Annotated in this window: 50 protein-coding genes and 1 other annotated feature (1 of these 51 running past the window's edge); of the genes, 14 read left to right on the plus strand and 36 right to left on the minus strand. The window is 36.0% G+C overall.

What is annotated here, in order from left to right; translation table 11 throughout:
* From panF to O7776_RS10935, 3 genes are all read right to left on the minus strand, one after another.
* A protein-coding gene (gene panF, locus O7776_RS10925) for a sodium/pantothenate symporter (protein ID WP_274310484.1) crosses the window boundary here: on the minus strand, window positions 1-1,328 show its 5' portion. 118 nt of this gene lie to the left of the window's left edge; the window shows 1,328 of its 1,446 coding nt (coding positions 1-1,328); its start codon is at window positions 1,326-1,328; its stop codon lies beyond the left edge, outside the window.
* A complete protein-coding gene (locus O7776_RS10930) occupies window positions 1,328-1,591 on the minus strand; it encodes a YhdT family protein (RefSeq protein WP_241369116.1) in 264 nt (87 codons plus the stop codon). The genes panF and O7776_RS10930 overlap by 1 nt, the downstream gene beginning before the upstream one ends.
* Before the next feature lie 148 nt (window positions 1,592-1,739).
* On the minus strand, window positions 1,740-2,723 hold the full coding sequence (locus O7776_RS10935) for a diaminopimelate dehydrogenase (protein ID WP_274307101.1): 984 nt from the start codon (window positions 2,721-2,723) through the stop codon (window positions 1,740-1,742).
* Between the two features lie 255 nt (window positions 2,724-2,978).
* On the opposite strand from O7776_RS10935, the gene O7776_RS10940 reads away from it, so the two are divergent.
* Window positions 2,979-3,440: a hypothetical protein gene (locus O7776_RS10940; RefSeq protein WP_274307102.1), complete on the plus strand. Its 462-nt coding sequence runs from the start codon at window positions 2,979-2,981 to the stop codon at window positions 3,438-3,440.
* Window positions 3,428-3,721, plus strand: a complete 294-nt coding sequence (locus tag O7776_RS10945) for a YxcD family protein (protein ID WP_274307103.1) — start codon at window positions 3,428-3,430, stop codon at window positions 3,719-3,721. Before O7776_RS10940 ends, O7776_RS10945 begins: the two co-directional genes overlap by 13 nt.
* Before the next feature lie 221 nt (window positions 3,722-3,942).
* Here O7776_RS10945 and O7776_RS10950 read toward each other — a convergent pair whose 3' ends face one another.
* The 12 genes from O7776_RS10950 to O7776_RS11005 all read right to left on the minus strand — a co-directional run bounded on the left by O7776_RS10950 (window position 3,943) and on the right by O7776_RS11005 (window position 18,169).
* Window positions 3,943-4,431, minus strand: coding sequence for a hypothetical protein (locus tag O7776_RS10950; RefSeq protein WP_274307104.1), 489 nt, complete (start codon window positions 4,429-4,431; stop codon window positions 3,943-3,945).
* 314 nt (window positions 4,432-4,745) lie between these two features.
* Window positions 4,746-5,993 carry a DUF4153 domain-containing protein gene (locus tag O7776_RS10955; protein ID WP_274307105.1) on the minus strand — a complete coding sequence of 416 codons (1,248 nt, stop codon included), beginning with the start codon at window positions 5,991-5,993 and terminating at the stop codon, window positions 4,746-4,748.
* 45 nt (window positions 5,994-6,038) lie between these two features.
* A complete protein-coding gene (locus O7776_RS10960; protein WP_274307106.1) occupies window positions 6,039-6,251 on the minus strand; it encodes a helix-turn-helix domain-containing protein in 213 nt (70 codons plus the stop codon).
* A gap of 11 nt (window positions 6,252-6,262) precedes the next feature.
* A complete protein-coding gene (locus O7776_RS10965; RefSeq protein WP_274307107.1) occupies window positions 6,263-6,754 on the minus strand; it encodes a DUF2975 domain-containing protein in 492 nt (163 codons plus the stop codon).
* Between the two features lie 450 nt (window positions 6,755-7,204).
* A complete protein-coding gene (locus O7776_RS10970; RefSeq protein ID WP_274307108.1) occupies window positions 7,205-8,353 on the minus strand; it encodes a sensor histidine kinase in 1,149 nt (382 codons plus the stop codon).
* Window positions 8,353-9,036, minus strand: a complete 684-nt coding sequence (locus tag O7776_RS10975) for a response regulator transcription factor (protein ID WP_274307109.1) — start codon at window positions 9,034-9,036, stop codon at window positions 8,353-8,355. The genes O7776_RS10970 and O7776_RS10975 overlap by 1 nt, the downstream gene beginning before the upstream one ends.
* Before the next feature lie 253 nt (window positions 9,037-9,289).
* The gene (locus O7776_RS10980) at window positions 9,290-11,419 is read right to left on the minus strand and encodes a 5'-nucleotidase C-terminal domain-containing protein (RefSeq protein WP_274307110.1); all 2,130 of its coding nucleotides are present in this window, start codon (window positions 11,417-11,419) and stop codon (window positions 9,290-9,292) included.
* A 180-nt stretch (window positions 11,420-11,599) separates the two neighbouring features.
* Window positions 11,600-14,293, minus strand: a complete 2,694-nt coding sequence (gene acnA / locus O7776_RS10985; RefSeq protein ID WP_274307111.1) for an aconitate hydratase AcnA — start codon at window positions 14,291-14,293, stop codon at window positions 11,600-11,602.
* A 293-nt stretch (window positions 14,294-14,586) separates the two neighbouring features.
* A complete protein-coding gene (locus O7776_RS10990) occupies window positions 14,587-15,423 on the minus strand; it encodes a DUF2785 domain-containing protein (protein WP_274307112.1) in 837 nt (278 codons plus the stop codon).
* 77 nt (window positions 15,424-15,500) lie between these two features.
* Window positions 15,501-16,163 carry a vWA domain-containing protein gene (locus tag O7776_RS10995; protein WP_274307113.1) on the minus strand — a complete coding sequence of 221 codons (663 nt, stop codon included), beginning with the start codon at window positions 16,161-16,163 and terminating at the stop codon, window positions 15,501-15,503.
* Window positions 16,153-17,001 (minus strand): RasGAP domain-containing protein, encoded by an 849-nt coding sequence (locus O7776_RS11000; protein WP_274307114.1) that lies wholly within the window; start codon window positions 16,999-17,001, stop codon window positions 16,153-16,155. Before O7776_RS11000 ends, O7776_RS10995 begins: the two co-directional genes overlap by 11 nt.
* A 49-nt stretch (window positions 17,002-17,050) precedes the next feature.
* Window positions 17,051-18,169 (minus strand): AAA family ATPase, encoded by a 1,119-nt coding sequence (locus O7776_RS11005; RefSeq protein ID WP_274307115.1) that lies wholly within the window; start codon window positions 18,167-18,169, stop codon window positions 17,051-17,053.
* A gap of 274 nt (window positions 18,170-18,443) precedes the next feature.
* Here O7776_RS11005 and O7776_RS11010 point away from each other — a divergent pair, with 274 nt between their 5' ends.
* Both O7776_RS11010 and yfkAB read left to right on the plus strand, forming a co-directional pair.
* Entirely contained in the window at window positions 18,444-20,378 is a 1,935-nt protein-coding gene (locus tag O7776_RS11010; protein ID WP_274307116.1) for a right-handed parallel beta-helix repeat-containing protein, read from the plus strand.
* A gap of 196 nt (window positions 20,379-20,574) precedes the next feature.
* A complete protein-coding gene (gene yfkAB / locus O7776_RS11015) occupies window positions 20,575-21,705 on the plus strand; it encodes a radical SAM/CxCxxxxC motif protein YfkAB (RefSeq protein ID WP_337999472.1) in 1,131 nt (376 codons plus the stop codon).
* 69 nt (window positions 21,706-21,774) lie between these two features.
* Here yfkAB and O7776_RS11020 read toward each other — a convergent pair whose 3' ends face one another.
* Window positions 21,775-23,604: a dynamin family protein gene (locus O7776_RS11020; RefSeq protein ID WP_274307118.1), complete on the minus strand. Its 1,830-nt coding sequence runs from the start codon at window positions 23,602-23,604 to the stop codon at window positions 21,775-21,777.
* Window positions 23,605-23,844: 240 nt separating this feature from the next.
* On the opposite strand from O7776_RS11020, the gene O7776_RS11025 reads away from it, so the two are divergent.
* Window positions 23,845-25,278, plus strand: coding sequence for a SulP family inorganic anion transporter (locus O7776_RS11025; protein WP_274307119.1), 1,434 nt, complete (start codon window positions 23,845-23,847; stop codon window positions 25,276-25,278).
* A gap of 12 nt (window positions 25,279-25,290) precedes the next feature.
* Complete coding sequence (locus O7776_RS11030; RefSeq protein WP_274307120.1) at window positions 25,291-25,710, plus strand: universal stress protein; 420 nt, start codon at window positions 25,291-25,293, stop codon at window positions 25,708-25,710.
* Between the two features lie 223 nt (window positions 25,711-25,933).
* Here O7776_RS11030 and O7776_RS11035 read toward each other — a convergent pair whose 3' ends face one another.
* The gene (locus O7776_RS11035) at window positions 25,934-26,491 is read right to left on the minus strand and encodes a DNA-3-methyladenine glycosylase I (protein ID WP_274307121.1); all 558 of its coding nucleotides are present in this window, start codon (window positions 26,489-26,491) and stop codon (window positions 25,934-25,936) included.
* Between the two features lie 105 nt (window positions 26,492-26,596).
* Here O7776_RS11035 and O7776_RS11040 point away from each other — a divergent pair, with 105 nt between their 5' ends.
* The 6 genes from O7776_RS11040 to O7776_RS11065 all read left to right on the plus strand — a co-directional run bounded on the left by O7776_RS11040 (window position 26,597) and on the right by O7776_RS11065 (window position 30,630).
* Window positions 26,597-27,157, plus strand: coding sequence for a TetR/AcrR family transcriptional regulator (locus O7776_RS11040; RefSeq protein ID WP_274307122.1), 561 nt, complete (start codon window positions 26,597-26,599; stop codon window positions 27,155-27,157).
* A 10-nt stretch (window positions 27,158-27,167) separates the two neighbouring features.
* Window positions 27,168-27,503: a DMT family transporter gene (locus tag O7776_RS11045; protein WP_274307123.1), complete on the plus strand. Its 336-nt coding sequence runs from the start codon at window positions 27,168-27,170 to the stop codon at window positions 27,501-27,503.
* Window positions 27,503-27,817, plus strand: coding sequence for a DMT family transporter (locus tag O7776_RS11050; RefSeq protein WP_274307124.1), 315 nt, complete (start codon window positions 27,503-27,505; stop codon window positions 27,815-27,817). The genes O7776_RS11045 and O7776_RS11050 overlap by 1 nt, the downstream gene beginning before the upstream one ends.
* Window positions 27,818-27,895: 78 nt before the next feature.
* On the plus strand, window positions 27,896-28,855 hold the full coding sequence (locus O7776_RS11055) for a TDT family transporter (RefSeq protein ID WP_274310485.1): 960 nt from the start codon (window positions 27,896-27,898) through the stop codon (window positions 28,853-28,855).
* A gap of 154 nt (window positions 28,856-29,009) precedes the next feature.
* On the plus strand, window positions 29,010-29,582 hold the full coding sequence (locus O7776_RS11060) for a YdcF family protein (RefSeq protein ID WP_274307125.1): 573 nt from the start codon (window positions 29,010-29,012) through the stop codon (window positions 29,580-29,582).
* Window positions 29,583-29,634: 52 nt separating this feature from the next.
* Window positions 29,635-30,630 (plus strand): LLM class flavin-dependent oxidoreductase, encoded by a 996-nt coding sequence (locus tag O7776_RS11065; RefSeq protein ID WP_274307126.1) that lies wholly within the window; start codon window positions 29,635-29,637, stop codon window positions 30,628-30,630.
* A 41-nt stretch (window positions 30,631-30,671) separates the two neighbouring features.
* Here O7776_RS11065 and O7776_RS11070 read toward each other — a convergent pair whose 3' ends face one another.
* Both O7776_RS11070 and guaC read right to left on the minus strand, forming a co-directional pair.
* Entirely contained in the window at window positions 30,672-32,261 is a 1,590-nt protein-coding gene (locus tag O7776_RS11070) for a 2-isopropylmalate synthase (RefSeq protein WP_274307127.1), read from the minus strand.
* Window positions 32,262-32,534: 273 nt separating this feature from the next.
* Window positions 32,535-32,747, minus strand: a binding site (T-box leader).
* A 63-nt stretch (window positions 32,748-32,810) separates the two neighbouring features.
* A complete protein-coding gene (gene guaC / locus O7776_RS11075) occupies window positions 32,811-33,791 on the minus strand; it encodes a GMP reductase (RefSeq protein ID WP_274310486.1) in 981 nt (326 codons plus the stop codon).
* Between the two features lie 483 nt (window positions 33,792-34,274).
* Here guaC and O7776_RS11080 point away from each other — a divergent pair, with 483 nt between their 5' ends.
* The gene (locus O7776_RS11080; RefSeq protein WP_274307128.1) at window positions 34,275-35,075 is read left to right on the plus strand and encodes an SAM-dependent methyltransferase; all 801 of its coding nucleotides are present in this window, start codon (window positions 34,275-34,277) and stop codon (window positions 35,073-35,075) included.
* Window positions 35,076-35,149: 74 nt separating this feature from the next.
* Here the strand turns inward: O7776_RS11080 and O7776_RS11085 are convergent, their stop codons facing one another.
* From O7776_RS11085 to O7776_RS11100, 4 genes are all read right to left on the minus strand, one after another.
* On the minus strand, window positions 35,150-35,860 hold the full coding sequence (locus tag O7776_RS11085; protein WP_274307129.1) for an SIR2 family NAD-dependent protein deacylase: 711 nt from the start codon (window positions 35,858-35,860) through the stop codon (window positions 35,150-35,152).
* 635 nt (window positions 35,861-36,495) lie between these two features.
* Window positions 36,496-36,792, minus strand: a complete 297-nt coding sequence (locus O7776_RS11090; RefSeq protein ID WP_274307130.1) for a cytosine deaminase — start codon at window positions 36,790-36,792, stop codon at window positions 36,496-36,498.
* Window positions 36,793-36,991: 199 nt separating this feature from the next.
* Window positions 36,992-37,939 (minus strand): alpha/beta hydrolase, encoded by a 948-nt coding sequence (locus O7776_RS11095; RefSeq protein ID WP_274307131.1) that lies wholly within the window; start codon window positions 37,937-37,939, stop codon window positions 36,992-36,994.
* A gap of 143 nt (window positions 37,940-38,082) precedes the next feature.
* Window positions 38,083-39,237: a toxic anion resistance protein gene (locus tag O7776_RS11100; protein ID WP_274307132.1), complete on the minus strand. Its 1,155-nt coding sequence runs from the start codon at window positions 39,235-39,237 to the stop codon at window positions 38,083-38,085.
* Window positions 39,238-39,495: 258 nt separating this feature from the next.
* On the opposite strand from O7776_RS11100, the gene O7776_RS11105 reads away from it, so the two are divergent.
* Entirely contained in the window at window positions 39,496-41,487 is a 1,992-nt protein-coding gene (locus tag O7776_RS11105; RefSeq protein WP_274307133.1) for a methyl-accepting chemotaxis protein, read from the plus strand.
* A 186-nt stretch (window positions 41,488-41,673) separates the two neighbouring features.
* On the opposite strand, the gene O7776_RS11110 is transcribed toward O7776_RS11105, so the two are convergent.
* The 13 genes from O7776_RS11110 to O7776_RS11170 all read right to left on the minus strand — a co-directional run bounded on the left by O7776_RS11110 (window position 41,674) and on the right by O7776_RS11170 (window position 57,532).
* Entirely contained in the window at window positions 41,674-42,642 is a 969-nt protein-coding gene (locus O7776_RS11110) for an ABC transporter ATP-binding protein (protein WP_274307134.1), read from the minus strand.
* Window positions 42,643-42,944: 302 nt separating this feature from the next.
* Entirely contained in the window at window positions 42,945-44,597 is a 1,653-nt protein-coding gene (locus O7776_RS11115) for a peptide ABC transporter substrate-binding protein (protein WP_274307135.1), read from the minus strand.
* 70 nt (window positions 44,598-44,667) lie between these two features.
* Complete coding sequence (locus O7776_RS11120) at window positions 44,668-45,720, minus strand: ABC transporter ATP-binding protein (RefSeq protein WP_274310487.1); 1,053 nt, start codon at window positions 45,718-45,720, stop codon at window positions 44,668-44,670.
* 9 nt (window positions 45,721-45,729) lie between these two features.
* Window positions 45,730-46,659 (minus strand): ABC transporter permease, encoded by a 930-nt coding sequence (locus O7776_RS11125; protein ID WP_274307136.1) that lies wholly within the window; start codon window positions 46,657-46,659, stop codon window positions 45,730-45,732.
* Window positions 46,659-47,594 (minus strand): ABC transporter permease, encoded by a 936-nt coding sequence (locus O7776_RS11130; protein WP_274307137.1) that lies wholly within the window; start codon window positions 47,592-47,594, stop codon window positions 46,659-46,661. Before O7776_RS11130 ends, O7776_RS11125 begins: the two co-directional genes overlap by 1 nt.
* Window positions 47,595-48,081: 487 nt before the next feature.
* A complete protein-coding gene (argH, locus tag O7776_RS11135; protein WP_274307138.1) occupies window positions 48,082-49,455 on the minus strand; it encodes an argininosuccinate lyase in 1,374 nt (457 codons plus the stop codon).
* Between the two features lie 306 nt (window positions 49,456-49,761).
* Window positions 49,762-50,979 (minus strand): argininosuccinate synthase, encoded by a 1,218-nt coding sequence (locus O7776_RS11140; RefSeq protein ID WP_274307139.1) that lies wholly within the window; start codon window positions 50,977-50,979, stop codon window positions 49,762-49,764.
* Window positions 50,980-51,209: 230 nt separating this feature from the next.
* Window positions 51,210-51,872: an ABC transporter ATP-binding protein gene (locus tag O7776_RS11145; protein WP_337999473.1), complete on the minus strand. Its 663-nt coding sequence runs from the start codon at window positions 51,870-51,872 to the stop codon at window positions 51,210-51,212.
* 1 nt (window position 51,873) lies between these two features.
* Window positions 51,874-52,992 carry an ABC transporter permease gene (locus O7776_RS11150; RefSeq protein WP_274307141.1) on the minus strand — a complete coding sequence of 373 codons (1,119 nt, stop codon included), beginning with the start codon at window positions 52,990-52,992 and terminating at the stop codon, window positions 51,874-51,876.
* Window positions 52,989-54,209, minus strand: coding sequence for an ABC transporter permease (locus tag O7776_RS11155; RefSeq protein WP_337999440.1), 1,221 nt, complete (start codon window positions 54,207-54,209; stop codon window positions 52,989-52,991). The genes O7776_RS11150 and O7776_RS11155 overlap by 4 nt, the downstream gene beginning before the upstream one ends.
* A gap of 12 nt (window positions 54,210-54,221) precedes the next feature.
* A complete protein-coding gene (locus O7776_RS11160) occupies window positions 54,222-55,727 on the minus strand; it encodes a DUF6583 family protein (protein ID WP_274307142.1) in 1,506 nt (501 codons plus the stop codon).
* A 401-nt stretch (window positions 55,728-56,128) separates the two neighbouring features.
* Window positions 56,129-56,875: an SDR family NAD(P)-dependent oxidoreductase gene (locus tag O7776_RS11165; protein WP_274307143.1), complete on the minus strand. Its 747-nt coding sequence runs from the start codon at window positions 56,873-56,875 to the stop codon at window positions 56,129-56,131.
* Between the two features lie 213 nt (window positions 56,876-57,088).
* Window positions 57,089-57,532 carry an RrF2 family transcriptional regulator gene (locus tag O7776_RS11170; protein ID WP_274307144.1) on the minus strand — a complete coding sequence of 148 codons (444 nt, stop codon included), beginning with the start codon at window positions 57,530-57,532 and terminating at the stop codon, window positions 57,089-57,091.
* Window positions 57,533-57,671: the final 139 nt, after the last annotated feature.

Genomic DNA, 57,671 nt, shown 5'->3' on the forward strand with positions numbered 1-57,671 from the left:
TGGAATTCCGAAATATAAATATATAAACCTATACCAACAATCATTGAACTAATTGCACCGTATTTGTTCGCTTTTTTCCAGTATAATCCGAAGACAACACTCCATAAAAATGCTGATTCTAAACCACCAAACGCGAATAAATTGAGCATAATTAGTAGTTCCGGTGGATTCACTGCAAATAATACAACCGTAACGCCAATGATTGTTGTTACCCAGAAACTACGTGTTTTAATTTGCTTGTCCGTTGCTTTTGGATTGATATAGTTTAAATAAATATCTTTTACAACAGTTGAACTTACTAAAATCAGTAATGCATTAACCGTTGACATAATAGCCGCCATTGGAGCAGCTAACACAACACCTGCTAACACTGGAGGTAATACTTCAAGTGTTAATAGCGGCATTACTTTATCGCCAATTTCAATACCCGGCATTACCGGACGGGCAAATACACCAATTAAATGCATACCGAACATAATGGTACCAATCCCGATAGTACCAATTATAATTGCACGGTGTAAGCTTTTTGAATCTTTATAGCTCATTGCACGAACGGCAATTTGCGGTAAACCAATCACCCCTAGACCGATTAAAATCCAAAATGTCGATACATATAATGGCGTTAAACTTTGATCTGCTCCAAAAGGCGAAACTAGATTTGGATTTTCTGTTACTAAACTTTGCATAATATTATCTACACCGCCACCGGCAATTACTGTGGCAACGAGTAAGATAACCGTACCAATAATCATAATTGACCCTTGCAGTGCGTCCGTTAAAGCAACTGCACGGAAACCACCGATAACAACATAAATTAATACGGATGCCGCAAAAATAAGAAGTGCTGTTGTATAGGAAAGGCCAGTTAATGACTCAATTAATCGAGCACCACCAACCCATTGTGCCATCATCGAAGCAAATAAGAAAATAATAATACTAATTGCTGATAAAATGATTATCGTATGGCTGTCATAGCGCTTCTTTAAAAAGTCGATTAACGTAATCGCCTCAATGCGGCGCGCAACAATCGCAAACTTTTTCCCAAGTACCATTAATACAAAATAACCTGCTGGAAGTTGTGCCATCGCAAGCAACACCCAGCCAAGCCCCGTGTTATAGGCAACCCCCGGCCCACCGATGAAGCTTGATGCACTACCATATGTCGCCATCATCGTCATCGCAAGGAGGAAGCCACCCATTTCACGTCCACCTAAAAAATATTCTTGTAAAAATGAATTCGAATTGACAACCTGACGATTTGCCCAGATACCAATCCCAAAAATGATTAATAAAAATACAAATAGTGGCACAATTACTGCCCAATGAATCATCGCTTTTCTTCCTCCTCATCTAATGGAATGTCTTTGAAGAAAAGCTTCATTGCTAGCCAAATGCAAATGATCATAAAAATAGTTCCTGCTATACAGCTATAGAAAAACCATGCCGGGAATCCGAATACATATTTATATTCAGTTGGGTCACCCGAACCTAGCCCATAAGCAAATCCATACCAAATCGCAAAGTTCATTATCACTAATACAACACCAATAAGTGCTTCTTTATGAGCGATTTTAAAACGCTTATCTTGCATACTAACCGTCCCTTCTTCTTACCTATTATCAACATTATAAAATATCCTTTTCTATCATACGTGCCCATGTTAAGAATGAAAAGACTTTCTAGTTATTTTTGATTAAAAAAACGCCATCTAACCACGTAGACGACGTAACTTTTATATGTTATAGCAATTCTTTTCGTAAATCCGCTGCTGACTTTGCTGAAAGTAAGCCAAACGGAATATCAAATACCGTCTTTGCTCCTTTGTCCCCTTTTTGTGCTAATTTATGCGCTGCACGTGCATACGCAACTAACACACTTGAAGTAAACATTGGATTAGACTCTAATTTTAATGAGAATTCTAAGATTTGCTTATCATTTTCGCCTGACTCACCCGAACGAATGACAAAGCCACCATGAGGCATGCCTTGGTGATTCGTTACAAATTCATCTTCTGTAATGAAGTTGACAGTTGTATCATAATCAGCAAAATAGTTAGGCATGTCTTTGATTTCTTTTTCGATTGCTGCCGCGTTTGCGCCTGCTTCTAACACAACATAGCATTCACGAGCATGCTTTTCACGCGTTGAAAGCTCTGGATTTTCACCGTTACGTACACGGTCAACTGCCGCTTTAATCGGTAATGTATACTGCACAGCTTTTTTCACGCCTTCTATACGACGAACTGCATCTGAGTGACCTTGGCTTAATCCATCTCCCCAGAATGTATATGTATTGCCTACAGGAAGAACCGCTTCACCTAATAAACGATTTAATGAAAATAATCCTGGATCCCAGCCAACTGAAATAATTGACACCGTATTTGCTTTTTGTGCGACTTCATCTACTGCATCAAAGAACGCAGGGATCTTGGCATGCGTATCAAAGCTATCAATTGTATTAAACCACTGAGCAAAATGTGGTACTTGCTCTGGTAAATCCGTTGCAGAACCACCACATAAAATCATAACATCAATTTGTTCTTTATAGTTTAGTGCATCATCTACTAAATAAACTGGTACATTTGCTGATTTAATCGACACGGTTGATGGATCACGACGCGTAAATACAGCTACCAATTCCATGTCATCATTTTGGCTAATTGCCGCTTCCACTCCACGACCTAAATTACCGTAACCAACAATACCAATACGAATTTTACTCATTTTTCGTTCCTCCAATAATTCAATTAACGCTTTTCATTATTACAAAATGATGTAAATTCTGAATTGCGTTTAAATTTACTAATCATCATACAATTTCGTTAAGTCTTTCTCAACAAATTTTTGCGTTTTTACAAGCATTTGTCATGAAAGAAGCAATGCCGGTACGAAAGAAATATCAGAGTTTTTATTTTCTATTGGTGTCCCTATTTGCTATACTAAAAGAGTATAAGACATAAAGACTATTGGAGGAAAAACATGAAGAAAATTTCAGCAGTATTGTTAGCATTTACACTTGTATTCTCAAGTGTTGGATCTACTCTTCTATTCGCTGACGATGCACAAACAGTTGAAGCGAAATCGTACAAATCAGGCAAGAAAGGCTTCAACAGTAATAACAACAACACTAACATCCAAAAAAATAACGATGATGCAACAAGCCCAACAACAGCAAAACAAAATAACAACACAACAAAGCAAAATGATACAAAAGCGGCTTCTTCAAGCAAAGGCGGTTTAATGAAAGGCTTAATGCTTGGTGGTTTAGCTGGTCTTTTATTCGGTAGCCTATTTAGCGGTATGGGTATGCTAGGTAGTATTTTAGGCTTACTTGTTAACGTAGCTGCAATAGCTGCGATCATCTTCTTCTTAGTAAAAATTTATCAGCTGATTAAACGCAAAAAAGATCAAAAAGAGGTAACGGATACGTGGAAAAACTAACGTTACTAGAACAAGATTTAATCAATGCGATTTGCTTATTCCATGCAAAATTTAAAAACGTTGCTCCAGATGAAATCGAAGTAGAGTTAATGTATGATGATGTTGCGGGCTATTCAGCAGAAGCATTTTACAACGGACAATTAGATGTTTATAATACGGTAAACTTCATTACTGCGTTACGTCTTTATATCGACGAACAACTAGGGCGTGATTCAATGGCCGCGCGTATCGTATTAGATATCGATGATGAAGAAGGCATGATTGCAAAGGTTGAATTTTAAATTCGATTAGCTTATTATTTCTGAGAAAACTCAAAAAATCTATACGTAGCCATTTCAAATTTGATGATTATAAAATGGAACAAACAGCCCGAGCATATTTTTAATTATGCTCGGGCTGTTTTAAACTATTTTTAATCCTATTTTCTTTGCAATTAATTCGCAACTCACTTGAAATCTCGTTAATGCTTTCGTTGTAAACAAATCTCTTATTCAAAGCCGCACTATTTTGTTGACATTGATTCCGTTGTTTCCGCAGCTTTTGTCAATTTTCCTTCTTTTTCAAGTTGTTCGATTAGTTTTTCAACAGTCACGCCTTTTTCTTTCGCCATAGCCTCTAAGTTGATTGGCTCACTTGATTGAATCATTCCGGTTGTTCCATCTGAATTACGTGACTCGATATTCTCTTCAGCTTTCATAGCTTCTGTTGACGGAACCACTTTCGTTATCTTCCCTTCTTTTTCAAGCTGTTCAAATAATTCTTCTACTGTAATGCCTTTATCTTTTGCCATCTGTGCGTAGTCAGTGTATTCCCCTGATTTAATCGCTTCCTCTTTACTCATTGCTTCAGATGAAATAGAAACCGCTTGTTCTGTGCCTTTTACATTCGTATTTTCCGTGCCCCACACGTCAGAGTTGCTTGCGGCATATGCCGATCCAGCAACCACACTTAATCCTAGTATTACTGATGAGATTGTTAATTTTTTCTTCACAATAAATTCCTCCTAAAATGTTTTAGCCTACATCCAATGAAATTTTGTGGCCTCTCCATTAGATGTCTCCATTGTATAACAAGCCATGTTAAATCCATGTTAAGGTAATTTTGGAGGCTAATTTTTTTAAGAAAGTTGGATCATTTGCTATATGCAAATTACAAAATGGATATTATCAGAAAAATACAGCTACAACATCTTTTAGTTTAGGAATGAAATAAAGCCAAAATTATGCATTAAAGGCTGCATAATTTCGGCTCTAAGGATTTCGTTAGTTATAGAAGACAGCTTGTTGAAACATTAACAAAGCCGTTCTAATTAAAGATTATAGGAAAAGTAAATATTACGATAGCTGCCCATAGTCCATAGATCGGCAAATATTTCGTAACAGCATCTTGGATAGTTGAAGGTCCCGATTTGTTTTGTAGAAAACGCATATAGGAGAGCATAATCCAAATTAAATTTGTCCAGATTAGTATGTTTACTCCTAAAACAGCAAGTCTATTAGGTGTAATCCCATAAGAAGAAAGTCTGAACATGATGGCTGACAATGCCACACTATCAATGATAAGTGCAAGAACAATTAATGCAAAATTTATATAATCTGAAATGTTCTTTTTCTCATCAGAGTCTTTCTCGGTAATGGAAAATATGGTAACGGCCAATACACCCAAGAGTATTCCATTAAAGGCTAAAAGAAAGTCACGGTCCAAGAATGGATTTTTTCCAACCCAAATAACTGTAATAATATAGACCAACAACGTGAGCAAGACAAGAGGACTAAAAATTTTAGCTAAATATGGTGTAATATTTCTAGCAAGTTTAAGATTCATTGATACTAGGTATGCGGCCACAATAGAAAGAGCGGCAGCACCAAATAAAACGATATTACTAAAATAGAACTCTTCTATATTCAAGCCAACAAAGCTAAATAACTGCATTGTTAATGCAGCAAGGACCATTCCGCTAACAGCCATGCTGGCGTAGAGTATACAATATTCCAAATTAAATTTAATATATGCTAATCTTGTACTACCATTTGTATATTCATTTCCTGTAAACGCAAGCCCTACCAATACCCATAGGAATATAGGAAGATGTAAATATGCAAGGATAATACTGTCTGAATAATTTAATGGAAGCATATTGAGATAAAACCCGGTAATTATCAATAACGCTACAAGAGAAAAAATAACACTTTTTTTCGGAGTATTTTTATATACAAAATAAGCTGTAATAAAGGGAATTATACCGAAAACCATATTAATTGGAGCAATTGCTTCCTGTTCGACAAAATGGAAAATGATCCTAGTGCACATCCCGGCCAGAATGGCTAAAATGCCCATGAATATGAAGCCTTTTTGAAGAAAGAAAGATTTTCCTGTATTTACGGACTCCTTGAAATTCAATCTTTCATACCATACACTAAGTACCTGAGAATTAGGATTTTGTTCCCATGCATGTGAAAATGACTTTTTAAATGCTTTCGGATCATTTCTATACATTCTTTCCAACTCTTGAGGATTATCAATATTTTCAATAATCAATTTGTTGATGTCCATAGTTTCCCTCCCTATAATTGTTAAATTAAGTTTCTTCCACAATGTTTAACTGTCGTCGTCTTTGTATTCTAATATATCTCCAGGCTGGCATTCTAAAGCCTTACAAATGGCCTCTAAAGTGGAAAAACGAATCGCTTTCGCCTTTCCATTTTTCAAAATAGAAAGGTTCGCCATTGTTATACCAACCTTTTCCGAAAGTTCTGTTACACTCATTTTCCTTTTTGCTAACATCACATCAATATTGATTATTATCGTCATTGTTATTCACCTCAGACCGTTAAATCATTTTCTGTTTTAATAGCTATAGCATCTTTTAATAACTTTTGAAGAACAGCAGCAAAAACTGCAATAGCCATCGATGCACCAACAATGACCAGTCCGATTAATAGGAGACCCGGTGCGTCATCCCACTCCGCTACGATATAGACCAATGGTAAACCTACCATATACAATCCACTAATTGTAATGGCACAGTTTTTGATTTTCTTTAGAGCGCTCACAGATAATTCCGAGAAAGCTTGGTTCTTGTCGATGTAGTTTAAAATTCCTAATGTCTGATACAACGCAAAATAAAAAGGAATTGTCGATATATACATAATAGATAAAATACCAAATACTACATATGCCAGCTCTGATCCCTTTTTTGCTTCTTCAAATGCTACCATCGCAATTTGTGGCAACAAAAAGATACATAAAGCAAGTATAGGAATACCAATGAAAATTACTGCTAGCTTTAAAAATAATGTGGAACCTCTTTTCATAAAAAACACCTCTTTTATCTATTTTCAATTTGATTTTAGCAAATTTTTTATCGATTATCAATAAAATAATATTGATTATGTTTATTTTTTTATTGTTATATCATTGTTCAATCCGAAATAAAAAGCATTCCTCATTACAAAGAAATGCCCTAACTTTAAAATATTCGATTTATCACTTGTTCAAATAACTGTTACGTACAAAATAAATGTTATTTGTTCTACAACCTACCCTTTTTACAACTAATAATTAAGCTCTTCAGTTAAAGATCCTAAAATTTTTTTGTTTGGCAAAAAGGGGAATTCACTCGGGAAATTTTCATTAGTCAGCCAATATATTCGTCAAATTAATTTTTGTAAGTCAAATCTTCCACTTGCAAATCCATTTCAGAGTATACTTATTTTTAATTATAATCAGTTCCTATACACCTTCTAGGAAGGCTTGAAAGTTTATTAAAAAAACTTACTAAATATAAGTTCGAAACTTGTACCGCCATTGTCATTATCCGACACGATGATTGTTCCTTTATGCTTCATTACGATGCTATGCACAATGGATAGCCCCAATCCTAAACCACCTGTTTCACGAGAGCGTGATGTATCAACACGGTAAAACGGCTCGAATACTACTTTTTTCAACTCATTTGGAATCCCAATACCCGTATCATTAATTGTGACAAATATTTGCTTGTCATTTGATTTCACATGAATCTTTACTATACCACCATCAACATTGTATTTAATTCCGTTTTCGACTATGTTATAAAATGCGCGATATAGTAAGTTTGGATTTCCGTAAATAATGCTTTCATCGCAATCCAAAAATAATTGAACCTCTTTTTCTTCTGCAATGTGAGAAAGCTCGGATACAATATCTTGTAAAACATCTTTTAGGCAAATCTTTTCATATTCAAAATCATCATTCATATTTGTCATCTCTAAAAGCGCAATGACCAACTCGGATAATCGTTTAATTTGTTTTTCAAAAACGGCAATGAGAGCACCATATTCATCAGTTGTATGAACTTTTTTCTTATTAAATACATCAACCTTTGTTTTTAATACAGCAAGAGGTGTTCGGAGTTCATGAGCTGCATTTGCCGTGAAACGACTTTGCATTAAAAAAGCTTCGTTTAACTTATTGGTCATTTCATTAAAAGACTGCGTTAGCTCAGCGATTTCGTCATTCGTTGGTGGAATGTTCATCGTTTCTGCTAAATTATGGACGGTTCTATTTTTTATTTGACGATTTAATAAATCCAGTGGTTTTAACACTTTACCGGATACGTAATAAGTTAAAACGCCTCCACAAACAATGATTAATAGTAAATAAATTACGCTTTCAAGCTGAAATTCTGTTTTAGCTTGCTGTGCCTCAACAGATGGTGTAGTCATCATTGCAAGATCGGACGGTGTTTGGATATTCTTATTTTCGTTACTTTCATAAGTATCTTGTGACGGTAACATCGCACCAGTATCAATTTTTGTTGCCATTAAACCAGCAGAATAATTTAAAATGATTGTAAGCCCCACACAACAAATCATTAATAATATGACCATTATCGCTGTTAGCCGGAGCCGAATAGGCATTTTTTCCAACATTAAGCATCACCATCATTTTTCGTAATAAAATAGCCTACACCGACTTTAGTACGTATCGGGTCATTTTTTAATAATGCTTTTAGTTTTTTTCGTAATGTAGCGATATGAACGCGAATTACACCACTAAAACTATCGGCATTTTGATCCCAAACGTGGGTTACTAATTCTTCTTGGCTTAGCACTCTTTCTTGATGAAACAGGAAGTATTCCAACAATGCAAATTCTTTTTTAGTTAAGAGCAATTCATGTTCCCCTATAAATACGAGGCGTTTTGTTAAATCCATATTGATTTCCCCGCAAGTTAATATGCTATTTTCCTGCACAAATTTCCGTCGTAATAAATTTCGTATTCTTGCTTCCAATTCTTCAAAGTCAAATGGTTTCGTTAAATAATCATTTGCCCCCATATCTAAGCCAAGCACTTTGTCATTTACACGACTCCTTGCACTTAAGATTATCACCTTTATTTCTTTATTTTCTTCTCTTATTTTTTCTAAAACCTTTAATCCATCTAGTTTTGGAAGATTTAAGTCCAGAATTATTAAGTCATAATTTTCAACAAAAGCCAGTTCATAAGCATCTTCTCCATTACTGCAAGTATCCACTGCATAGCCTTCCATGCGAAGCCCTTCAGCAATTGCTTCCTGTAAATCTAACTCATCTTCAGCAACAAGAATCCTCATATTAAAAATCACCCCATTATCCTTAGTTTAACTCAGACGATGTTAAATTGATGTTAAGAAACTAGAAGAAGATCTTTTTCCTAAATAAGTCTTAATTAATGGAAAGCAACATTCGAGATTTATTTCTATCACCTGTTTATTTAATAAAGTTTAATACATCCAGCTTGATTTTTCACTGTATTTAGCCATAGAAAAACACCCCAAAAGTTAGTTATTACTCTAACTTTTAGGGTGTAGCACCTTTTTTCTGTTATTATTTTGTTGCTGCTACGTCAACAATACGGCCTTGTAGCTCATATGGAATTTCTTTTAACGATAAAAACTGCTCTTTTAAGTTTTCCCAATCAGATAAACCTAAATCTGTAACACGACCTGCTGCATAAACCTTTTTCAAATCAGCAAAACCGTCTCCACCTTTAGCAGTGAATGCGTTTGTTGCAATCGTATACGTTTGGTCATCTTGAATATCTACATAGCTATTTGTAGCTTCATCAAAGTATTTCAATGAAACTACGCGTGAGCCAGCCTCTTTCGTAGAGTCATATTCAAATTTAGCTCCCGAAATGTGTAGGAAGCCGCCACTTTCTTTCGGTGCATCTTTTACAGCATGCTCAAATGTCGCTTTTAACTCAGCACCCGTTACATCCGCTAATGCCAATGTGTTTCCAAATGGCAATACGGTAATCACTTCACCTGTTGTAATTGGACCTTTATCAATAGCTTCACGAATTCCCCCACCGTTTTGCAATGCCATGATAACCTTTTTATTTGTCGATTTTTTAGCCTTTGCTAACATTCCGTCTGTGATGATATTACCTAGTGCTGTTTCACTATTACGAACACTCACTGTGCTTGTTTCAGAGCTACGTGGATTTGCTAATGCTTGTGTTAATGTCACACCAATTTCAGCTTTTTGTGTTGCATCTACTTTTTCTTTAAACGGCGCTAGTAATTTCACACCCTCTGGATCTTCTGCTAGATCACCAACTTTAATTAACTTACCGTTATGCTTTACAACAACGCCATTTTCATCAAATGCCACGTTTAACGTTCCTAAGTAATCCGAATATTGGTAGGCTTGAACGATTAATGTTGCATCCTTTTTCTCACCAACTGTATTCGTATCTACTACGACAGGCTTATCTAATTGTGTATGTGTGTGACCACCAACGATAATATCAATACCAGGTACTGATTTCGCTAACATTTGGTCATTATCATAAGCAACATTATCATCAAAGCCGATATGAGTTAGTGCAATAATTTTGTTTACACCTTTATCTTCGAATGCTTTAACCGCTTTGTTTGCTTCTTCGATGTAATTTTCGAATGCAATACTACCTGGTGAAGCGATATCTTTCGTTTCAGCCGTAGTTAAACCGAAAATACCAACTTTTTCGCCGTTAATTTCTTTAACCATACCTGCATAAATTTTGCCGTTTTCTGGCTCACTTGATACTAAATCTGAGAACAATCCAGTAAATAAGGTATCTTTCGAGAAATCTGTATTAGCTGAAATGAATGGGAAATTCGCCGCTTTCACGAAATCTGCTAATGCTTTATGTCCCTCTGGAGAAGAGCCTAAATCAAATTCATGATTTCCGAATACCATCGCATCAAATTTCATGGCATTTAAAAACGGGATATCTGCTTGTCCTTCAAATTCATTGAAATATAATGTACCACTAAATGCGTCTCCGCCATGTAACAATAACGCATCTGGATTTTTTGTACGCTGCTCTTTTACCGCTGTCATTAATTTAGGGAAAACATCTACACGGCCATGTGTATCGTTTACATGCATCACTGATAATTTATAATATTTACTATCTTCTTCAACAATTTTTAATGCCGTTGTTAAAATACTAGCTAACTCACCGCGTGTAATATTTTTCTTTTCATCGTAGGTAACACTTGCAAGATCAAATAATACCTCTGTGTCGATAGGATATGCAGTGCTAACTCTTTCAATAACTAATTTGATATGTCCATGAGTTAAGTTAGCTCCAGGGCGGAATGTTCCATCTTCATAGCCATTAATCACACCTAATGAAGTAAGTGCTACAATCGCTCCAAAATATGGACTTGTCTGCTCAACATCTTTGAATTTCAGGTTATCAACTTTTTCAGTAGTTAATTGGAATGTACCTGCAATCATTTTTGCTGCTTGTCCACGTGTAACGGCTGCATCTGGTTTAAATGAACCATCACCAAAGCCATTGACAACACCAAGTGCCGCTAAAGCTGAAATTGCTTCCCCATATGGATGGCTTGCTGGAACGTCATTAAACAATGCTTGCTCTGCTGAAACCCCTGTTACTCCGACTAAAACTGCAGTAGTAGCCGTCAATGCTGTTGCTGAATACATTTTTCGCTTTTTCATTTTATATACCTCCAGATAGGAAAATTATACTTACATTCTGTATATTATCTGAATATTGGTGATTTCGCTAGTTTATTTAGAAAATTTTAACATCAATTTAAAGAAATAAATTGTAGAAATGCAAAAAGACAAAGCCAATCGAAATTGGCTTTGTCTTTTAAAAGCTATTTAGCTAATGAATTATTGTGCAGCTTTCGCACGTAATACCATTTGTAAGATACCACCGTGACGGTAGTAGTCTACTTCTACTTCTGAGTCGAAACGAGCTAATGCTTTGAACTCAGTTACTTTACCTTCTGGAGAAGTTGCAGTAACTGTTAGGATATCACGTGGTTTAACATCATCAGTTAAGTTAACAGAGATTGTTTCGTCACCTTTTAATCCTAAAGTATCAGCTGATTCGCCAGCCATGTATTGTAATGGTAATACGCCCATCATTACTAAGTTAGAACGGTGGATACGCTCATAAGATTGTGCGATTACTGTTTTAACGCCTAATAAGAATGTACCTTTAGCAGCCCAGTCACGAGATGAACCCATACCGTAGTCGTTACCAGCTAATACTACTAAGCCAGTGCCTGCTTCTTGGTACTTCATGCATGCATCGTAAATGTACTCAACTTCACCTGTTGGCCAGTAAGTAGTGAAACCACCTTCTGTACCTGGAGCGATTTGGTTACGGATACGGATGTTAGCGAATGTACCACGCATCATTACTTCGTGGTTACCACGACGAGAACCGTAAGAGTTGAAGTCACGGATAGCTACGCCATTTTCGATTAAGTACTTACCAGCTGGTGTATCTTTACCGATTGCACCTGCAGGAGAGATGTGGTCAGTAGTGATAGAGTCACCGAACTTAGCCATTACACGCATGCCTTCTAAAGTTTGGATAGCACCTGGCTCTTTAGATAAACCAGTGAAGAATGGTGGGTTTTGGATGTAAGTTGATTTTTCATCGAAAGTATATAAGTTTTCAGTTGAAGTTTCGATTGCATTCCAAGCTTCGTTAGCAGTGAATACAGTTTCGTATTCTTTTTGGAATAACTCACGAGTTACAACTTTGTTTAATACTGCGTTAACTTCTTCAGTTGATGGCCAGATATCAGCGAAGAATACTTCTTTGCCTTCTGGAGTAACAGCGATAGCGTCTTTTTGTAAGTCGATATCTACAGTACCAGCTAATGCATAAGCAACAACTAATGGTGGTGAAGCTAAGAAGTTAGCTTTTACTAATGGGTGTACACGGCCTTCGAAGTTACGGTTACCTGATAATACAGAAGTTACGAATAAATCGTTTGATTTGATTGCATCTTCGATTTCTGGTAATAACGGACCTGAGTTACCGATACATGTTGTACAACCGTAACCTACAGTGTTGAATCCGATCGCGTCGAAGTACTCTTGTAAACCAGAATCTTCTAAGTAACCAGTTACTACTTTAGAACCTGGTGCTAAAGAAGTTTTAACCCACTTAGCAGGTTTGATTCCTAACTCAACAGCTTTCTTAGCAACTAAACCAGCAGCTAATAATACGTATGGGTTAGAAGTGTTTGTACAAGAAGTGATTGCAGCGATAGCTACAGCACCTGCAGGAATTTCAACAGCACCTTCAGCAAAGTCAGCTGTAGAAGTTTTGTCGAATTCAGCTTCAGTTAAACCGAAACCTTGAGTACCTTGTGGAGCTACTACAGATGAACGGTAAACTGATTTCATTTCAGTTAAAGGAATTAAATCTTGTGGACGTTTTGGACCAGAAAGGTTCGCTTCGATATCCGCAAGGTTGATTTCTAATACGTCAGTGTAAACTGGCTCTAATGTTGGATCGAACCACATACCGTTAGCTTTTAAGTAAGCTTCTACAACAGCGATGTGCTCTTCGTCACGACCAGTTAAACGCATGTAGTTTACTGATTCTTCGTCGATTGCGAAGAAACCACATGTAGCACCATATTCTGGAGCCATGTTTGAGATTGTAGCACGGTCAGCAAGTGGTAACCCAGGAACACCAGGACCAAAGAACTCTACGAATTTGTTTACTACGCCGCGTTGACGTAATACTTGAGTTACTTTTAATGCTAAGTCAGTAGCTGTAGTACCGTTTGGTAATTCGCCTACTAATTTAACACCGATAACATCAGGAATTGGGAAGTAAGATGGTTGACCTAACATACCAGCTTCAGCTTCGATACCACCAACACCCCAACCTAGAACACCGATACCGTTGATCATAGTTGTGTGAGAGTCAGTACCTACTACTGAGTCAGGGAATGCTACTAAACCTTCTTCTGTTTCGTTAACGTGAACGATTGGAGCTAAGTACTCTAAGTTAACTTGGTGTACGATACCAGTTGCTGGTGGTACAGCGCGGAAGTTATCATAAGCAGTTTGAGCCCATTTTAAGAAGTTATAACGCTCAGCGTTACGCTCGAACTCTAAGTCCATGTTAGCTTGTAATGCAGCTGCGTTACCGTATTTATCAACTTGTACAGAGTGGTCGATTACTAGGTCAACTGGAATAGCAGGGTTGATTTTAGCTGGGTCTCCACCCATTTCTTTCATTGCAGAACGTAATGAAGCTAAGTCAACTACTACTGGTACACCAGTGAAGTCTTGTAATACTACACGTGAAGGCTTGAATGGAACTTCAGCTTCTTTGTTGTGTGAACCGAATTTTGCTAATTCGTTTACATGCTCTTCTTTAATTACATAGTTGTCATATTGACGTAATACCGATTCTAATAATACTTTGATTGAGTAAGGTAGGCGTGATACGTTTGCGATACCAGCTTCTTCAATAGCAGCTAAACGGTAGTAGCCATAAGACTTACCATTTACTTCAAATGAAGCGCGGCTGTTGTGTAAGTTTGCCATTGTGTGTTCCCCCTAGTTTTTAATTAATTGAAAAGTTTGTAATGCTCTTTTCTCCACCACTTATAATAACTTAACTCTATACATAAGTAAATTGCATTATTATTATCCTTTACGATAAGTTTTATTTATGACCTATCGGAAATACACATTTATTCTACAATATTATTTAGAAATTATGCGCAATTATTTGGATTTTCATTTACCAGATTTGACAATTAGTATTTCACAAAAATAATTTTCAGCTTGAATCTCACCTTTCAAACTGATGTAAGCCTAAATAAATCTAATCTAATTTAATTTAATTTAATCCAGCGTTGAATAAAGATGGATACAATCCCACGTAATTTGTCATTTCGATTCGCAAATTTTAAATAGAAGTAAAGTGTTTTTGCAATGTTTAATTGGTTAGTACGTGCTTTAAACCAAATCGCATCATAACCTTGCTCATACGCAACCATTTGCAAGCGATCAAACAATTGTTCAATCCACTCAATGAATAGCTCCTCATCTATCCCTTTTGATAATAACGCTTCAATAATATTGCAGAAACGTTCTTCTTCATCATCTTGGAATACATATCCTTTCCAAATGTTCGTGCGAATCGCTTGTAAGATTTGCGCAGTATGACGAATTTGAAATTTTGGATGCTGAATGATAGCGCACAATAATTCACTACAGTTTGCAATACTATGGGCCCAGCCATGCTCCGCACTAACAAAACTTCGTAAATCTTGTTCTTTTGCCAAAAGTGAAATAGCATTTTGTGTTATCAATTCAAATTGTTCATCTGTTAAATACTGTAACTGACGGTCAGCATTCACAATCGCAGCTAAAAATAACGCTGCATAAGAACGCAAAAATACACTGTTCGTTTGCTTTTCTCCAATATTAAAAACTAACCCCTTAATAGTAGAAAGTTCGTCAACAAAGTCATGAATTGTTGTTTTAGATAATACATTTTCTGATAATAATTGAATAAATAAACGATAATTCAATTGATCACGTAATTTAGCTTGATCATGTCCTACGTTTTGTAATACATGCTTCATAACTAATGGATGTTTTTCAATATACTGTTTACGTGCTTCTATCGATAGCTCAAAAATTTGATAATATTCTTCTGCGTACAAAAAAACTCCCCCTATATCTTTCACCTATTCCATTGTAAGAGACAATAGGCTGTTTGACTAGAAAGAATCCATTTTCACTATAAAACGAATACATCTCCTGCATCGAATAATTCATTTACTTCGATGACACGGTCCGAAAATTTATTGACCAAATTGACATCAACCGTATTAAATAAATTTGTTAAAATGACAGCTGTGCATTCAAATTGTTTTTTCTTTTTAGTCGCATTGAATTCGTCAATAAAGTGTGTCGATAAAAAACTCGAGCCATCTGTAACGAATAAAATATCCGCTTCATTAAACTCACTTTGCAATAGAATGTTAAGTGACTCTCGTAATGGCTGCTCATAATTTGTTCCACCTCCTAAAAAACTATTACTAAATGTAAGTAAGTCTTGCGTAGTTGCTTGTCCTTTACGAAAAACTTGAACATCACCAACAGTACTAGCAAATGGAATAATAGCAAAATCACGTTTTTGTTTTTTAGCAATTGTAAGAAGCGCAATACAAAAGGCCTTACTATGCTCTTTAATTGAAGTCATGGAGCTACTTTCATCCATGCAAATAATAATTGGTCCTTTTCCTTTACGATCCTTGCCTTTTGTATCAAAAACAAGCGTTTGTGACTCACTAAAACGGCGTAAAAAATCCTTCTTACTATGGTCCATGACGTAATTCGCTAACTCTATTGGTAAAAGTCTCGAAACTTCATGTCCAATCGAAATATTTTTACGTTCCATCGTATGCTTGTTTTTTGTTTTTTGTTTTTTGTTTTTTCAACGCAATATGCTTAAAACGACCAACTAAATCTGCTATCCTTTGTAATTCCTTTTGTGCACCAATTTTTTCGGCTAGTGCAAATTGGTCACTTAACGGGATTTGAGCAATTTTTTTATCATCCATCGTCCCTACCGTTACAATGGCCTTTTTTGTATTGTGGATTTTTTTCTTATTTTGTTGAATGATTTTACCGAGGGACTGTTCACTGATGTGCTTTAATTGTTGCTTTACTTGTTGCTGTGAAGTAGTAATTTCATGATTGACATTTTTTAAACGCTCTTCATAAATGTACTTTTGGCGTTTGTATGCTTCCTTCATCAGATCAGTCGTAGATTCCTGTATTTTTTGATCTAGTTCTCTAATCCGCTTTTTAGCATATTCTTTGTTACGCTCTACCAATTTTTGATTTTGCTCACTATGCTTTATTTGTTGGGAATCTTTAATCGCTTTAATTAATTGGTCGGCCATACTAATCGCGGTCAGCACACTAAGTAACTCATCTCCTTTTGTAAGCTGATACCATTGAATGTATTCATCATTCTTCAACAAATTAAAAATGAATTCATATTGCATTTCATCAATTTGCCATGCTGTTTCCTGAAGTATTGGTCCATTGTTGAAAAATGCATACCACGTATCCCCGATGATATTTGTGAAGCCAGTGAGAATTTTTTCTCCTTCCATACAGCTTTCTCTCAAAAGCTTGGCCATTTTTAATAGCTCATTAAAACGCGCTTTTTGCAAATTGCTTATATTAAAAATTGATCGGCTATACAAAACAAAACTATTTTTCTCCATGCTATCCCCACCTAATATGAAATGCATATTGCAGATGTGATACAAACTGTTAAAAACCGATAACATCCGACGTCATTTGTAATAAGCGCTTGTGAATATCCGTTTTTAAATGTTGTAACTCTGGACGATTTGGTATTTGTCGGTTCATATTTTCTACTTCAATGTATAACGTTTTACCTTGCATTAATAAATGGCTAAGCTGCGTACGAGCATGGGGCGTTTTAAGAAGCATCATATTTTGAGCTGTCATTAAAATTGTTTCAAATTCTGTCGTAGTTCGATGGATAAACGCATCGACTGTATCAAATGCCGTTTCGTTAATAATTTCTTGAGTCGCATTTTTTTGATCAATCGTTTCCCATAAAATATTGGCCATAATAATTAAATCTGCGCGTATTACTTCTGAGCGACCTGATAAATATGCTTTTGCGCGTAAAATTGAAAGCGATTGCTTGAAACGACGGTCAGATGGACGAATTCCTATATCTTGAAGTGACTGACGAATTTTCGCGATTGCTTGATAGATCGTATCAGATATTGTGATGTTAGCAACACGGGTTTGATGTTCACACAGTTCTTGCATTGTCATTTTCGGAATATGCCTAGGATTTTGGTCCTTTAGCATCTCAATAAATGTATCTTGTTCACGAATATAGTTCACTTCATAGCGCAGTAAAAATCGGTCAAATAATGCTTCTAGACCTTCCCCTTCTTCAATATATTCATTAGAAGAACCGACAATTGTCATCAGCGGTGCAGGAATGGGTACGCCGTTATTATAGTAAATGCGCTCGTTAATTAATGTTAGTAATGAGTTTAAAATTGCTGAATTGGCTTTGAAAATTTCATCGATAAATGCAAAATGCGCTTCCGGTAGCATGTTCGAGACATTGCGTTTATATACTCCTTGCTCTAAATCTTTTAATGACAATACCCCAAATAATTCTTCCGGTGTACTAAATGGTGTCAACAAATGCTGAAAGTAGCAACTCTCCTCAACAATCTCTCCAAGCATTGATGACAGCACACTTTTCCCAGTTCCAGCAGGTCCAATAAATAACAGATGTTGTTTAGAAAGTAGTGCGGTAAGTAACGCTTCAATCTCTTCTTCACGGTCATAAAAACGCTCATTTAACTTATGTTGAATGTTTTGTAATTGCTTAGACAATAGTGCACTCTCCTTTCAATCAACTTCTTATTAGAATTCGTAAATAGTTAATATAATTACTTTGTTACTAGTAAGATGTACTTCATTCATACTTTTACTCCCCCTACTTGTAAGTATACCTCCAATCAAATAAACCAAATCATTAGGTCGCCCACTTTACATATCTAAATTATCACTATTCACAATGATGTTTTGTTAGTTTTTTTAATATTAATGATTAACTTTGGTATTTTCCACGAACCTATAACATATAGCATTTTTAAGGAGGGGTAATATGCCGATAATTAAAGTGTCTACCTCTGTTTTTTCTATGATTAAAACAGTCGAACGCGCCGTACAAAAAGCAAATTATGGCGATGAAATTTTAGTGGCAGCCGGTAAATATAAGGAATCCATAACAATCCAGAAAGATGTCACGATTACCGCAAAGGTGGCAGAGCATGTATTAATTGAAGGTATTGTGATTGTTCCCAAAACAAAACATTTAACGTTAGAAAATATCACCCTTCATCCCACTACACAAATCTATGTCGAAGGTTCCATTACATTAACAAATTGCGTGCTAAATGGCTCACTGTCAAATGTATTGCTTTCTTTAAACGGTGGTAAAGCTCATGCAGAAAAGTGCAATTTTATCGGGGCGATAGATGTAGCAGTGGTATTGCTTAATAAAAGTTCTGTGAAATTGTACAATTGCTATTTCGAAAGCAATAAAAAGACACATTTATTAATTGATAATTCTTCAATTGAATTAAAAAATTGCGAACTATTAAAAGCAAACCATGCCATTTGGTTAAAAAATGCTTCCGATGCACAACTAGATAATGTCAAAATGCATCATCATTCTGGAACACAATTGATTATCCAAGCCGCCTCTACCCTTCATATGCAAGGTTGTGGAATTGAACATGGTGAAGGTAATGGTATATATGCATCAGAGGAATCAAAAATTCTAATTAATAATACCGTTATGCAGCATCACGCCTTACCACAGCTATGGATTCAAAATAGTGAGCTACAATTATCAAATAGTATAATCCAACACGGCAACGAATCTGGTCTCATGCTGCGTGAATGTTCAGAAGCAACTATTACGAATACATCCTTTTCTTTTCATAAAATTGCAAACGTTCAGCTAACATTGGCCTCACTATTAAATATGACAAGTTGCCAAATTTATAGCTGTCAAGGTGTGGGCATGCAATTAAAAGATAAATCGATTGCTAACTTTAGCGAAACCGTATTTGCAGATAATGAATTACCGCAATTATTTTTATCAGAGCAATCTATTTGTACGTTGAAAGACACAACAATCAAGGACGGCAAACAAGTGGGGATATTTGTAGAAAAAAGTTCTTCTTGCTCGGTAGTTACAAGCACCATTAATAATCAAGAAAATACCGCCATAATAGTGATTGATGCTGAAATGTTCATTTTGGATTCAACAATTCAAGAAAATAAAGGGAATGGCATTTTATCAGTCAAAGGTGCTAATACTACAATTGAAGGATGCAAATTTAGCAACAACGAAATGCCCCATATTGCTGGTAAGGAGCATGCCACTGTGTCGATTTCCCATAGTGAATTAATCAGCGGTAAGGGGATTTTTATGGTAGATAGCTGTCAATTGAATGTCTCAGAAACGACCATTAAAGATGGCACAGGAGTACAAGTTGAAATTGTCGGACAGACAAAAGCGTCTATTTATAAATCACGTATAAGTGGTGGTGATAGTAACGGCATTAAAGTATTGAAGGATGCAACGATGCATATTATCGAAAGCCAAGTAACGACACATAAATTGCCACAAATCATCGTTAATGATAGCTCGGTCATTTTCAAAAATAGTGAATTATTGCACGGAGAACGGAACGGCTTTATCATCGAAAATCACGCAGAAGCATTTATTCAAGATTCATTTATATCAAATCACATGTACCCGCAAATATGGATTGATTTAGATTCGGCTGTCGAACTATCGGCTACACAACTAACAGATGGTCATGAATCAGATATTTATGTACAAAACAACTCAACACTTCATGCAAATAATTGTATTATTCAAAATGATAAATATAACTTTAACGTACAAGCGGTCAATCATTCAAAAATCGACTTAGTTCATACAACGGTTGAAAACTCCATTGGTAATATATTTTACAGTGAAAACAATAGCCAAATTACACATACTTTAGATGAATTAAATTAATTGGAATCTATTAATATTTTAGCAAGAACCTACAACATTTCTTTCTGTTTCAATGTTGTAGGTTTTTTGTTTGCGACTTTATTTAACTTCTCATCCATTCACTACGACAAAATTTCTATTAAAATATGTGTTAGACATTTGCATTCATTGTATTTTATGAGACAATAAATCGTTAGAAAGGAAGTAATTGATTAAAATGACGACGTTAAAAGAAATTACACCAAGTTACGATCCATGGGAAGCTTACTTAGATATTGAAAAGCATGGGGGCTTAACATTATCCAATATTGAATTTACAACCACTACATTATGTAATATGCGCTGTGCTCACTGTGCTGTCGGCTATACATTACAAACAAAAGACCCCGACGCATTACCAATCGAATTAATTTTACAGAGATTAGATGAAATACCACACTTAAAAACAATCTCAATAACTGGTGGTGAGCCGATGATGAGTCGCAAATCGGTTCGAGAATATGTATTACCGTTATTAAAATATGCGCATGAACGCGGCGTTCGAACGCAAATGAACTCGAATTTAACAATTGATGGTGAACGCTACCTTGAAATTGCACCTTATTTAGATGTACTCCATATTTCTCATAACTGGGGCACGATTGAAGAATTTGTCGAAACAGGCTTTGCAATGATGGAACGAAAACCAACATTTGACCAACGTGCCGCGCTTTTCCAACGCATGATTGACAACTCGCGTATGCTTGCGGAAAACGGTGTCATGGTATCAGCCGAAACAATGTTAAATAAAAAAACATTGCCCTACTTAGAGCATATTCACCACCAAATTATCAATGAGATGAAATGCGCTCGTCATGAGGTACACCCAATGTACCCTTCAGACTTTGCTAGTGCGCTATCATCGCTTTCATTAGAAGAAACACGTAACGCGATTAACCATTTACTCGACATTCGTGATGAAAATACATGGATGCTTTTCGGTACTTTACCGTTCTATCCTTGCATCCCTTCTGAAAAAGACCAGCAATTATTATCACGCTTACGTCAAGCAAAAAAAGTAACATTGCGTAATGATCCAGATGGCCGCTCACGCTTGAATGTCAATATCTTTACTGGTGATGTCATTGTAACGGATTTCGGCGATACACCCGCGTTAGGTAATATTAAAACCGATTCACTACCTGATGTTTTTAACAAATGGATGAACACAGATTTAGCAAAGAGCTTAAACTGCCATTGCCCTGCTGTAAAATGCCTTGGTCCAAACGTTTTAGTGAAAAATATGTACTATGAAGACCAACAATTTGTTAGCGATTCAGTTAAAGAAGTTCAAATTGTATCAAAATAACTGTCTTTCCAATCCATAAAAATAAATGAAGAGCGGAACAAGGTCAAATTTGCACCTGTTCCGCTCTTTTTATTGTTCAATCACGTTTGGTAATTCAGGAATTTCAGAGAGAATGTCTGCTTCCGTTAAGCTAAGCCCGATTAATTTAAATTTCGCATCAATATCCATTTGTGTCAATAGATCATCTGTATCGGCAATATTTAAACGTTTATACAGCGCCTGATGTGTCAGATCAGTCGCACAAATACATTCAATCGTATTACGAATATGCGCTTTTTCTTGTTCAGAAATTGGCAACTGTTGCTCAAGTAAATATGGTAAAATTGCATCCATTAAAAAACTTTGCGCTTCTATAATACAATTAAACTCCGTTAATTTATCAGCATAGGATTTTAAATATGTGCGTTCACGTTTACGCTGAATATTTAAGTCGCTTACTTGTCCTTGAATAATAGAAAGACGTTTCTTTGCAAGCTCATTTAAACGATTTTGAATTACATATAAATTATTACGTACGAATTCCTCATATTTACCGATAAGCTCTAACCTTTCAGTAAGCTGTGATTGGATTTTGTTTAATGAGTTGATTCGTTCTAAAAAAACCCCTTGCGTTTCTTCTCGTGGAATTGGGAAAGCTAAGTTTTGATGTGTTTGCTTTTTATATTGTTTTTCTAAGCGTGCATATTCCATCGTATAATCCACATGCAGCTTGCGATAATCTCGGACATTCTTTTGATATAATACAGCGATTTCTTCATATTTCTCTACTAATGGATCACGTAAATACAAATCACTTGCTAATTTTTGTAGCAATTGATAGAGAGTTTGGACGCCTTTAAATACGTTACTAACACTTGCGTATTCTTCTTCATACGCTGAAATCAATGCAAGGTCTCGTTGTTTACGTGTAAATTCTAAGTCAAAATCTGAGCTATATTGCTCCACATTCGCAAAAGCCGAAACATATGGTTCACGGAACGGAATTAATTCTACTTCTTTACGAAAACGCTCTAACCAATTAATAAATAGCTCTACAACATGGCGCGTTTTCTTTTGTTGATTGTTCGCTAAGTTTTGAATTAATTGCGTAAGCTGTGTAATCCGTGAATCAATTAATAATTGGGAGTTATTCGTTTTACGGCTTTGTAAGGCATTTAACGCCGAAACAGCAACACTATGTCCAATATATTCACCGTACACATTTTTCTCTTTTTCAATGAAACTTTCTACTTTATGATCCAATTGATCAATCCCATTAATTACCAGATTTGCAGTAACACCTAATGTATTTAGCTTTTTAATAAAATTCACTTCATCTTCTGTTGCTGAAGAACCAGCACGCAACACGAAAAACACTTCATCCACACGCTGTAATAAACTTTGCGAGAAATATGCGGTATTATTTGCTCCTACCTCAAGTCCAATTGAGTCTATAATCGTCACATCTTTCAATAAATCATGTTTAATATAGATTTCTAGGTAATCAATATGCTCGCGAATAATTTCAGCACATTCGTTTGTAGAAACCGTTAACAAATTTAACTTCGAGATATCAAAAGTTGCAACCATCCCATCTAAAAATATTGCTTTAATACATTCCTGCTCACCATATTTGATAAAAGCATTCACATGGGTTGGTTCGTTTTTACTATCTTCTAATAAGCTTCTACCTAATAGACTATTGATTAGTGTCGTTTTACCTACTCGCTCTTTTCCTAAAAACAACATTATTGGTTGGCTACTAGCATCTTCAATAATACGATTTAGTCTATTTGTCATATCTTTCACATATGTATTTTGCGACAAAATTACATGGAGCGGCTTTAAGCGTTCGATAAATTGTTGTAATGTCGTTTGATTATCAATTGAGTTTTGTAGTGAAAATAATTGTTCTGTCATCCGCTTAAACTCCTTTATTCAAATAATAATTTAATTATACGCATAGATAATTTTCCTTGAATATTATTTTTTGGAAAAATTAATCAAATTGATTCGTGGTACTCAATTATTTTTGTAATAATTAGGAGTTTACTCACATTTTTAATAATCCTGATTATAATTTTATGTTTATAATTTTCACTATAAGATTATTTGACACCCATGTTATCATTAGGAAAGATTTATTTAAGGAGACTTTTTATGCACACATTTCGACAGCAATGGTTTGGAAATATACGTGCCGATATACTAGCTGGTTTAGTTGTCGCACTTGCACTTATTCCCGAAGCGATTGCTTTTTCTATTTTAGCTGGTGTTGATCCAATGGTAGGACTTTATGCGTCGTTTGTTATTGCGGTGACGATAAGTTTTGTTGGTGGTCGTCCAGCTATGATTTCTGCTGCTACTGGGGCAATGGCGATTGTTATTGTAACATTAGTAAAGGATTACGGGCTGCACTATTTATTAGCAGCAACGATTTTAACTGGTATTATTCAAATTATTTTCGGAATGCTGAAAATCGCCCGTCTTATGAAGTTCATTCCAAATGCGGTCATGATAGGCTTTGTGAACTCTTTAGCCATTTTAGTATTCATCGCACAGATGCCACACTTTATTGGTGGTGACTTGTACACCTGGGTGTTTTTATTGACAACAATCGCATTAATCTATGGAATTCCATATCTTATTAAAGGGATTCCTGCCCCACTTATCGCGGTTGTAATTTTATCGGTTGTTGCATTCTATTCTGGTGTAAAATTAAATACAGTTGGTGACATGGGTTCGATTTCGCAGACATTACCGTCATTTTTCGTTCCAAATATTCCATTTACATTTGAAACATTGATGATTATTTTACCGTATTCATTGGCTTTAGCCATTGTTGGATTGGTTGAATCCCTCTTAACTGCATCAATTTTGGATGACATGACATCAAGTGAAAGTGATAAAAATAAGGAAGCACGTGGTCAAGGGATTGCCAATGTGATTAATGGCTTCTTCGGTGGTATGGCAGGATGTGCGATGATTGGTCAATCGATTATCAACGTTAAAACTGGCGCACGTGGTCGTTTATCAACATTTGTTGCGGGTGCATTTTTAATGTTTTTAATTTTAGTGCTAGGAGACTATGTCGTACAAATTCCGATGCCAGTGTTAGCTGGTGTCATGGTTGTTGTCTGTATTACACAGTTTGATTGGCAATCGTTTAAATATGCAGTAACCGCACCGAAAAAGGATGTCTTTGTCATGCTACTCACAATTGCCGTTGTCCTATATACACATAACTTAGCATTAGGTGTTGTTGCCGGTATCGTTGTTAGTGCGCTATTTTTTGTCAATGAAATCTCACGTGTGAAAATCTCGCACAATGGTTCAATCTATTATGTAAGTGGTCAATTGTTCTTTGCCTCTACGGAAAGCTTTATTAACTATTTTAAAACGCAAATGATTACAGATTCACACATTATGATTGATTTTACGAATTGTAAAGTGTGGGATGATTCTGCGATTGGTGCATTAATGAAGGTAAAAGAGCAACTGAAAGAGAAAGGGATTACTATAAACTACCAGAACATTGACGAAACTGGTAAGCAATTAGTAAGGAAATTAACTGGTACAACAATGTTTGATTAGGGGGAAACATACATGTATCAACATATTTTACTTGCGGCTGACGGCTCTGAAAATTCTATACGCGCTGCGAAAGAAGCTTTAAAAATTGCAAAAGTAAGCCCAAATTGCAAAGTGACGATTATATTTGTCATTGATTTGGAAAAGGTAAAAACAGAAGTTCTCTATGCAAGTTCAATTGAGAGTTTATATATGGCACGCCGTCAAAAGCTTTTACCCATTGAACAATTATTTAAAGCAGAACACATTCATGTTCATTTAGAGATGATTCATGGTATTCCTGGCCCAGAAATTATTAAATTTGCAAACGGTCAAAACGTTGATTTAGTAATTATCGGCAGCCGAGGTTTAAATGGCTTACAAGAGATGGTTTTAGGCAGTGTTTCACATAAGGTAATAAAGCGTGTCAACTGCCCTGCGATGATTGTGAAATAAGAAAAAAGTGCGGCCTACTTATTCAGTAGCCGCACTTTTTTGTTCATTTACAAATTCAAGTTTCGTTGTTCGAGCAATAGTGATGATTACTCTGTAATAGCAAGTACATATGTAAGTTTATCAAATTTAATATCGGTAAAATCCCCTTTGGTGCCTTATTTTTATATAGAATTACCCTATACTGATTTATTTCTGTGACAACCAAATAAATATAGACAAATAATTACTTTTGATAACAGTGACAATTTTTCGTATGATCATTTACCATTCCTACAGCTTGCATGAAAGCATAACAAATTGTACTACCTACAAATTTGAACCCATCCTTTTTCAATTGTTTACTCATACGGTCACTAATCTCAGTTGTTGCTGGTACATCTTCAATTCGCTCCCAATGATTAATGATAGGCTTCCCATCAACAAACGACCAAATATAGTTCGCAAACGAGCCATGCTTTTGTTGCATATTAATATAGCTTTTGGCGTTTGTAACAACGCTCGCTATTTTTAAACGATTACGAATGATGCGTTCATCTTCTTTTAACACTGCAAGCTTTGCATCATCATAGTTCAAGATTTTTTCAACATCGAACCCATCAAAAGCAGCACGATATCCCTCTCGACGTTTTAAAATAGTTAGCCAATTGAGCCCTGCCTGTGCGCCTTCTAAGCAAAGCATTTCAAATAATTTTTGATCATCATAAACAGGTACACCCCATTCTTCATCATGATACTTCACATATACTGGTTCATCTAATTTCACCCAAGCACAACGTTCCATATTTCCACCTAATTTCTACTGTTTTTCTCACTGTAATGCAAAAATATTGCATGTGCAAATTTTTCGTGCTATATTTACCTTACGAACGTTAGGAAGGTGAAACGAATGACAAAAGCAAAACTGATGCATGCAGCATTTCATAACTTTGGTAAACATGGCTATAACGGCGGTTCCCTAGCACAAATTGCAGACGAGATTGGCATTAAAAAACAATCGATCTACACATACTTCAAAAGTAAAGATGATTTGTATCTAGCCATTTTTGAGGAAGCACTTCAATTTGAACTCGCATTTATGAAAGCCTCTATGACGAGTAATGTACAACAACCTATTGAACAAAAATTATTGCCATTGTTACAGCAAGTAGAACAGCGCATGGAGCAATATGTCGAGACAAAATTTTTTATTCGCACATTGTATTTAACTCCACAGCATTTAGAACAAACATTAAATAAACAAGCGTACTATTATTTAGACTACTTGGAACAATTATTTAAAGATTATTTCAGTACACAGCATATTAAGGTTAGCGCGGAAGATGCAGCAATTAGCTTTTTAGCATTGTTAGATAGTCTATATGTTGAAATGCTGTATGGCGGAAATGAACGATTCTTAAAACGTTTGCAAGCGAGCTGGAAAATCTTTTATAAAGGAATAACAAATTAAGGGGAAAATCATGACAAAGTATTGGCTTTTAGTATTGTTAGCAGGACTAATCGAAATCGGCTGGGCGATGGGACTTAAATATGCACACACCATTCCATTTTGGATTGGTGTTATTGCACTTATCGTTTTATCCTTTTACATTTTAATTATCGCAACAAACAAACTACCTGTATCAACAGTTTATGCCGTTTTTACAGGAATCGGGACAGCTGGAACGGTAATTGTCGAAACCTTATTATTTAACGAGCCATTTAGTATGACAAAAATTAGCTTTATCTTGTTATTATTAGTCGGAGTTATTGGTTTAAAAATGCTCTCAAGTGAGAAAGAAACGGGGGATGCATAATGGCTTGGGTATATTTAATTTTAGCAGGACTTTTTGAAGTTGGTGGCGTAATCGGCATGAATAAAGTAGCACAACGTAAGAATCTATCATCGTTTGCCATCTTATTTGGTGCCTTTGCATGTAGTTTTACATTTTTAGCATTAGCGATGAAAACACTACCAATGGGAGTATCCTATGCTGTCTGGACAGGTATCGGGACAGTTGGTGGAACACTTGTAGGAATGTTCCTCTATAATGAATCAAAAGACTGGAAACGTGTTTTATTTATTTCTTTTATCATAATTGCAGTTGTTGGATTGAAGATAACGCAGTAAAATAAGGTATAAACACCTCGCGCAAAAACTGGTAAGTTGTTTTTGCGCGATTTTTAGATGGAGGAATAATTGATTAATATGAAGTACTTATTCGAAGCAATCCCGATCCCTTTAAGCGGAGTCATGCTTGCATTTTTCTCACTCGGGAATTTATTGCATGGATTAGAGATTACAATTGCCGCACATATTAGTTACTTTGTTGGTATGGTGCTATTTTTATTATTACTAGGAAAGTTAATATTTGCTACAAATTCCGTTGTTGCAGAAATGCAAAACCCTATTATTGCTTCGGTATCCCCTACATTTACTATGGGAACGTTAGTACTAAGTAGTGGCTTACATTATTACGGAATTAGCAGTTCGTTTAGCCATACGCTATGGATTTTAGCAGCAGTAACTCAAATATTTATTATTTGCTATTTCTTCTTTACGTTTATCTGGAAAAAGAATATTACGATTGCGAATGTCTTTCCAAGTTGGCTCGTTTTATTTGTCGGAACTGCTGTAATGCCTCTAACTGCGAGAGACCTTTCTGGCAACTTTACTCAAGGGATTGTAATTTTTGCTTTTTGTGCGTTTGTCATTGTCGCACCAATTGTCATTTTACGTGGTTTTATTCGCAAAGATTTACCAGAGCCAACCATTCCAATGCTAGCTATTTTATCAGCGCCGGCATCACTTATTTTGGCTGCTTATTTCGAGCAATTTAATACTTCTATAGCGATGATTGCTGTATTATATGTAATTGCTCAGCTATTATTTTTCTTAGTATTATCGAAGCTTCCTTCGATGTTGATGCTTCCGTTTTATCCAAGTTATGCTGCAATGACTTTCCCTCTTGTCATTTCAGCAACTGCGACAAATACGATGCTTTACTATGTTAATTTACAGGGCATTTTTAAAAATATAATGACAACTTATTTTTACGTACAGCTTTTACTTGCGGTATGTATTGTTGGTTATGTACTCATACGATATCTAAATTATTTAAGTATACAAGTACAAGCAAAACATCATCAAGCAGTGTCAGAAAAATAAATGATGCATCAAAATAGCACTAATTATTTCCGAATGTGTATACCTTGAAATAATTACAATTACTAATTCACCGAATTAAATAACCGCAAAAATTCTTTTGAATGCGAAACATTCCCCCTTTCATCTACGTATAGTATATAAAGGGGGTTTTTCAATGAATAAATGGCTCATTGTTGGATTCGCTGTTCTAACTATACCTGCGATTGTATACATATGGCTCGGGAACGAAATGGATAAAGCTGCAAAAGAAAAAGCAAATGGTACAAATGATTATGTCATTATTCTTGGTGCCAAGGTAAAGCCAGGTGGCGTACCATCATTATCATTAAAATACCGCTTAGATGTTGCGGCCGACTATTTACAACAATATCCGCATGTAACCGCAATTGTTTCAGGTGGGCAAGGTATTGATGAAGATCAAACTGAGGCTTCTGTTATGTATGATTATTTAGTACGGGCAGGAATAGATGCTGAGCGTATTCTAATTGAAGATAAATCTACATCTACTTATGAAAATATCAAATTTTCTAAACAATTATTACCTGAAAACACTACTAATATTACAATTGTTTCAAATGACTTTCACTTAAAACGCGCAAATATACTTGCGAAGAAACTCGGTTTAGATTCAGATGTCATTGCAGCACCTACACCAAAAGTTGTTGAGCTAAAATCACGTATTCGAGAACGGGCAGCACTATTAAAAACTTATTTTTTAGGCCAATAATTTTACAAATTGAAGTCGTTTCGTTAATGTTTCTAGTAACGAGGTGAAAATGATGAAAATTAGTATTTTAGATCAAGTGCCTATTTCAAAAGGAATGACTTCTACAGAGGCACTCTCAAATAGTGTAAAAATTGCACAGCTTGGCGATCAATTGGGTTATGAACGTATGTGGTTTGCAGAACATCATAATACAACGACACTTGCAAGCTCGGCACCAGAAGTAACTGCGGCATACATTGCAGCTAAAACAGAACGTATTCGTGTAGGGACAGGCGGAATTATGATGATGCATTATTCGCCCTTTAAAGTTGCGGAAGTGTTTAAAACATTATCTGCACTTGCACCAGGTAGAGTTGATTTTGGTGCGGGGCGTGCTCCTGGTGGAGATATGCCAGCTATGACTGCTTTAGCAAGTGGGCGGCGTCCAGATTTGACAGAACAATACGATAAGCTTGACGTTATTTTACGTCTTATGAATGAACAGCGTACAGGTGAAGCCGTTTATGATAATGTTGTAGCCACTCCTTTTAAAGTACAATTACCGGAGGCATGGTTACTTGGCTCTAGTGGTCAAAGTGCACGTCAAGCCGGTGCTGCAGGGCTTGGCTACTCGTTTGCACAATTTTTTAACGGGCAAATGTCAAAATCAATTTTTGATGCTTATCGTAGTAGCTTTCAACCTTCTTACTATATGGAAAAGCCAAAAATAATTACAACCTATGCTGTCAGCGTAGCAGCAACAGCCGATGAAGCAGAATATTACTCCATGCCTATGCAAATTAGTCGTTTAAATTTAATGCGTGGAAAATTATTAAATGTTATGTCACCTGAAGAAGCAAACGACTATCCTTTAACCGAAATGGATAAAATGTTGCTAGAGCAAAATCGACATTTAATGCTTATCGGTTCAGCAGAGGATGTGGCTACGCAAATTCTAGAAGAGCAAGCGGAATACGGCTTCGATGAGGCGATGATTAATAGTAATCTCTATTCGATTGAACAACGTATAAACAGCTACACATTACTTGCAAAACAGCTAATAAAATAACTGAAAAAGCGTGCCCCGTTTTCAAAAGGGACACGCTTTTTTTATATATTTGCAGTTTCAGTTAGCGGTTGTGGTGTAATTTGTGCCACAATAATGCTGTTAATTGCATTTATATAAGCAAATGCCGAAGCTTTTAAAATATCAGTATCTGCCGCTTTTGCAATGTATTTTTCACCGTCATATTCAACAATAATTTTAACTTTACCAAGTGCCTCTTGACCACGTGAAACCGAGCTAATATTATACTCTACTAGTTTCACATTGATTTCAGTAACATCTGCAATAGCTGAATACAGGGCATCAATAGGGCCCGAACCAACAGCACTTGCTTTAAATATTTCTTCACCTTTGCGAATTTTTACACTCGCATTTGGGAATGTTGAATTTGCGATAATTTGTAAATCCTCTAAATCATAAAATTGGTCTTTATACGATTCTTTGTTCGGGTTGTTTTTGTCTGATTTTTCATAGTAGTTTTCAACAATGACATATAAATCATGATCGTATACTTCTTTCTTCGAATCCGCTAGTTTTAAGAAGCTTTCGAAAATCCCTTCAAATTCTTCATCCGCAAATTCATTAAAGCCTAGTTTTGCTAATGAATTTTTCACTGCATGACGCCCAGAACGTGCTGTTAACACTAATTCCATGTCGTCTAACCCAACATCTTCAGGATGCACAATTTCATATGCATCACGTGATTTTAATAAGCCATCTTGGTGAATACCAGATGAATGTGCAAAGGCATTGTCACCTGTGATTGCTTTATTGACCTGTACATCAAGCCCCATAAAGCTTGAAACTAAGCGAGATGTATTGATAATTTCCTTTGTTTTTATATCCGTGAATACATTATAAATATCGCCGCGCGTTTTAATTGCCATAACAACTTCCTCAAGTGCCGCATTTCCTGCGCGTTCGCCAATACCATTCATGGTAACTTCGATTTTGTCCGCCCCATTTTTCACAGCAGCAAGGGTGTTTGCTGTCGCCATCCCTAAGTCGTTATGACAATGTACAGAAAGCAATACCGAATCATCTAAATTTTTCATACGGTAATTTAATTTTGCAATCATTTCACCCCATTGCTCTGGCTCTGCGTATCCTACCGTATCTGGCACGTTAATCATTGTCGCTCCAGCCTTCATAACCGCCTCGATCGTTTTCCATAAATATTCAAAATCCGAGCGAGATGCATCTTCTGTAGAATATTGAACTTGTGGTAGTAGGGTTTTCGCATATTTTACTGCGTCTATACCAATCTGTAAAATTTGATCTTTAGACTTACTAAATTTCTTTTCGACATGAATATCAGACGTTCCTAGTACCATATGAATCATTGGATTTTGTGCATGCTTTACGGCGTTATAAACTGAATCAATATCATTTTTCACAGCGCGGGCTAATGCAGTAATCATAATATCTGATGAATTACCTACCTTTTGTGCTACGGCCTTTACTGCATCAAAATCACCTTGTGATGAAGCAGGGAATCCAGCTTCAATAATGTCAACACCTAATTTTTTGAGTTGTTGAGCGATTTCCACCTTTTCGTATAAGTTCAATTTGGCTCCAGGTACCTGCTCGCCATCACGTAATGTTGTATCAAAAACCCAAATTTTTCGACTCATTGTAAATTCCCCTTTTCTTCTAAATGATTTTGACCATGAAAGTGAATCAAGAACAGCACTTAAGCACACTTTTAACTCAGAGCCGGCCAGAGCACCACGTCCATGTTGCCATGGCCGACATAACTCATATCGTGTGAGCCTCAAGCGATAGAGTACCCTACTAGAAAGTATGCGCTCCACCGACTTTCGACGGTGGGACCTAATGATGCGAGGAGCTATCGCTTTAGCCTAGACATCACAATAAAAAAACTCGCCTCTAAACGGATTTCTCCGAATAGAGACGAGGTTGAACTCGCGGTACCACTCTAATTGAACGCCTAAACGCTCCACTTAAAGCCCTTTTAACGGCAGGCTCCCGACTTCCCTACTATCATTTCAGGTCGTATGCTCCTGGACGAGTTCAATAGCTGTATCCACCAGTTTGCACCAACCACTGGCTCTCTAAAGGTATACACACCATTTACTACTTCCATTCAACGCTTCCATGTACTCTTGAAATGAAGTGTACTAGATAAAGCTATGAGAAGTCAACTAATTTTTCTGAAAATTTTAAATTCGGTCGCCATTAAAAATTGAATTCTTCACGATAACGTAATCCACCGTGCGGATTGAAGCTAATGTTTTTCCACCTGCATATGAAATCGAAGACTGTAAATCTTGTTCCATCTCTGTTAATGTATCGAAAATTGAACCTTTAGAATCGACATACATCTTTTTACCTTCTACGTTTTTACGTTCACCTTTTTGGAATTCTGACGCTGATCCGAAGTATTCTTTTACTTGTTTGCCATCAACTTCTACCGTTTTCCCTGGTGATTCTTCGTGACCTGCAAATAATGAACCAATCATAACCATTGAAGCACCGAAGCGAACTGATTTTGCGATATCCCCATTTGTACGAATACCACCATCCGCAATAATTGGTTTCGTTGCAGCCTTAGCACACCAGCGAAGTGCCGCTAATTGCCAGCCGCCTGTACCAAAACCTGTTTTAATTTTTGTAATACATACTTTACCAGGGCCGATTCCCACTTTTGTTGCATCTGCGCCAGCATTTTCTAACTCGCGTACTGCTTCAGGTGTACCAACATTTCCAGCAATGACAAATGTATTTGGTAAGTGCTTTTTAATATGACCAATCATATTAATTACTTGGTTTGAATGACCATGCGCAATATCAATTGTAATAAAATCAGGAACAAGTTGCTCATTTGCTAACTGTTCAACAAATTCATATTCTTCGTCTTTTACACCAACAGAAATTGATGCGATAAACCCTTTTTGCTGCATATCACGTACAAATTGTGCACGTGTGTGCGGGTTAAAACGGTGCATAATATAGAAATAGCCTTGAGAAGCTAATTGTTCAGCTAAATTTTCATCTAAAATTGTTTGCATATTTGCTGGGACAACCGGTAATTTAAATGTATGGTTGCCTAATTTCACTGTAGCATCACATTCTGTACGGCTTTTCACAATACATTTCGCCGGAATTAATTGAATATCCTCATAATCAAAAACTGTATCCATCATTTTACAACACTCCTAAACACGAACATTAATTTATTTATTCCTTCGTTCGCCATTAGCTACTTTACAAGATGGTGAAAACGTTGTCAACAAAAAAACCGAATTTTATATATAATTATTATATTATTGTTCGCCTTTTTGAAAATTATTAAGAAAAACACATAAGTTCAATAATATGATTTAATCTGCCGTTCTCCTAATCTTTACTGCAATATATCTAAGCATTGAGTAACTTTTTTTTAATAATATACCCCTCCTTATTTATCTATTATTTCTACTCCTCACTTTTGTATTTTAACCCGTTTTTAGCAACCCATTCACGCTATCCATTATTTGCAATATTTTCAGAAAAATGATTAACTATTACTATCTTAAGATAGGAGTCGATGAATTGATGGTAGTTAAATATGAGGTATACGAAAACAGTTATTGAGTATATTTTAAAGCTCAATAACAATTAAAATGATTATTGGAGCTGAAAAATTGAATCACTTATTAGCATGTATGAAAATTATTGGAGATGACTCCATTCAACGCACACAGTTAACACATCGAATAGCATTAGTCGAAAATTTTAACATTGAAAAAGGAATGCGTGTATTAGAAATTGGCTGTGGTCAGGGAGATACAACAGTTGCTTTAGCAGATGCCGTTGGTCAAACAGGAAAAGTGGTGGCAATTGATATTGCTGCACCGCACTACGGGGCACCGATTACACTTGGAGAAGCTTCGGATACAATCAGGCAATCCCCCCTCGGTTCTCGTATTGACTTTCACTACGAAACGGACTTTTTAGCATTTAACACACCAGAAATGTTCGATGTAATTGTTCTATCACACTGCTCTTGGTATTTTGCGAGGCCACAGCAACTACATTCCTACTTTTTGAAAATGAAATCGATGACAAATCGCGTTTGTTTTGCTGAATGGGATGTTGATTATACAGAAATTAGCCAACGCTCACACTTTTGTGCTGTAAATATTCTTGCCCTTTATAGCGCATTTTGCGGTGGGGATGGCAACATTCAAAACGTTTTCCATAAAGCACAAATCGAAGAAATGCTAGGACAAGCAGGTTTTGAAATTCAACAATCAAAAATTATTGACGCGACGTACTTACAAGACGGAGAGTGGGAAATTGACTACGCAAATGTATTGTACAATCAGTTACAGCAAGCACCACTCGCAATTCAAACATTAGCAACAAGCTATTACCATTTAATGAATCGGGATGAAGCGTACCGTCAATCATTAAATAGCTTTGTGTTAATCGCTACCCAATAGATATAAAAATTTATATATTCCCACCTGTCAAATAAAAAGGGAGCAGTCCATTTTGAACTGCTCCCTTCTTTGTATTATCTATTAAGTAATACGTCAATTTGCGCTAAAACTTCCCCCGCAGTACCTTGTATTATTGCATCAAAGCCTTGTGTCTGTGATTCCACTTCTAAATTAATATAAACAAGCTTTCCTTGAGCCATCATCGGTAATTGGTTAACCGGGTATACTTCAAGGCTTGTCCCAATCACAAATATAATATCTGCCTGTTGAATTTCATTTAATGTGCGGTTCCATGCTTCTTGTGGCAATGACTCACCAAACAAGACAACGTTCGGACGTAAATGATGCATGCAATACGTGCATACAGCGTTATTCATAAAATGTTCTTTACTGTGTGGTTTCTCACATTTTTCACAGCGTATGGTCAAAATATTCCCGTGAAGTTCTGCTACCTGCTTATTACCCGCTAATTGATGTAGCCGATCGACATTTTGTGTTGCAACAAACCCAACTAGCCCTTGCTGCTCCCATTCAGCTAAAATTTCATGGCCTTTATGCGGCTTAACTTGTTCAAGTGCCTTAATTCTTAGCTGATAAAATTCACGAAATAGTTCATAATTTTGTGTTAAGCTTTCAACAGATGCAACAGTTCGTGGATCAACTGATTTCCACCAGCCTGCCTTCGAACGAAAGTCTGGTATACCAGATTCTGTTGACATACCGGCACCAGTTAAAATGACAGTAGAAGCTGAATGTTTAAGCCATGACGCTACTGTTTGAATCATAGTCAATCCCCCCAAAATTTACGATTTTTTTTGTAGCACAGCAAATGACCAACGTTGTGCCAATTATTCATTTACAACTTCTAATAAAATGTTCGCAAGCAAGGCAACAAATCATTCTTTTATTTAGTGCTATAAAAAATGCTCATGTTCTTCGTGAATTTCATTACCTATTAATCAAAGCAATCCAGGTGTGCGTGTACAATGATGTAAACATCAAATATGTTATTGACTTCAATTTGAATTGATATGCACCTTGATCCCATTATGTATCATCATAACCAATCATCAATATTTACTCGACACTCTACCTAATGTAAATCTGCCATGACTAAGAGTTTTATAACTTCCATTATATCGTGATCATGCAAAATAAATAGTAAGATACTCTCAAAAAACGCTTCCTTTTACAAATACAAACATTAAAGTTTAAAATAAAAGTGCCAAAGTAATTATACTTAGGCACTTGTTTTACTAGATATTTTCTACCTGTAATTGATAGATTTACTCCAAAAATGAGCATCAATAAAATGCTAACATACTTCCACCTTATCATCGTTGATCCTTTGCCCTTGCCACTTCTACCCTTTTTCTTACTAACTGCATACTAGCACGCATCAAGAAGGAATCACTTTCAATTATTTAACAAGCTCAATCCAACCACTTTCATTAATTGTGACACGTGGTGTGTTGCATTTTGGCGGATCGTAAGAATAAATGATTTTGTCATAATCATCTTTTACAACATAGAGATTCATATATTGGATTTCATTGATTAATTTGCGAATTTGATTTTTATCATGCTCGCCATTGCGATTATTTAACAACAGGAGCAGTTCATTTTTTATATTTAAAACATCTTTTTCATCTGCACGACGGATTACACTTTTTGGTAAATTTAAAAATTCATCAATTTTCATTAAGTTTAATTCCATGTCTTGTTCTCCTTTTACGGCGATTTTATATCGTATGTTCTTTACCCAATTTCACCATTTTAACCCCTTATTAGACATGACAAATAAAAAAAATAAGCAGCCCTTGAAATCAAGAGCTGCTCGAGATATATACTATTGAAATAATTGGTGTATTGCCAAAAATAAAGTCGTGCATATCGCATTAATAAAAGCAAAACGACTAATTGTTTGCACGTGTTTCTTCCGATAATTGTTTTAAAAAGGCGTCAATCTGCTCAATTGTTTGGTGTATTTCTCGCTCAAACACTTCATTATTTGTAAAGTAACTATGGACAAGCCCTTCCATAACAATAGATTTTGTTTGAACACCTGCTTGTTGTAATCTCTTATTAAATTCAAGTGCTTCGTCACGTAATACATCATTTTCTGCCACAAAAATAATTGTAGGTGGAAAATGTGTAAAGTTGGTCAATTGAAGCGGGCTCACGAGTGGGTTGGTAGCATCAATTTGTGAACTAATATAATAGTCACCAAACCACTGCATAACATCACGATCTAAGCCAAAGCCTTTTCCAAATAATGAATAGGATTTCGTATTATAACTCAAGTCTGTAACCGGATAGAGTAAAATTTGCGACGTGATTGGTAATTTCTCCCTCGCAGCTAATTGACTTACTGCTACTGCTAAATTACCTCCCGCACTGTCACCAGCTACAGAAATTCTTTTCACATTCCCATCAAAACTTGACGCATGTTCATTGACCCATAAAAAACTATCGAATGCATCAAATACAGGAATAGGGAATTTATATTCTGGTGCTAATCGATATTCGACTGATACAACAATTTGATTTGTTTGTTGCGCTATATATGAACAACTTTCATGGCAAGTATTTAAATCATTTAATACCCAACCCCCACCATGATAATAAACAATGATATCAAACGGTCCTTGTCCATTTGGTGTATAAATTCGGATATTAATTTTATGTCCGTCTCGCATCGTTATTGTTTGTTGCTTTATCGTTACTAATTGCGCTGTAGGACGCTTAAGATTAGGTGCTTTCGAGCGCATTTCTCTTGCCTCTTGTGCCGACATTGTTACTAATGATGGTATTTCATTTACTCTAATTAAATAATTTTTAGTATGTTCATGTAAGTTCGGCAAAACGATCACAACCTTTTCTTTATAATTCCCATCAGTTTACTATGTTATAATGATAAACGATTGAAAGGCTAATTGCAAATCATTTTACAAGTCCTTTGACATTAAAAACCGCTACACGAAAATTGCTCATGTAGCGGTCTTAATTACATTTTTTTTAATTTTTCATATTCTAATTGCAGTTGTTCAATACGTTTACGACCCTCTTCACGATTACGAACGGTCTCAGCCTGAATTTGTTTTGTTTCTTCGATCCCAGCCATAATCGTTTTCCATGTTGTTTCGATAGTTTCGACTTTGATACTTGGGCTACCCGCCTGACGTGCAATATTGACTGAATTTTGACGTACGTTCTCAGCATTTCGTACAAGCATTTCATTTGTACGGCGATCTAATTCAGCCATTGAATCTGACACAAGTTTTTGACGCTGTATTGTGACAGCATGAATCAAGCCTTGTTTGAAAATAGGAATTGTTGTAACAAATGCAGAATTAATTTTACCAATTAAATGGTTATTCCCTTGTTGCATTAAACGAATTTGCGGAGCAGATTGGAATGATACCTGCTGTGCCATTTCTAAATCGTAGCCGCGCTGTTCTAATAATTCGATTCCACGAGAAATCGTTTCAAGCTCCATAATGGCTTCATGATCACCCGTTTCCGCTTTTGAGTTTAATGCAGGTAATTGTTGACGTAAATCTCCTACTTTTAAATCAATTGCTGCGATATGTTCACTTAAAGAATGGAAATAATTTAAGTTTTCATCATACATTTGCTCAAGTTGAACAGTATTATGTTTCATTTCTACTTCGTATTTTTGAATTTCGGTGTAAACCGCATCTACTTCTTTATTCATTGAATCGTATTTAGATAAAATACGCTCTAACTGTTCTTTACTTTTTGAGAATAATTTCTTTAAGAATCCCTTTTTTTGTTCTTCTTGGAAATCCTGAGGATCGAAACGGTCCATAATTTTATTTAAATTATTTAAAAGCGTAGTAGATTTTTCAAGGTTACTTTGTTTAATTGTTGCAAGCATACGGTCAGAAAACGTAGAAATTCCCTGCGCCGTTTCCTTTCCAAACTCTAATACTGCAATTTGATTTTTGACATCAATTTTTTGTGCGAGTGTTTGTACTTGGGGTTGTATCTTTAACTGCTCTTGGCACTGACGTATTTGTGAAAGTTCTTGTTCAGATACAAGTGGTTTCGCTTGTTGTTGAATGATATCAGTTGTTTGTGTTTGTTGTGGCTGTTGATGACGTTTATCTAAGTCTTCGAATAATGGATTTTCTGACATATCTATTTCCTCCGATCATTGTACTAATCATTTTTACGAATAAACAGCAAAAAAGTTTCATTATACATATTATTATACGTAATTTTTCGCTTATTTTCGAATAATTCATAAGATTAATGTACAAAAGGAACAAGAATTGTAAATCCATGAAAACAGTTGTATTATTAAAATATTATTCAGAAATATCAAAACAAAAATTTATTAATTCATTTGATTTTTCTTATAATTATTAACTTTAAATTCTAGGAGGTTATTTCCATGAAATCATCCATACGATGGCGTATTATTGGTATTGTTGTGCTGATTGTCATTGTCGGAATTGGTTCATTAGCTACTATTAGTTCGATGATGATTAAGGACAAAACAGTAAATGCCGTTGTCGGACAAAGTGAGGTAGTAGTAAAACAAGTTTCACAAACGATGAATTCTTTTTTACAAGGCTATGAACAATCATTACAAAATATGGCACTTTCTGACGATGTGAAAATATTTGCGCAAGCAGACCGTACCTATAATGGAGATGCCGACATTCTATATAGGAAGCAATTAAATAATTATATTGCTAGTTTCCCTGATGCCTCATCAATTTATTTCGCAGATGATAAAATGGTAACCATTGAACCACATTTTGATGGTATTAAAGAGGTCGATGCTAAAACACGCTCTTGGTATATTAATAGTATGAATAATCCTGGTAAAGTACAGTGGACATCACCATACATCGACGAATCTACTGGCCACTCTACAATCACCGGTTCAATTACTGTTCAAGATGGCAATAAAATTATTGGAGTACTTGGTGTAGACATATTATTAGATAATTTAACGTCAATGGTATCTAAGATTGAATTAGGCTATGAAGGGACGCCTGTTATTATTGACAATGAGGGCGTAGCAATCGTCCACCCTACCTATGCAGGAGAAAATATTCAAGATCAAGATGCTATTTCAAAAGTATTACAAACTTCTAAAAATTCAGGGTTTGTAAATTCAATCATTGATGATGAAAGACATATTATTGTATACAGTAAAATCCAAGAAATCGGTTGGAATATTGGGGCTATTTATAAAGAACAAAAATTAAATGAAACAGCAAGAAGTATTACAAAAGTCATGATTATTATTACGATCATCACTATCGCTGTTATGTTTGTAGTACTCCTTTTTGTTATTACAAAAATGATAAAGCCACTTCAAATACTCGGCACATTAATGGGGCGCGTAGCAAACGGCGATTTAACAGCCAAAATCAATTTACAATCAAAAGACGAGATTGGCCAGCTTGCAAATAACTTTAATAAGATGATTGATGATATGAAAGCGATTGTACAAGTCGTGCAGCAATCATCTACCCAAGTTGAACAACGCTCACAGCATTTAAGCGCAATGGCCGAAGAAACAAATGCTTCAAGCTTGCTTGTATCAGAGGCAGTAGCAGAAATAGCTGCAAGCACAAATGAAGCTTCAGAACATAATGAAGAAGTGACAATTCAAGCAAACGAATTAGGACATCACATAAATTCACTTGAACAGCAAAAAAACGAACTATACACTATAACAAAACAAGCTAGTAAACAAAATGATGATGGCCAACATAACATGCAAGAGTTAATACATAGCTTTGAGCAATCACAAACAAATTTACAATCAATGTCACAAGTTGTTACAAACCTAGAGCAAAAGATCGTAAGCATAACCGAAGTTATTGACACAATTAATGCCATTTCGAATCAAACAAATTTACTTGCGTTAAATGCATCTATTGAAGCTGCTCGAGCAGGTGAGCATGGAAAAGGCTTTGCTGTCGTAGCCGATGAAGTACGGAAATTAGCAGAGCAAACGGCTGTCGCAACAGAGCAAGTACATACAACGATTTCGACATTACAAAAAGAATCAAGCTTAATTGAACAACAAATGCATGAAATGGAAAAATCGGTAGCAACACAAGGCACTGTCGTTACAAATACAAAGCAAACTTTTGCTACTATCTCTAACAGCATGCAAAAAATTGAACATACATTTGACTACCTAGCTGTTGAAATTACCGCGATGATGCGCAATAAAGAAGATGTCATTCAGACAATGGAAGAATTAGCATCCAATTCACAGGCCATCGCAGCCACATGCGAAGAAGTTAGCGCTTCTAGTGACGAGCAGCTAATTTCTATTCAATTAGTAGCAGAAGAATGCGAACAATTAAACTTACTGAGCAACGACTTAGCAAATACCGTGAAGAAGTTCAAGATATAATCAAAAAATGCCCTTTTTTCGTAAAAGGGCATTTTTCCAGTCTACTATTGGGGGAGAGACTTAACACCCATACAATTTGCATGAGTCTACATATAAACTACCCAATAATAGCTTAATTAAACAATAAATTATTACTGCAATTCTTTATTTCTCATTGGAAATAAAATAATACCATACCATTACATTTTAATTAGTTACATATAAATGACATGCTACAAAATGGCCTTCTTCATATTGTGTCCATATCGGTACCTTTTGTGAACAGTGTGGCATCGCTTTTGGACAACGTGAATGAAATACACAGCCAGTTGGTGGATTAATTGGGCTTGGAATTTCACCTTCTAAAATAATTCGCTGTCGTGACTCTTCTATATCCGGATCTGGAATTGGAATCGCAGACAACAATGCTGCTGTATATGGATGCAATGGATTATCGTATAAATTTTCACTCGTTGTGAGCTCCACCATATTTCCTAAATACATAACCGCAATTCGACTTGAAATGTATTTGACCATTGATAAATCATGCGCAATAAATAAATACGTTAATCCTTTTTCCTTTTGCAGTTTTTGTAGCAACATCACAACTGAAGCTTGCACAGATACATCTAGTGCAGAAATCGGTTCATCAGCAATAATAAAATCAGGATCTAATGCAATTGCACGGGCAATTCCAATACGCTGACGCTGACCACCTGAAAATTCATGTGGATAACGGTTCGCATGATCACGATTCAAACCAACACTTTCTAATAATTCAACAACTCGATTTCGTAACTCCGCTTTGTCTGTAACGAGTCCGTGAATCTGAATAGGCTCTGCAATAATTTCAAAGACGGTAGATCGTGGGTTTAATGATGCATAAGGATCTTGAAATATCATTTGCATACTACGAATTAAGGCATTTTTCTCCTCACCCTTTGCAGCATGCACATTTTTTCCATTGAACAAAACTTCGCCTTCAGTTGCATTATACAAACCCATAATAGTTCGCCCAGCTGTTGACTTACCACAACCTGATTCACCAACAAGTCCAAATGTTTCTCCTTTGAAAATATCAAATGAAATGCCATCTACCGCTTTTAACGTTGTGCCTTTTCCTAGATCAAAATGGCGCTTTAAATTTCGAACCGATAATAGCTTACCTTGTTTCATAGCTTTGCCCCCCTGATGTCGCAATTGCTTTCTATTTTAAATTTTTATTTGAACCAAGGATAATTTAACTTCTGTAAAAATGGTAATGCGTTCTCTAATTTTCTAACTCAATATGTACCTGATAGAGAAATAATGCCAATTGTATCCCCTTTTTGTAAACGACTCGATATTATTCTCATTGCCATCATCCCCTTCCCCTATTTTCACACATGAACGAATGTTACCTCATTCACTCATGTCTAAAGACAGGTGATTGAAAAGGAATTGCGACGCCAATAATGACCTCGCAATCTCTAAAATAATTACTCTTTTGTTGCATATTTTAATTCAATTGAACCTACAACTGGGCGAACAATGTTTTTCACATTCGGTTTTTGTAATGCTGAACCATTGTAGTAGTAAAGTGGCACTAATGGGGCTTCTTCAATTAGAATTTTTTCTGCATCTAATAAATAGTTCCATCGTGTTTGTGCATCTACTTCAGCACGTGCTTTTTTAATCAGCTCATCATACGTAGCATTTTTCCAACCCGTACGGTTCATTGCATCGTTGTCAGAAGTAAAGTTCTCTAATGCATTAATTGGATCAGCATAATCGTGACCGAATGTAGAACGAGAGAATTGTAATTTTAACGCTACTTGGTCTTCACGGAATACTGCCCACTCAGAGTTTTGAACTGTTACATCTACACCTAAAACTTGTTTTAATTGGCTTTGGATTGTTTCAGCAACTGATTTTAATTCATCGCTTGTATTGTATGAAAGCTCTACAGCAGGTAAAGTGTCCCAACCTTCTTCTGCCATACCTTCCGCTAATAATTGCTTTGCCTTTTCAGCATCAAAGCTAATTAATGAACCTTGCGTTTCGCGGAAATCCTTTCCATCTGGACCTTTAAATCCATAAGAAACGAAACCGTTTGCTACCTTGTTTCCTGTTTTAACAACATAATCGACTATTTCTTGTGCATTAATTGCATAAGAGAATGCTTGACGAACTTTTTGGTTTGTAAATGGCTCTTTTGTAAGGTTGAAGCGATAGAACTGCGTACCAGCTGTATCGTAAATAATTGCTTCTGGATCATTTAATAATGTATCTGCTAGAGTTGATGGAATAGCAGTAATATCTAGCTCACCCGTTTGGTACATTTGGTAAGATGTATTCGAATCATTTACCATTGCCCACTCGATGCGGTCTAATTGAACCGTATCTTTATCCCAATAAGTATCATTTTTCTCAAACGTCATTTTTTCTTCATGGTTCCATACTGTAATTTTAAATGGACCATTTCCTACAAATGTATCTGCATTTGCAAACCATGTTGGTGTTACTGTTGCTACTTTTTCATTAACAGGGAAGAAAGTTGGTAGTGTAATCATTGATAAGAACCCATCAAATGGATTAATTAATTTTACCTCAAATGTTTTTTCGTCGATTGCTTTGATTGCTACGTCTGCTGCATCACCAGAGCCATCATTGTAAGCTTGTGCACCTTCAATATAGCTTGTTGCTAAAAAAGCAGAATATGAAGCTGTTTCTGGATTTAACATGTGTAACCAGCCATAAACAAAGTCACCTGCAGTTACAGGATCTCCATTTGTCCATTTAGCATCACGTAAAGTGAATGTGTATGTTAAACCATCGTTAGAAATATCGATTGTTTCTGCCATTGCTTCTTTTGGCTCAAGATTCGCATCTAAGCGAACTAGACCTTCCATTAAGTTGTTTAGTGGGTCCCAGGAAACCGAGTCAAACCCGATAGATGGATCAAATGACGTTGGCTCATTGTCGTTGTTTAAATATAGAACTTTTTCTCCATCAGTGTTTGAATCAGATTCAACACCTTCTGATTGCTTCTTTTCTGATGAATCAGAACTTCCCGCATCTTCACTTGCTGTACATGCAACGAGTACAATAGCTACTAATGACATTAGAAATAACGAAAGCCATTTCTTCATAGAAATCCCCCTCTAATTTAAATTTTTCTTCACTAAATATGCGAAGATTTATATGTGAAGCATTTTTATGCTATTCACCTAGTCTTTTTGTTGCACGTGAATCCTGTAACCAACAGCTTACATGATGGTCATCGGTCATGGTCGTCACATCTGGCTGGACATGATTACAGACAACCAATGCATATGGGCAACGTGCGGCAAATGCACATCCCGCTGGTGGTGCAAACAAATCTGGGGGTGTCCCCTCAATTGGCTGTAATTCCTCTTCTTTTAAATCTAGCCGTGGGACGGAATTCAGTAGTCCCTTTGTATATGGATGTTGCGGATTATAGAAAATATCTCTCTTTGTTCCAATTTCAATCACTTTTCCGGCATACATCACTGCAATTCTGTCTGCAATTTTCGCTACAACCCCTAAATCATGCGTAATCAAAATAATCGAAATACCTGTGCGCTGTTGAATTTCCTCAAATAGCTCTAAAATTTGCGCCTGAATCGTTACGTCGAGTGCAGTCGTTGGCTCATCTGCGATTAATAATTCTGGTTCACAAATAAGCGCAATTGCAATAACAATTCGTTGACGCATCCCTCCAGAAAATTGGTGAGGATATTGCTTTAAACGCTCTTCTGGATTCGAAAGACCAACTAACGAAAGCATCTCAATCGCTTTATTCTTTGCTTCAGCCGAGCTTAATTTTTTATGTGTTTTCAAGCCCTCTGTTAGCTGCTCTCCAATTGTTAATGTTGGATTGAGCGCAGTCATAGGATCTTGGAAAATCATCGAAATATCTTTCCCTTGAATTTCACGATATTGCTTCTTTGACATGCGTGCCAAATCTTTATTTTTAAACAGTATATTCGTCGCAGTAACAGTTCCAGGAGGGTTTGGAATAAGACCTAAAATGGCATTCGATGTAACACTTTTTCCACAGCCTGATTCCCCTACAATGGCCAGTGTTTCTCCCTTATATAAATTAAAAGAAGCACCGCGCACAGCCTGTACTGTACCGCCATAAGTTTTAAACACAACCTTTAAATCTTCCACTTGTAACACGACTTCTTGATTGTCACGCTGTGCATTTGGATGAACGATAGTTTGTGTAGAGCTGTTATTTGTTGTCATCATGAATGCTTACCTCCTTAACTTAGGATCAAGTGCATCCTGTAATCCATCACCTAATGTATTAAATGCAAACATTGTCATAGAAATAAATACTGCTGGGAAGAATAAACGCCACCAATGACCTGTTGATATAACAGAAAGTGCGTCATTTGCCATTACACCCCATGAAGCGTATGGAGCAGCAATCCCTAATCCTAAAAAACTTAAAAATGCTTCAGCAAAAATCGCACTTGGAACTGTTAACGTCATTTGAACAATAATCGGACCCATTGTATTCGGTAATAAATTTTTACGAATAATGCGCATCGTACCTGCACCAAATGATTTCGATGCCGTAACAAATTCATAGTTTTTCAACTGTAATACTTGACCTCGAACGATACGTGCCATCCCAATCCAACCCGTTACCGTTAATGCAATAATAATTGTCGTCATTCCTGGTCCCATTACAACCATTAATAAAATAACAACGATTAAGTTCGGTAATCCGTATAAAATTTCTACAATACGCATCATGACAGTGTCTGTACGACCACCTTTATAGCCGGCAACCCCTCCATAAATAACACCGATTAAAAAGTCAATTGTTGCAGCAGCAATCCCGACGAATAATGAAATTCGTGCACCATACCAAGTTCTCGTAAATACATCACGTCCAAGTTCATCGGTACCGAACCAGTGAGTTGCACTTGGTGGTAAGTTTTGATTTGGTAAATTGATTTCTGTTACCGAGTGCGGTGACACAATCGGTACTAAAATTGCGAAAAATGAAAGTAATACTAAAAATATTAAACTGAATAATGCTAAATAGTTTTTACGTAATCTGCGCCAAGCATCTGCCCAATAAGACAACGTGGGACGCACTACTTGCTCTTTACTTTGCTCATCTTTTGCAGCAGGAGCAAACCACTCTTGTGGAATTTCTTTTGATTGAACCATTATGCATCCCCCTCCTTTTTATGTAGCTTAATTCGAGGGTCTAAGAAGCCGTATATAATATCCACTAGGAAAAGCATAAATACTAAGAATGCACTATAGAATACTGTTGTCCCCATAATTAACGGATAATCACGGTTATTTATACTTTCAACGAAGTATTTCCCCATCCCCGGAATACCGAAAATTCGCTCAATTACAAATGTACCTGTTAAAATACTCGCTAACATCGAACCTAAAATAGTAACAACTGGCATTAACGCATTTCGGAGAGCATGTCTTACTACAACGCGCCAAGGCTTTAATCCTTTTGCACGTGCCATTTTAATATAATCTTGTGTCAGTACTTCAAGCATGCTCGCACGCGTTAAACGAGCTATAATTGCCATTGGACCCGTTGCAAGCGCCAAAGTTGGTAACACCATGTGCTTCAAACTTGACCATGTAGCCGCTGGGAACCAACCTAGATTTACGGCGAATATCTGAATGAGTACCGTTGCTAAAATGAAGTTCGGTAATGATATCCCAATTACGGCAATCGTCATCGCAATATAATCAATAGCCCCATTATGCCGTAACGCTGCAATCGTCCCCAATAAAATGCCAGAAATAAGAGCAACTAATATCGTCACCATCCCAAGCTCAAATGATATCGGGAATCCCCGTTCTAGAAGCCCATTTACCGTTTCGGCTGGCTTTTTAATAGAAGGTCCAAAGTCAAACGTAATAATACGTTCTAAATATGTAAAATACTGAACATAAATTGGCTTATCTAAATTATAGTAGCTTTCTAAGTTAGCTTGTATGGTTGGGTTCGTCGTTCGATCCGAATCAAACGGTGAACCTGGAATTTGAAACATTAAAAAGAACGTCAATGAGGCGATAATTAAAATCGTCACAATCATCATTAAGAAACGTTTCACAATATAGCCAAACATAGAGCCAGTCCCCCTTTCGTCTCTTCTTAGTTTGTTACAAGTGCTGTATGCTGAGTACATTAAAGTTAAATGTAAATTTGTGTTCTTCAAATCTTAAATAATGTACTGTGCTACATGTTTTCTGAATTCATACACAAAATAACTTAGTTTTGTAAATCGTGTTAATATTATTCTATGAAGTCTGCTACATATCTAATCCCTTTTCCAGAAACTTACTTTACAAGTTTTCCAATTCACCCTTTACTATATTCACAAAATTACAGAATAATTTGAATTTTCTAAATATTATATATTTCTATTCAACTTATCACAATACCATTTATTTGAAAAGATAAAATTTAATAAAGATGATTTTTTTGTAATTATAATTAATTCTTTTGAATATTTATTCTCTTTCACATTTTATTTCAAGACTAAAAAAAAACGATTTCTGGAAAAAATCTGAGAAATCGTTATATAAATCTATTATTCAATTTTCGTGCTATCTTTAAATAAGCAAGCTTTTCGCTTTTTCAATTTGAATTTTTACTTGCCCAAAGCCTGTACCACCTAAAGAATTACGGCGACTAACAGCAGCTTCTGGCGCTAATACTGCGTAAATATCTTCTTCTATTAAGCTTGATTCTTTTTGCATTGCTTCTAATGGTAAATCTAATAAGTAAATACCTTGTTGAATACATGTAAAGACTAACTTCCCGGTTACTTCATGCGCATCACGGAATGGCATGCCCTTCGTTGCTAGGTAATCGGCTAGTTCTGTTGCATTTGAGAAATCTGAATGTACCGCACTATGAAGACGAGGTTTGTTGATTGTCATAGTACGCACCATACCTTCAAAGATTTTAAGTGAGCCAAGAACCGTTTCCATCGTATCAAACATGCCTTCCTTATCTTCTTGCATGTCCTTGTTGTACGTTAGTGGCGTACCTTTTAGAACCGTTAATAGACCAACTAAATTACCAAATGCTCGACCCGCTTTACCACGAATTAACTCTGCCATATCCGGATTTTTCTTTTGTGGCATGATTGATGAGCCTGTTGAAAAGGCATCATCAAGCTCGATAAATTTAAATTCATCTGTAGACCAAATAATAATTTCTTCTGCAAAACGGGATAAGTGTGTCATTAATAATGCTGAATTTGATAAAAACTCCACGATAAAGTCACGATCACTAACCGCGTCCATTGAATTTGCATAGACATCCGCAAATCCTAGAAGCTCCGCAGATTTTAAACGGTCAATCGGGAAAGTTGTACCTGCCATTGCCCCAGCACCTAACGGTAAAATATCAATACGCTTCATCGATTCATTAAAACGCTCTTTATCGCGTTGAAGCTGCCAGAAGTATACCATTAAATGATGCGCAAAAGAGATTGGCTGCGCACGCTGTAAATGTGTATAGCCTGGTGCAATAGTATCAATATGTTGCTCAGCTTGCTTGATGATGGTGTTTTGAAAGTTTTCAATTAATCCCACTACTTCAGGCACACGTTTCTTTAAGAATAAGTGCATATCTGTCGCTACTTGGTCGTTACGCGAACGGCCAGTATGTAATTTCCCACCAACTGGACCGATTAAATCGATTAACATTTTTTCTAAGTTTAAGTGAATGTCTTCATTAGCTACTGTAAATTTTAATTCGCCTGCTTCTGCTTTTACCTTTAGCTGTGATAAGCCTTCTAAAATCTTTGATACATCTTCTGTAGGTAAAATGTTTTGCGCGCCAAGCATTGTCACATGAGCTACTGAGCCTTCGATATCTTCTAATACTAATTGTTGGTCAAAGCCAATAGATGCGCCGAATTCATCGACCCAGGCCTCTGCTGACTTTTGGAAACGTCCGCCCCATAATTTTGCCATGTTGTTCTCTCCTAACAGCTCTTATATTGTTTTTAAATCAATTACGCCTCGGCGTAATTGCGTCCAGATTTTTTTCAAGCTCGCTTGGAAACTCCCTCTAAAAAATCTGTGATATCCGCCGGGGCTTAACTTGATTCAGCGGGGTTTGAACCCCCACTGAATAGAGTTGAATATTTGGAATTCATACTCCTCTTATAGAAGTAGGGGATTTCTGTACCTGTCGCTTCGCTTTCGGTACAAAAAGAGTTCGCTGAAGCAAGTTAAAAGAAGAAGCGACTCGGGCTCCGAATCGCTCTCACTTATTAATTATTTTATTTCAGATGGTAATTTTGTATTTTTTGCTATTTCTGAAGCAACGACTGTTGGCATACCCCATAATTCGATGAAGCCTACAGCTGAAGCATGGTTGAATTTATCGTGTTTTGAGTAAGTTGCTAATTCTTCAGAGTATAAAGAGTTTGCAGATTTACGTCCCTCAACGATTGCGTGACCTTTATAAAGTTTCACACGAACTGTACCATTTACATACTTTTGCGTTTCTTTTAAGAACGCTTCTAAAGCTGTACGGATTGGGTTGAACCAAAGACCGTTATAAATGATTTCAGATAATTTGTGCTCGATAATTGGCTTGAAATGGGCAAGCTCTTTAACTAATGTAATATCTTCTAATTCTTTGTGCGCTGTTAATAACACTTTTGCACCTGGAATTTCATATACTTCACGAGATTTAATACCTACTAAACGGTTTTCAACGTGATCGATACGGCCAACCCCGTGTGCGCCTGCTACTTTGTTTAATTCCTCGATTAAATCAGCTAACTTCATTTCTTGACCATTTAATGATACTGGTTTACCTTCTACGAATTCAATTTCAATGATTTCTGCTGTATCCGGTGCGTTTTCAACCGAAACTGTTAAACCATAAGCTTCTTCTGGTGGTGCTACCCAAGGATCTTCCATTACACCCGCTTCGTTTGCACGACCCCATAAGTTTTGGTCGATTGAGAATGGAGAGTCGATTGTTGCAGGAATTGGTACACCATGTTTTGCAGCGTATTCGATTTCTTCGTCACGGCTCCAGCCCCACTCACGTACAGGAGCTAAAACTTCTAAATCTGGATTTAATGCTTTAATGGAAACTTCGAAACGTACTTGGTCATTCCCTTTACCTGTACAGCCGTGAGCTACCGCGTCTGCATTTGTTTCTGTCGCGATTTCAACTAATTTTTTTGAAATTAATGGACGAGATAATGCAGATACTAATGGGTACTTTTGCTCATACCAAGTGTGACCTTGTAGAGAGATAAGCGCGTACTCTTCAGCGAACTCATCCTTTGCATCGATCATATATGATTCAACAGCACCAACTTGAAGTGCTTTATTTTTAATGAACTCTAAATCTTTTCCTTCACCCACGTCAAGACATACCGCGATTACGTCCCATCCTTGCTCTTTTAACCACGGAATTGCTACTGATGTATCTAAACCACCTGAATATGCTAATACGACTTTCTTGTTTGCCATGGTAATTCCCTCCACTTATATGTATTTTTATACATTTATATAATTGTTTATACATGAATAGTACCATGGAATAAAAATAAACGCAACTGTATTTATATTAAATTTTAGACTTTTTCGCCATGTCTGAAAACGATTGTTTTATGTTACTTTAGAATACTCGTTTAAATCATTTTTTTCTAAAAATTGTACATTTATACTGGATTTCATCTACCTTAATCGATGGACTAATTTTATATTCTTTCAAGTAATATCCCTTTCCTCTGCAAGTAGTCATCGTAAAATGAGTCATCGCCCATCATATACACCCGGTCACAATAAGTCGTAATTTCCTCCATATCATGAGACGTATAAAGAATCATTTTTTGATGTTCCTTTGCCTGCCGCATAAGGAAGCGCACAATTTCTGTTTTGGATTTTAAATCTATACCTACTGTCGGCTCGTCTAAAATAAGGAGCTGTGGATCATCAATAAGGCTTAAAGCAATATTGAGTTTGCGTTTCATACCGCCTGATAACGCACTTACTTGCTTATCCCATTCATGCAATTGCATATTTTCACAAATGGCTCGACATTGCTCATCGGATAATTTGTTCCAACTGAGCTTTGCAAAAAACAACATATTTTCCCGAACCGTCATATGTTCCCACAATGCGACCTCTTGTGGAACATAACCGATTTGACGACGAACGGCCTTTAAATTATCTTTATAGGAAAGTCCATTTAGCATTAAATCGCCGGAATTTGCGCTCATCGCTGTTGCAACAATTTGCAAAAAGGTTGATTTTCCTGCCCCATTTTGCCCGACAAGCCCTACCATTTCACCGCGCGCAATATACATAGAAACATTTTGCAAAATTTCATGGCTACGATACTTTTTATTAATATTTTTCACTTCAAGCAAAACGGCTCGACTCCTTTCTATACACATAAATGCATACAAGCACTATGAAAATACTCCAAATGAGTGAAACATCCCATTGTAATAATGCATACACGGGGCTAATTCCGCTCAACAATGGCCATTTCACAACAAGTTGCTCTATTGGGATGAATGCCCCACCAAGAAATGTGAGCAGTAACGTAATGATTGGTGTGATGAAATGATAACTCAACGTATGTTTCATATGGACTGCGACAAATAACGCCAGTGCAACACAACTCAATCGAAAAATGACAATCGCTAAAAATTCAAACCATACAAATTTTGTTTCAAGTAATTGATATGTTAAAAAATCAATCCCGAACATGAATAATAAATAAAAACCTAATGTATTGAAAAAATAAGTAGTGTATGAGATTTTAGTTTGCAACCAGCGTACGACAACTGGATGATTGGATTCTTTAATGATCCAATCCAATAAATAAAAAGTTGAAATGAGTGCAAAAAATGCCCATATGCCCCACGGACTCAATAAAACGTCTTTTTTTGTAGGGGTAGAAGATTCATTGTAAAAGGAAAAATCAACAGTTAATAATTCATAACGTTCCTCACGTTGCTCCCCTTCAGCCACAATTTGATCGAACGACCAGTGAATATCACTTTCATATTTGTTGAGTAATTTCTTCACTTCATGAGCCGCTTTTGCTTGTGTTGCTTTACGCTGTGCAAGGGAACTAATATTTTCTTTTACCGCAAAATAAAAATACGATCGGTTCGTTGAATACGCTTCGATTAAATGGTGTCGTTTATTATTTCGCAATTGTTTTTCAAAATGACGTTTTACAATAAATACACTATCAATCTGATTTTTCTCTAATGCATATAGCGCTTTTTGCTTACTCATTAATTGAATGTTTAAAAGATCGATTTGCTGAAGTTCTTGAATAAATGCTTTAGATAGTTCACTGTTGTCTTCATCCACAATGGCAACAGGAACTTGCCCATCCTCGACAACATCAGTCATCCAATGAATGAGGACAGTCGTTAAAACAAGTGGCATAACAAGCCAAATGAATGTAGAAAATGCCTGCTTTTTTATTAGCAACATTCGTGTAAAAAGTAATGTTCTCAACGGGCTAACCTCCCCTTCACGTATACGAGACTACTATATAGTGAGAGTGCCAAGAAGAGCCAAAAACCACTCTTTGTATATGAAGCATAATTACGCTCTTCAAAAATAAGCTCAGTCAACCATTTCCAATTGTCATACGTATAAAAATACGGGAATAGTTGCTGCATGCCATATGGGAAATAAATCGTAGGAAAAACCGCACCACTCACTGCAAGAAGTAAAACGCATAAAAATAACGAAATTAATAGCTTCACTTTATCTGAATAGAAAACAATATCGAAAATGGCACATAAGACAATCGTATGCAAGATAAGTAAGCCAATAAATAAAGAAATTCTAAAGTAATCAAGTGCATAATAATTTATTTCCAATTGTGAAAGCCCAATAACAAAAAGGACAATCGAAAGGGTAAGCACCGTCATAAATGTCGTGATAATCCGCGCAACATGCTCCTGCCAAATTGCAACACCGGCCAATTTCAAGCGAACTTGTAAGCTTTTCGATGTTTGCTTCGATAAAAATACAAATAGCAAAATCGACCAAATGATGGTTAAACAAAATAAAATAGCGAATGAATAATAATGCAACGGATTTTCAAATGGGAGCAACACCCACTCATGCTCACGTAAAACTTTACTTTTCCCCATTGTATAAAATGTAAAATCCATTAAGAGCTCTAATTTTAAACTTTCCAATTCTTCCGGTGAAATTGATGTCTCTTTCGCATAATGATACACCGTCAAAATATTCGCCTGCGCAGATGAAATATAACGTGTAATCGTTTCAACAAGTTCATTAACGACCATGCTTTGCGTTTTTTCTTGTGGGTTACCGAGCACGTGGAGCTTTACTGAAGCCCCTTCATATAAATCCTCGGCAAAGTTACTCGGGAAAATAATCGCGGCTGTACTTTCATTTTGCTTCAACCGCGCTTCTGCTTCTTCCATTGAAAGGAGCTCTGCCTGTACATATGTATTTTCTTTCAAAACTGTCACAATTAGTTGTGCCAATAGTTGACTCTCACTTGAAAAATCTTCATTAACAATGGCAATCGACATTTTTTGTTGTTCATTCTGTGAAAATATCGATGTCAAAGCCATAAAGGACAGTCCGATTATCATCATTGGAAACAAGAAAAGAAGAAGTAGTTTCCACCACTTCTTCTTCATTTGTGTCAAGTATTGATGTGTGAAAAATACAAGGTTTTTCATCGTCATCACCTGATTTCATTAATAGAAAAGATTTTCAAATTCCATGAACTTATCCGTTAACCACTCTTCGGATTGTTCATATAATGTTTCATTAAAATATTTATCGAACGCATTTTGGTCCATTTCACCAATATTTACTACGCTGTCTCCCACATCAAAGCTTACTTCTTTAATCACTTTTGCCGTTTGGTTTACATTTAAGTCGAATAGCTCGCTCTCATCAAGCGCAATCGCAAACTGATGATCCGCTTTCATTTGATCCTTTTCATGCGTCGCTTCACCTGACCAATCCATCGCAAAGCTTGAATAGTCATCTTCAAATGAAATAGTTCTTGTAAACGTACGTGTATCACCTTTTAATGTTTCATCCCCTTTGTATTCTAGGTATGACGCATCACCGTCCATTTTCACAGTAATTGTATCTATCGCTTTTTGGTCTTTCCAAGTAAGGTCACCTTTAATAATTACTTTATCTGTTTTATCGCCAATTTCATATTCAAAAATTTGTTTTGTATCTTCAATTGATTGTTTACCATCAATAACAATCGTTTCTTCTCCAATTGTCATTTCAAAATGACGTTGAACAATTAAATCTTTTTGATGCCAAATAACAGAAGTTAAACCTTTTGGAATGCTTGAATCTTTAATTCCTTGGATCATTTCTTCAATAACTGTATCCATTTCTTTTGAGAAATTAATATCTAATGTTGACATGGCCATTCCTGAGCTTTGTTCATATAATGATTTTATCAGACCTTCTAATTTGTCATCCTTTTTCGCTTTTTCAAGTACTTTAACGAAAAGATCTTTCACTTCTTGCTCCGTTAATTTCATTGTAACCTTTTCACCAGTTAGCTTTTTCTCACCAATTTTTACTTCTTCCTTTTCTCCTACTGTAAAGGCTTCTTCAGGAAGTTCCTCATAAAAATACTTTAAATATTCCTTTTCCAAATACTCCGACATTTCATCCGAATATAATGAGTTTTTGCCTGTCATTTGATCAAGCCCTAATGTTTCGCTACCTTCATAATTTGGATCTGTCATACGCATTACGTTTCCAAAATCTTTGTCATTTAATTGAATTGTATCTTGTAAAAATGGTAATGATACTAATAATTTCTCAGACGTTAAGTACATAATAAAATCGTTAAATTCAACATCCATTACGTTGGCATCCATTTTAGCCATGATTTCGCCTTTTTTCATATCCGATTGCGTCGTAATTTTTAACGAAGAGTTTTCAACAGTATCCAGTATTTGTGGATCTAAAAAACTTAACATTTCTTCCCCTGGACTTGCTGAAAAATCCATCACGTATTCTGTCACATCATTTTTAGACTTATCATACCATTCAAATTCATTTGCATATTTGTCTTTGAAAAGTTCGATTGATTTTTCCATTGTTTTTGTTTCTGCAAGGAAATATTGTTGCTTCGCCGATTTGTTAAAGATGAAAAAGGCTGTTGCTCCTCCACCAATTGTAAGAAATGCCACAATAATTCCAATAATAACGCTTTTTTTCATTACAACATGTACCTTCTCTCATTAAATTTAATTGTTTTACTATTTTCTAGAACACCACGATAATAATCAGTGGTACCCAAAAATGACTTGAGACCTGCACAATAGTGGGCTCTCATACGTTGCTAGACGGCACGGCGGTGTTTTGTTTTCCTAAGCTTCCCTATACAGCCGAGGTTTGCCATTACCAAATTATGGACGCACTTTGTATTCATCCCCACTTGTAGAAGTGAAAACCTCTGCTGAAGTAATTAAAACATCGAGTGGCATATCACGAGATTTACAATGGCAAAAATCCGATGGAGTTCATGCTTCATTCATAAGTAATTAACCGAATCTTATATACTATGTATTCTTTTAATGATTTGATAATAATAAATAATCAAATTGTTGAAAATTACCTATTATTTTTTATTAAAAAAACTACGTCCAAAAAACTCCACCATTTTTGGTGCGACCACATACAATTTACTCGTAATTCCTAATATGCGCGGTAAATTTATCTCCCGCGGCCTCGATTCTATTGCTTCAACGACTTCACTTGCCACTTTACTTGGCTGAATTAAAAAATTGCTAATAGCCTTGCGATAAGCATTCGTCTCATCCGCTTTTTGTAGGAATGGGGTATCAATTGGTCCAGGATAAATCCCTGTAACTGCAATCTTATTTTCAGCAAGCTCCATGCGTAAACCGTTAACGAACCCAGTAATCGCATGCTTACTTGCTGCATAGACACTCGCTTTTTTTGTTGCCACTTTACCTGCTTGTGAGCTAACAAAAATAAAGTGTCCACTTTTTCTTTCAATCATTTGAGGTGCTAAACGTTTGGCTAAAAAAATTGGTGCTCTTACATTGAGATCTAGCATTTGATCCACTTCTTCATCTAGCAAATCAAAAGCATTCGAAAAATAGCCTAAGCCTGCATTTAAAATCGCAACATCAATAGCTGGTAGTAATGATACCACACGGTCAATATCCATTGAATTACACAGGTCTGCTTGGATTGTTACCACCCCTAAATGCTCTAGTGATTTTAAAACATTTGCATTTCGTCCTGTTGCATAAACGGTATGACCTTGTGCAATCAATTGCTTCGTCATTTCAAGTCCGATTCCACTTGTTGCCCCTGTAATAAAGATTGTTTTGCTCAACTTTTCACCTCCGATTAACGTTTACTATTTTATCGGACTTCAATTTAGTTTAACAGAGTAAATTTCCGTTTAATTACAGCAATCGTCCTCAAAATTATCAAATAGTCACAAAATGAGCAATAACATTCCAATATAATGTACCTATATACATTTTTAATAAGAAGAATTCCGTTATTTTTCCGAAAAAAAAACTAGTAAATTATTATTCATTTACTAGTTTTTCTTTATTCCAAATAATTCAGTTAAACCGTCTTTCGAAACTAATACGTCATCTAATGTATACGAATCTAGAACAGCCAAATATGCTTTTAATGCTTGATGGAGTGCAAATTTCAATTGACATTCCGGAGAAATTTTACATAAATTACTTTCTGGATTGAAACATTCTACAATATGAAAATCTTCCTCGGTTTTACGCACAACCTCACCAATATTAATATTTTTAGGATCGATAGCCAAACGAATACCGCCGCCGCGCCCTCGAATTGTTTCAATATATCCGTGTTGCCCTAAATCATACGTAACTTTCATTAAATGGTTTTTGGAAATTTGATAGGCATCTGCGATTTCTTGAATCGTCGCTAAATGGTCTTGACCACGCACGCCTAAATACATGAGCGTACGTAAAGAATAGTCTGTATATACGGTTAAGCGCACGTTTCTCACCAACTTTCTACATATTAGTATAACACTTTCTCACAATAGGTCGAGAATTCCAACTTATTTTTAAAGATGTATTTTATATATATGTTTGTGACAAATTTGTTAAAGATGTATTTTCTATATTGCTTTAGAG

It is taken from the genome of Solibacillus daqui (assembly GCF_028747805.1).
Classification (GTDB): Bacteria; Bacillota; Bacilli; order Bacillales_A; family Planococcaceae; genus Solibacillus; species Solibacillus daqui.

Excerpts from the sequence above, each read along its gene's own strand:
- O7776_RS10930 (WP_241369116.1), bottom strand. The coding sequence starts at position 1,591 with ATGCAAGATAAGCGTTTTAAAATCGCTCATAAAGAAGCACTTATTGGT.
- O7776_RS10935 (WP_274307101.1), bottom strand. The coding sequence starts at position 2,723 with ATGAGTAAAATTCGTATTGGTATTGTTGGTTACGGTAATTTAGGTCGT.
- O7776_RS10940 (WP_274307102.1), top strand. The coding sequence starts at position 2,979 with ATGAAGAAAATTTCAGCAGTATTGTTAGCATTTACACTTGTATTCTCA.
- O7776_RS10955 (WP_274307105.1), bottom strand. The coding sequence starts at position 5,993 with ATGGACATCAACAAATTGATTATTGAAAATATTGATAATCCTCAAGAG.
- O7776_RS10960 (WP_274307106.1), bottom strand. The coding sequence starts at position 6,251 with ATGACGATAATAATCAATATTGATGTGATGTTAGCAAAAAGGAAAATG.
- O7776_RS10965 (WP_274307107.1), bottom strand. The coding sequence starts at position 6,754 with ATGAAAAGAGGTTCCACATTATTTTTAAAGCTAGCAGTAATTTTCATT.
- O7776_RS10970 (WP_274307108.1), bottom strand. The coding sequence starts at position 8,353 with ATGTTGGAAAAAATGCCTATTCGGCTCCGGCTAACAGCGATAATGGTC.
- O7776_RS10975 (WP_274307109.1), bottom strand. The coding sequence starts at position 9,036 with ATGAGGATTCTTGTTGCTGAAGATGAGTTAGATTTACAGGAAGCAATT.
- O7776_RS10980 (WP_274307110.1), bottom strand. The coding sequence starts at position 11,419 with ATGAAAAAGCGAAAAATGTATTCAGCAACAGCATTGACGGCTACTACT.
- acnA (WP_274307111.1), bottom strand. The coding sequence starts at position 14,293 with ATGGCAAACTTACACAACAGCCGCGCTTCATTTGAAGTAAATGGTAAG.
- O7776_RS10995 (WP_274307113.1), bottom strand. The coding sequence starts at position 16,163 with ATGGAACGTAAAAATATTTCGATTGGACATGAAGTTTCGAGACTTTTA.
- O7776_RS11000 (WP_274307114.1), bottom strand. The coding sequence starts at position 17,001 with ATGGAGAAAAATAGTTTTGTTTTGTATAGCCGATCAATTTTTAATATA.
- O7776_RS11010 (WP_274307116.1), top strand. The coding sequence starts at position 18,444 with ATGCCGATAATTAAAGTGTCTACCTCTGTTTTTTCTATGATTAAAACA.
- yfkAB (WP_337999472.1), top strand. The coding sequence starts at position 20,575 with ATGACGACGTTAAAAGAAATTACACCAAGTTACGATCCATGGGAAGCT.
- O7776_RS11020 (WP_274307118.1), bottom strand. The coding sequence starts at position 23,604 with ATGACAGAACAATTATTTTCACTACAAAACTCAATTGATAATCAAACG.
- O7776_RS11025 (WP_274307119.1), top strand. The coding sequence starts at position 23,845 with ATGCACACATTTCGACAGCAATGGTTTGGAAATATACGTGCCGATATA.
- O7776_RS11030 (WP_274307120.1), top strand. The coding sequence starts at position 25,291 with ATGTATCAACATATTTTACTTGCGGCTGACGGCTCTGAAAATTCTATA.
- O7776_RS11035 (WP_274307121.1), bottom strand. The coding sequence starts at position 26,491 with ATGGAACGTTGTGCTTGGGTGAAATTAGATGAACCAGTATATGTGAAG.
- O7776_RS11040 (WP_274307122.1), top strand. The coding sequence starts at position 26,597 with ATGACAAAAGCAAAACTGATGCATGCAGCATTTCATAACTTTGGTAAA.
- O7776_RS11045 (WP_274307123.1), top strand. The coding sequence starts at position 27,168 with ATGACAAAGTATTGGCTTTTAGTATTGTTAGCAGGACTAATCGAAATC.
- O7776_RS11050 (WP_274307124.1), top strand. The coding sequence starts at position 27,503 with ATGGCTTGGGTATATTTAATTTTAGCAGGACTTTTTGAAGTTGGTGGC.
- O7776_RS11055 (WP_274310485.1), top strand. The coding sequence starts at position 27,896 with ATGAAGTACTTATTCGAAGCAATCCCGATCCCTTTAAGCGGAGTCATG.
- O7776_RS11060 (WP_274307125.1), top strand. The coding sequence starts at position 29,010 with ATGAATAAATGGCTCATTGTTGGATTCGCTGTTCTAACTATACCTGCG.
- O7776_RS11065 (WP_274307126.1), top strand. The coding sequence starts at position 29,635 with ATGAAAATTAGTATTTTAGATCAAGTGCCTATTTCAAAAGGAATGACT.
- O7776_RS11070 (WP_274307127.1), bottom strand. The coding sequence starts at position 32,261 with ATGAGTCGAAAAATTTGGGTTTTTGATACAACATTACGTGATGGCGAG.
- guaC (WP_274310486.1), bottom strand. The coding sequence starts at position 33,791 with ATGGATACAGTTTTTGATTATGAGGATATTCAATTAATTCCGGCGAAA.
- O7776_RS11085 (WP_274307129.1), bottom strand. The coding sequence starts at position 35,860 with ATGATTCAAACAGTAGCGTCATGGCTTAAACATTCAGCTTCTACTGTC.
- O7776_RS11090 (WP_274307130.1), bottom strand. The coding sequence starts at position 36,792 with ATGGAATTAAACTTAATGAAAATTGATGAATTTTTAAATTTACCAAAA.
- O7776_RS11100 (WP_274307132.1), bottom strand. The coding sequence starts at position 39,237 with ATGTCAGAAAATCCATTATTCGAAGACTTAGATAAACGTCATCAACAG.
- O7776_RS11105 (WP_274307133.1), top strand. The coding sequence starts at position 39,496 with ATGAAATCATCCATACGATGGCGTATTATTGGTATTGTTGTGCTGATT.
- O7776_RS11110 (WP_274307134.1), bottom strand. The coding sequence starts at position 42,642 with ATGAAACAAGGTAAGCTATTATCGGTTCGAAATTTAAAGCGCCATTTT.
- O7776_RS11115 (WP_274307135.1), bottom strand. The coding sequence starts at position 44,597 with ATGAAGAAATGGCTTTCGTTATTTCTAATGTCATTAGTAGCTATTGTA.
- O7776_RS11120 (WP_274310487.1), bottom strand. The coding sequence starts at position 45,720 with ATGACAACAAATAACAGCTCTACACAAACTATCGTTCATCCAAATGCA.
- O7776_RS11125 (WP_274307136.1), bottom strand. The coding sequence starts at position 46,659 with ATGGTTCAATCAAAAGAAATTCCACAAGAGTGGTTTGCTCCTGCTGCA.
- O7776_RS11130 (WP_274307137.1), bottom strand. The coding sequence starts at position 47,594 with ATGTTTGGCTATATTGTGAAACGTTTCTTAATGATGATTGTGACGATT.
- argH (WP_274307138.1), bottom strand. The coding sequence starts at position 49,455 with ATGGCAAAATTATGGGGCGGACGTTTCCAAAAGTCAGCAGAGGCCTGG.
- O7776_RS11140 (WP_274307139.1), bottom strand. The coding sequence starts at position 50,979 with ATGGCAAACAAGAAAGTCGTATTAGCATATTCAGGTGGTTTAGATACA.
- O7776_RS11155 (WP_337999440.1), bottom strand. The coding sequence starts at position 54,209 with ATGACGATGAAAAACCTTGTATTTTTCACACATCAATACTTGACACAA.
- O7776_RS11160 (WP_274307142.1), bottom strand. The coding sequence starts at position 55,727 with ATGAAAAAAAGCGTTATTATTGGAATTATTGTGGCATTTCTTACAATT.